Annotated in this window: 56 protein-coding genes and 1 tRNA gene (2 of these 57 running past the window's edge); 15 read left to right on the forward strand and 42 right to left on the reverse strand. The window is 62.4% G+C overall.

Annotated elements, in window-relative coordinates:
- The 22 genes from FNB15_RS20025 to FNB15_RS20130 form a co-directional block, all read right to left on the reverse strand.
- Positions 1-661, reverse strand: the 5' portion of a protein-coding gene (locus FNB15_RS20025; protein ID WP_144258419.1) for an ABC transporter ATP-binding protein. Its footprint begins 83 nt before the window's first position; 661 of the gene's 744 nt are visible here — the first part of the coding sequence; it begins with the start codon at positions 659-661; its stop codon lies beyond the left edge, outside the window.
- Entirely contained in the window at positions 658-1,650 is a 993-nt protein-coding gene (locus tag FNB15_RS20030) for a branched-chain amino acid ABC transporter permease (protein ID WP_144258420.1), read from the reverse strand. Before FNB15_RS20030 ends, FNB15_RS20025 begins: the two co-directional genes overlap by 4 nt.
- On the reverse strand, positions 1,647-2,525 hold the full coding sequence (locus FNB15_RS20035; protein ID WP_144258421.1) for a branched-chain amino acid ABC transporter permease: 879 nt from the start codon (positions 2,523-2,525) through the stop codon (positions 1,647-1,649). Before FNB15_RS20035 ends, FNB15_RS20030 begins: the two co-directional genes overlap by 4 nt.
- A gap of 86 nt (positions 2,526-2,611) precedes the next feature.
- Complete coding sequence (locus FNB15_RS20040; RefSeq protein ID WP_144258422.1) at positions 2,612-3,754, reverse strand: ABC transporter substrate-binding protein; 1,143 nt, start codon at positions 3,752-3,754, stop codon at positions 2,612-2,614.
- Between the two features lie 159 nt (positions 3,755-3,913).
- A complete protein-coding gene (gene ccoS, locus FNB15_RS20045) occupies positions 3,914-4,066 on the reverse strand; it encodes a cbb3-type cytochrome oxidase assembly protein CcoS (protein WP_144258423.1) in 153 nt (50 codons plus the stop codon).
- Positions 4,066-6,261 (reverse strand): heavy metal translocating P-type ATPase, encoded by a 2,196-nt coding sequence (locus FNB15_RS20050; RefSeq protein ID WP_221932691.1) that lies wholly within the window; start codon positions 6,259-6,261, stop codon positions 4,066-4,068. The genes ccoS and FNB15_RS20050 overlap by 1 nt, the downstream gene beginning before the upstream one ends.
- Before the next feature lie 62 nt (positions 6,262-6,323).
- The gene (locus tag FNB15_RS20055) at positions 6,324-7,115 is read right to left on the reverse strand and encodes a DUF2189 domain-containing protein (protein WP_144258425.1); all 792 of its coding nucleotides are present in this window, start codon (positions 7,113-7,115) and stop codon (positions 6,324-6,326) included.
- 13 nt (positions 7,116-7,128) lie between these two features.
- Positions 7,129-7,311, reverse strand: coding sequence for a hypothetical protein (locus FNB15_RS20060; RefSeq protein WP_144258426.1), 183 nt, complete (start codon positions 7,309-7,311; stop codon positions 7,129-7,131).
- A 3-nt stretch (positions 7,312-7,314) separates the two neighbouring features.
- Positions 7,315-8,184: a cytochrome-c oxidase, cbb3-type subunit III gene (gene ccoP, locus FNB15_RS20065; RefSeq protein WP_144258427.1), complete on the reverse strand. Its 870-nt coding sequence runs from the start codon at positions 8,182-8,184 to the stop codon at positions 7,315-7,317.
- Positions 8,175-8,348 carry a cbb3-type cytochrome oxidase subunit 3 gene (locus tag FNB15_RS20070; protein ID WP_144258428.1) on the reverse strand — a complete coding sequence of 58 codons (174 nt, stop codon included), beginning with the start codon at positions 8,346-8,348 and terminating at the stop codon, positions 8,175-8,177. Before FNB15_RS20070 ends, ccoP begins: the two co-directional genes overlap by 10 nt.
- A 4-nt stretch (positions 8,349-8,352) precedes the next feature.
- A complete protein-coding gene (ccoO, locus tag FNB15_RS20075) occupies positions 8,353-9,087 on the reverse strand; it encodes a cytochrome-c oxidase, cbb3-type subunit II (RefSeq protein WP_221932692.1) in 735 nt (244 codons plus the stop codon).
- Between the two features lie 5 nt (positions 9,088-9,092).
- Positions 9,093-10,733: a cytochrome-c oxidase, cbb3-type subunit I gene (ccoN, locus tag FNB15_RS20080; RefSeq protein WP_246068737.1), complete on the reverse strand. Its 1,641-nt coding sequence runs from the start codon at positions 10,731-10,733 to the stop codon at positions 9,093-9,095.
- 190 nt (positions 10,734-10,923) lie between these two features.
- A complete protein-coding gene (locus FNB15_RS20085) occupies positions 10,924-11,622 on the reverse strand; it encodes a glutamine amidotransferase (RefSeq protein WP_144258429.1) in 699 nt (232 codons plus the stop codon).
- Entirely contained in the window at positions 11,619-12,155 is a 537-nt protein-coding gene (locus tag FNB15_RS20090) for a thioredoxin domain-containing protein (protein ID WP_144258430.1), read from the reverse strand. Before FNB15_RS20090 ends, FNB15_RS20085 begins: the two co-directional genes overlap by 4 nt.
- A 78-nt stretch (positions 12,156-12,233) precedes the next feature.
- Positions 12,234-12,779 carry a carboxymuconolactone decarboxylase family protein gene (locus FNB15_RS20095; protein ID WP_144258431.1) on the reverse strand — a complete coding sequence of 182 codons (546 nt, stop codon included), beginning with the start codon at positions 12,777-12,779 and terminating at the stop codon, positions 12,234-12,236.
- Between the two features lie 99 nt (positions 12,780-12,878).
- The gene (locus FNB15_RS20100) at positions 12,879-13,598 is read right to left on the reverse strand and encodes a hypothetical protein (protein ID WP_144258432.1); all 720 of its coding nucleotides are present in this window, start codon (positions 13,596-13,598) and stop codon (positions 12,879-12,881) included.
- A gap of 43 nt (positions 13,599-13,641) precedes the next feature.
- The gene (locus FNB15_RS20105; protein ID WP_144258433.1) at positions 13,642-14,286 is read right to left on the reverse strand and encodes a MarR family winged helix-turn-helix transcriptional regulator; all 645 of its coding nucleotides are present in this window, start codon (positions 14,284-14,286) and stop codon (positions 13,642-13,644) included.
- A 119-nt stretch (positions 14,287-14,405) separates the two neighbouring features.
- Positions 14,406-15,875 carry a catalase gene (locus tag FNB15_RS20110; RefSeq protein ID WP_144258434.1) on the reverse strand — a complete coding sequence of 490 codons (1,470 nt, stop codon included), beginning with the start codon at positions 15,873-15,875 and terminating at the stop codon, positions 14,406-14,408.
- Between the two features lie 115 nt (positions 15,876-15,990).
- Complete coding sequence (locus FNB15_RS20115) at positions 15,991-16,980, reverse strand: alpha/beta fold hydrolase (protein ID WP_425460273.1); 990 nt, start codon at positions 16,978-16,980, stop codon at positions 15,991-15,993.
- A 196-nt stretch (positions 16,981-17,176) separates the two neighbouring features.
- Positions 17,177-18,925, reverse strand: a complete 1,749-nt coding sequence (locus tag FNB15_RS20120; protein WP_144258435.1) for a PAS domain-containing sensor histidine kinase — start codon at positions 18,923-18,925, stop codon at positions 17,177-17,179.
- A gap of 24 nt (positions 18,926-18,949) precedes the next feature.
- Positions 18,950-19,408 carry a response regulator transcription factor gene (locus FNB15_RS20125; protein ID WP_144258436.1) on the reverse strand — a complete coding sequence of 153 codons (459 nt, stop codon included), beginning with the start codon at positions 19,406-19,408 and terminating at the stop codon, positions 18,950-18,952.
- 24 nt (positions 19,409-19,432) lie between these two features.
- The gene (locus FNB15_RS20130) at positions 19,433-20,071 is read right to left on the reverse strand and encodes a response regulator transcription factor (protein ID WP_221932693.1); all 639 of its coding nucleotides are present in this window, start codon (positions 20,069-20,071) and stop codon (positions 19,433-19,435) included.
- A 136-nt stretch (positions 20,072-20,207) separates the two neighbouring features.
- On the opposite strand from FNB15_RS20130, the gene FNB15_RS20135 reads away from it, so the two are divergent.
- Both FNB15_RS20135 and FNB15_RS20140 read left to right on the forward strand, forming a co-directional pair.
- The gene (locus FNB15_RS20135) at positions 20,208-21,308 is read left to right on the forward strand and encodes an LLM class flavin-dependent oxidoreductase (RefSeq protein ID WP_246068738.1); all 1,101 of its coding nucleotides are present in this window, start codon (positions 20,208-20,210) and stop codon (positions 21,306-21,308) included.
- Positions 21,309-21,323: 15 nt separating this feature from the next.
- A complete protein-coding gene (locus FNB15_RS20140; protein ID WP_144258438.1) occupies positions 21,324-21,539 on the forward strand; it encodes a SlyX family protein in 216 nt (71 codons plus the stop codon).
- A 16-nt stretch (positions 21,540-21,555) separates the two neighbouring features.
- Here FNB15_RS20140 and FNB15_RS20145 read toward each other — a convergent pair whose 3' ends face one another.
- From FNB15_RS20145 to FNB15_RS20195, 11 genes are all read right to left on the reverse strand, one after another.
- Positions 21,556-22,377, reverse strand: coding sequence for an HpcH/HpaI aldolase family protein (locus tag FNB15_RS20145; RefSeq protein ID WP_144258439.1), 822 nt, complete (start codon positions 22,375-22,377; stop codon positions 21,556-21,558).
- 3 nt (positions 22,378-22,380) lie between these two features.
- Positions 22,381-23,820, reverse strand: coding sequence for an NAD-dependent succinate-semialdehyde dehydrogenase (locus tag FNB15_RS20150; RefSeq protein ID WP_144258440.1), 1,440 nt, complete (start codon positions 23,818-23,820; stop codon positions 22,381-22,383).
- A gap of 41 nt (positions 23,821-23,861) precedes the next feature.
- A complete protein-coding gene (locus FNB15_RS20155) occupies positions 23,862-24,683 on the reverse strand; it encodes an SDR family NAD(P)-dependent oxidoreductase (protein WP_144258441.1) in 822 nt (273 codons plus the stop codon).
- Entirely contained in the window at positions 24,680-25,687 is a 1,008-nt protein-coding gene (locus FNB15_RS20160) for a Gfo/Idh/MocA family protein (protein WP_185973636.1), read from the reverse strand. The genes FNB15_RS20155 and FNB15_RS20160 overlap by 4 nt, the downstream gene beginning before the upstream one ends.
- Positions 25,674-25,997, reverse strand: a complete 324-nt coding sequence (locus FNB15_RS20165) for a cupin domain-containing protein (protein ID WP_144258443.1) — start codon at positions 25,995-25,997, stop codon at positions 25,674-25,676. The genes FNB15_RS20160 and FNB15_RS20165 overlap by 14 nt, the downstream gene beginning before the upstream one ends.
- Positions 25,994-26,617: an ATP-binding cassette domain-containing protein gene (locus FNB15_RS20170; protein ID WP_144258444.1), complete on the reverse strand. Its 624-nt coding sequence runs from the start codon at positions 26,615-26,617 to the stop codon at positions 25,994-25,996. The genes FNB15_RS20165 and FNB15_RS20170 overlap by 4 nt, the downstream gene beginning before the upstream one ends.
- 3 nt (positions 26,618-26,620) lie before the next feature.
- Entirely contained in the window at positions 26,621-27,316 is a 696-nt protein-coding gene (locus FNB15_RS20175; protein ID WP_185973637.1) for an ABC transporter ATP-binding protein, read from the reverse strand.
- Complete coding sequence (locus FNB15_RS20180) at positions 27,316-28,062, reverse strand: ABC transporter ATP-binding protein (RefSeq protein WP_221932694.1); 747 nt, start codon at positions 28,060-28,062, stop codon at positions 27,316-27,318. Before FNB15_RS20180 ends, FNB15_RS20175 begins: the two co-directional genes overlap by 1 nt.
- On the reverse strand, positions 28,059-29,075 hold the full coding sequence (locus FNB15_RS20185) for a branched-chain amino acid ABC transporter permease (RefSeq protein WP_221932695.1): 1,017 nt from the start codon (positions 29,073-29,075) through the stop codon (positions 28,059-28,061). The genes FNB15_RS20180 and FNB15_RS20185 overlap by 4 nt, the downstream gene beginning before the upstream one ends.
- Positions 29,076-29,078: 3 nt before the next feature.
- A complete protein-coding gene (locus tag FNB15_RS20190; protein WP_144258445.1) occupies positions 29,079-29,999 on the reverse strand; it encodes a branched-chain amino acid ABC transporter permease in 921 nt (306 codons plus the stop codon).
- 70 nt (positions 30,000-30,069) lie between these two features.
- Positions 30,070-31,359, reverse strand: coding sequence for an ABC transporter substrate-binding protein (locus FNB15_RS20195; RefSeq protein ID WP_144258446.1), 1,290 nt, complete (start codon positions 31,357-31,359; stop codon positions 30,070-30,072).
- Between the two features lie 179 nt (positions 31,360-31,538).
- On the opposite strand from FNB15_RS20195, the gene FNB15_RS20200 reads away from it, so the two are divergent.
- On the forward strand, positions 31,539-32,414 hold the full coding sequence (locus tag FNB15_RS20200; protein WP_144258447.1) for a MurR/RpiR family transcriptional regulator: 876 nt from the start codon (positions 31,539-31,541) through the stop codon (positions 32,412-32,414).
- 93 nt (positions 32,415-32,507) lie between these two features.
- Here the strand turns inward: FNB15_RS20200 and FNB15_RS20205 are convergent.
- A tRNA-Arg gene (locus FNB15_RS20205) sits at positions 32,508-32,584 on the reverse strand.
- 258 nt (positions 32,585-32,842) lie between these two features.
- Between FNB15_RS20205 and FNB15_RS20210 the strand changes: the two genes are divergently transcribed.
- Positions 32,843-34,048 carry a hypothetical protein gene (locus FNB15_RS20210; protein ID WP_246068739.1) on the forward strand — a complete coding sequence of 402 codons (1,206 nt, stop codon included), beginning with the start codon at positions 32,843-32,845 and terminating at the stop codon, positions 34,046-34,048.
- Between the two features lie 76 nt (positions 34,049-34,124).
- On the opposite strand, the gene FNB15_RS20215 is transcribed toward FNB15_RS20210, so the two are convergent.
- The 6 genes from FNB15_RS20215 to FNB15_RS20240 all read right to left on the reverse strand — a co-directional run bounded on the left by FNB15_RS20215 (position 34,125) and on the right by FNB15_RS20240 (position 42,494).
- Positions 34,125-35,612: an ABC transporter substrate-binding protein gene (locus tag FNB15_RS20215; RefSeq protein ID WP_144258448.1), complete on the reverse strand. Its 1,488-nt coding sequence runs from the start codon at positions 35,610-35,612 to the stop codon at positions 34,125-34,127.
- Positions 35,613-35,622: 10 nt separating this feature from the next.
- On the reverse strand, positions 35,623-36,651 hold the full coding sequence (locus FNB15_RS20220) for a P1 family peptidase (RefSeq protein ID WP_144258449.1): 1,029 nt from the start codon (positions 36,649-36,651) through the stop codon (positions 35,623-35,625).
- 3 nt (positions 36,652-36,654) lie between these two features.
- Positions 36,655-38,790 carry an NAD(P)-binding protein gene (locus FNB15_RS20225; RefSeq protein WP_144258450.1) on the reverse strand — a complete coding sequence of 712 codons (2,136 nt, stop codon included), beginning with the start codon at positions 38,788-38,790 and terminating at the stop codon, positions 36,655-36,657.
- Between the two features lie 80 nt (positions 38,791-38,870).
- Complete coding sequence (locus FNB15_RS20230; RefSeq protein WP_144258451.1) at positions 38,871-39,359, reverse strand: class I SAM-dependent methyltransferase; 489 nt, start codon at positions 39,357-39,359, stop codon at positions 38,871-38,873.
- Positions 39,359-39,814 carry a cyclic nucleotide-binding domain-containing protein gene (locus FNB15_RS20235; protein ID WP_144258452.1) on the reverse strand — a complete coding sequence of 152 codons (456 nt, stop codon included), beginning with the start codon at positions 39,812-39,814 and terminating at the stop codon, positions 39,359-39,361. Before FNB15_RS20235 ends, FNB15_RS20230 begins: the two co-directional genes overlap by 1 nt.
- Positions 39,815-39,839: 25 nt before the next feature.
- Positions 39,840-42,494 carry an ABC transporter ATP-binding protein gene (locus FNB15_RS20240; protein ID WP_144258453.1) on the reverse strand — a complete coding sequence of 885 codons (2,655 nt, stop codon included), beginning with the start codon at positions 42,492-42,494 and terminating at the stop codon, positions 39,840-39,842.
- Positions 42,495-42,700: 206 nt separating this feature from the next.
- Here FNB15_RS20240 and FNB15_RS20245 point away from each other — a divergent pair, with 206 nt between their 5' ends.
- The 11 genes from FNB15_RS20245 to FNB15_RS20295 are packed head-to-tail and all read left to right on the forward strand — an operon-like array spanning position 42,701 to position 55,384.
- Positions 42,701-43,924, forward strand: coding sequence for a glycosyltransferase family protein (locus FNB15_RS20245; protein WP_144258454.1), 1,224 nt, complete (start codon positions 42,701-42,703; stop codon positions 43,922-43,924).
- 19 nt (positions 43,925-43,943) lie between these two features.
- Positions 43,944-45,194, forward strand: a complete 1,251-nt coding sequence (locus tag FNB15_RS20250) for a glycosyltransferase family 4 protein (RefSeq protein ID WP_144258455.1) — start codon at positions 43,944-43,946, stop codon at positions 45,192-45,194.
- A gap of 13 nt (positions 45,195-45,207) precedes the next feature.
- A complete protein-coding gene (locus FNB15_RS20255; RefSeq protein ID WP_144258456.1) occupies positions 45,208-46,347 on the forward strand; it encodes a glycosyltransferase family 4 protein in 1,140 nt (379 codons plus the stop codon).
- Positions 46,344-46,922 (forward strand): histidine phosphatase family protein, encoded by a 579-nt coding sequence (locus tag FNB15_RS20260; RefSeq protein ID WP_144258457.1) that lies wholly within the window; start codon positions 46,344-46,346, stop codon positions 46,920-46,922. The genes FNB15_RS20255 and FNB15_RS20260 overlap by 4 nt, the downstream gene beginning before the upstream one ends.
- A complete protein-coding gene (locus tag FNB15_RS20265) occupies positions 46,922-48,079 on the forward strand; it encodes a glycosyltransferase family protein (RefSeq protein ID WP_144258458.1) in 1,158 nt (385 codons plus the stop codon). The genes FNB15_RS20260 and FNB15_RS20265 overlap by 1 nt, the downstream gene beginning before the upstream one ends.
- Positions 48,076-48,885 carry a polysaccharide deacetylase family protein gene (locus FNB15_RS20270; protein WP_144258459.1) on the forward strand — a complete coding sequence of 270 codons (810 nt, stop codon included), beginning with the start codon at positions 48,076-48,078 and terminating at the stop codon, positions 48,883-48,885. Before FNB15_RS20265 ends, FNB15_RS20270 begins: the two co-directional genes overlap by 4 nt.
- Entirely contained in the window at positions 48,882-49,373 is a 492-nt protein-coding gene (locus FNB15_RS20275; RefSeq protein WP_144258460.1) for a hypothetical protein, read from the forward strand. Before FNB15_RS20270 ends, FNB15_RS20275 begins: the two co-directional genes overlap by 4 nt.
- The gene (locus FNB15_RS20280) at positions 49,370-51,262 is read left to right on the forward strand and encodes an ABC transporter ATP-binding protein (RefSeq protein ID WP_246068740.1); all 1,893 of its coding nucleotides are present in this window, start codon (positions 49,370-49,372) and stop codon (positions 51,260-51,262) included. Before FNB15_RS20275 ends, FNB15_RS20280 begins: the two co-directional genes overlap by 4 nt.
- Complete coding sequence (locus FNB15_RS20285) at positions 51,259-53,166, forward strand: ABC transporter substrate-binding protein (protein WP_144258461.1); 1,908 nt, start codon at positions 51,259-51,261, stop codon at positions 53,164-53,166. The genes FNB15_RS20280 and FNB15_RS20285 overlap by 4 nt, the downstream gene beginning before the upstream one ends.
- Positions 53,167-53,181: 15 nt before the next feature.
- Entirely contained in the window at positions 53,182-54,207 is a 1,026-nt protein-coding gene (locus FNB15_RS20290) for an ABC transporter permease (RefSeq protein WP_144258462.1), read from the forward strand.
- A 1-nt stretch (position 54,208) separates the two neighbouring features.
- A complete protein-coding gene (locus FNB15_RS20295; protein WP_144258463.1) occupies positions 54,209-55,384 on the forward strand; it encodes an ABC transporter permease in 1,176 nt (391 codons plus the stop codon).
- Positions 55,385-55,707: 323 nt separating this feature from the next.
- On the opposite strand, the gene FNB15_RS20300 is transcribed toward FNB15_RS20295, so the two are convergent.
- A complete protein-coding gene (locus tag FNB15_RS20300) occupies positions 55,708-56,556 on the reverse strand; it encodes a class I SAM-dependent methyltransferase (protein ID WP_144258464.1) in 849 nt (282 codons plus the stop codon).
- Positions 56,556-56,807, reverse strand: the end of a protein-coding gene (locus tag FNB15_RS20305) for an MBL fold metallo-hydrolase (protein ID WP_246068741.1). The gene runs 582 nt beyond the window's last position; the window shows 252 of its 834 coding nt (coding positions 583-834); the start codon falls outside the window, past its right edge; its stop codon occupies positions 56,556-56,558. The genes FNB15_RS20300 and FNB15_RS20305 overlap by 1 nt, the downstream gene beginning before the upstream one ends.

The raw sequence follows: 56,807 nt of genomic DNA on the forward strand, positions 1-56,807 counted from the left end.
CGAGAACCAGAATCCGCGTGCACAGCGACATGACGAATTCCATATTGTGTTCGATCACCACGAAGGTGGCGCGGGTTTCGGCGTTGATCGCCTGCAGCCGTTCTTTCAGGCTCGCCAGCATAGTCAGGTTGACACCGCCGGCCGGCTCGTCCAGCAGCACCAGACGCGGGCCGGCCATGAAGGCCATCGCAGCGTCGAGCAGCTTCTGCTGACCATAGGAAAGCCCGCCGGCTTTTTCCTCGGCGAGATGACCGAGGCGGAAGAAATCAATCATGCGGTTGGCGTCGGTTGTGAGACCCGCATCGCGCGGCCCGAACAGGCGTTTCAGCCGTGAGCCGCGATGCTCCTGCCCAGCCAGAATCAGGTTCTCGCGCACGCTGAGCTGCGGAAAGACCTGCAGCAACTGGAACGTACGGCTGACACCACGGCGATTGAGCTGCGACGGGCGCAGGCCGGTCACCACTTCGCCATCGATGCGGACTTCGCCATCGTCCGGCACCAGCTGGCCAAGAATACAGTTGAACAGGGTTGACTTGCCCGAGCCGTTCGGACCGATGATGCCGAGGATTTCGCCCTCCTGCACGTCGAAGCTGACATCGCGCACGGCCTGCAGGCCGCCGAAGGCGCGAGACAGGTTCTTGACGTCGAGAACGCTGGTCATGGCCGCACCTTGCCGGTCTGCGGCAGCAGCAGGGCCTTAAGCCGCAGCACCAATGCCACGACACCGCCCGGGCAGAAGGCCATCAGCACCATGACCAGGAAGGCATAGATCAGCAGGTACCAGGTTTCGGTGAAACGCAGCCATTCTGGCAGCAGCACGGCGATGGCCGCGCCCACGAACGGCCCGAGGAAAGACCCGGCGCCGCCGACGACAACCATCAGCAGGTAGAGGAAGGACTGGCTAAGCGCGAACGGGCTCGGATCGATGAACTCGACCAGCGGCGCATAGAGCGCGCCGGCAAAGCCGCCATAGGCCGAGCCGATCGCGAACGTGAGCAGCTTGTAGAGCCGCACGTCGATACCGAGGCTTTCGGCACGCACCGGGTTTTCCCGCAGTGCCGTGAAGGCGCGGCCCCAGGGCGAGCGCAGGATCCACCACATGCAGAAGGTCAGGATCGCCGTCACCGCCAGCACGAACCAGTAGAACGTGAGGAATGGCCGCGTGTTGATGCCGAACACGACGGGGCGTTTGATGCCCGACAGGCCCATCACACCGCCGGTGAGCCACTGTTCATTGCGGAAAACCAGCCAGGCCATCACCGCAAAAGCCAGGGTCACGAACGCGAGGTAATGCTTCTGCACCCGCAGCGCCGGGATGCCGAGCAGAATGCCGACAACGAACGCCAGCAGGCCGGACGCGGCAAAGGCCATACCATACGGAATGCCGGCTTTGGTCAGCAGCGCCGTGGTATAGGCGCCGATACCGAGAAACGCGGCCTGGGCCAGCGTCTCCTGCCCGGAATAGCCGACAATCAGGTTGACACCCATCGCAGCAACCGCGGTCACCAGCCACAGCGTCATGATATAGGCGCCGTAGCGCTTCAACCCCGGATACGGCACGCCGTAGTCGGTCAGGTTGACCGGCACGAAAACCAGCACCAGCCCGAGCAGTACAAGGCCGAGCGACCAACGCAGCGCAGACCAACTCATATCGCGCGCTCCTCGCGCCGGCCGAGCAGGCCCTGCGGCCGGAACAGGATGAACAGCACCAGCAGGATCAGCGGCACCGACTGGCGATAGCCGGTCGAGACATAAGCTGCTGCCAGATTGTCGATCACGCCGACGAGAAGCCCGCCGGCAATGGCGCCGCGCACCTGGTTGAAGCCGCCGACGATGGCGGCGACGAAAGCCGCAAGGCCGAGATGTTCGCCATTGGAGAATTTCGCCAGATAGATCGGCGAGATCAGCAGCGATGCCATGGCGGCCAATGCTGCGTTGATGATGAAGGTGTACATGATCATTCGCTCGACCGGTACACCGAGGATGCGGGCCACGGTCGGGTTCTGCGCGGTCGCCTGCATCTGACGGCCGGTGCGAGTACGCGACAGGAAGAGCTGCAGTGCGGCAATCACGCAGAGCGCGATCAGCAGCACGCCGATCTGCGACAGCGACAGCTGCACGCCCAGCACGCTGACCTGGCGATCCGGGAAGATATACGGGAAAGGTTGTGCCTCCGCGCTGTAGAAATCCTTGGCGCCTTCACGCAGCAGCATGCCCAGCGCGATGGTCGAGATGACCAGCGGCAGCACGCCCTGCTTCAGCATCGGATCGACCACGATCACCTTAAAGACCACGCCGAGCAGCAGGATCGACACCAGGATGGCGACGAGGCAGGACAACCAAAATGGCCAACCAAGCCAGTTCATTGCCACCAGCGCGAAGAAGGCCGGCAGCATGACGAATTCACCCTGAGCGAAATTGATCGTCTGCGATGTTTGCCAGAGCAAAGTGAAACCGATTGCTGCAAGAGCATAGATCGCGCCGGTCGCCAGACCCGCGATCACCAGCTGGAGTATTTCGGCCATTTAGCTGTGGTCCTGAACATGTGCGCGGATGTCCCGCGCGATAAAAGCGCTCCGGCCGGCTTCATGCACGGCCGGAGCGCGGGACTTCAGTTCTTCAGCTTCGGCAGGGTCTGCGTGATCACCTGCTTGCCGTCCTTCACTTCAGCCAGGAAGCTGATGCGGTCGATTTCACCGGTATTGTCCCAACTGGCTTCCATCAGGATGCCGGGCATCTTGTCCGGCGAGATGGTCAGGCCATGCAGGGCGGCGGCAATCGCCTTGGGATCGAGCTTGCCGGCCTTCTCTGCCGCAGCCTTTACCATATAGACCGAAATATAACCCTTCAGGCCGTTATGGTCCGGCTTGTAGTTGAACTTGGCCTGGAATTTCCTGCCGAATTCCTGTACGGCCGGGATCGGGGCATCAACGGTGAGGCCGACATGGCCCTTCACGCCGTTGGCCGCATCGCCCGCAAGATCAATCACCTTCTGGCCCAGTAGCGTAGTCTCACCGATCATCGGCTTGTTGAGACCCTGCTTCTTGGCCTCGCGCAGGAAGCGCGCACTCTCTTCCTCGTTGAGGTAGATGAAGATGGCGTCGGCATTGGCGCTTTTGAGCTTGATCACGTCGGCTGCGAAATCGGCCTGGCCGGCTTCGGTCGAAAGATCCGCCACCACCTTGATGTTGCGGCTGTTCAGTTCCTTGATGATGGCGTCGCGGCCACCCTTGCCGAAATCGTTGTTCACGAAGACCACCGCCACCGACTTGGCCTTTTCGCCGTCGCGGAGATAGTTGGCCAGCTTCGGCATCGAGATATTCTGGCCGAACGAGGTGCGGAAGATGTATTTCGAACCCTGCGCAGTCAGATCGCCGGCCTCGCCGCCCATGATCTGCGGCACTTCGGCATCGGCGGTCAGCTGCATACTGGCCTTGACCGAGCCCGAATAGATCGGGCCAAGGATTGCCACCGGCTTGTCGTCCAGCGCACGCTGGATCGCGGCGCGGGCAACGCCCGGATTGGTCTGCGTGTCGACGGCCGGAATCTCGACCTTCTTGCCCAGGATGCCGCCGGCGGCATTCACTTCGGCAGCGGCAAGCTCGACGCCGTTTTTCCAGTTATTGCCGACCGTGGCGCCACCGCCCGAGAGTTCGATGATCACGGGCAGAAGCACGCTGTTCTGCGCGAAGGCCGGGCTGCCCAGCACCATGGCGGCTGCGGCGGCTGTGACAGCCAGTTTTGAGAATTGCATTGTTTCCTCCGCTGAATTTTCTTGTTCGCCGCGTCACACCTGCTGTTCGCGGCGGCGGAGATTTTGGAGGTGCTGCAATTTAACGTCAATTACCCCGCCGCCGCCTTCTCGCAGTGCGGTTCCCTGTCGCCGATTGTGCAGCGCAGCAACGAGCCCTGGTCAGCTGGCCGGCTTATCTTCTTCATAGAGAATACGCTCGGCCGCGCCATCGAGATCCTGATACTGGCCCGCACGCAGCGACCACAGGAACAGGCCCAGCCCGACAATGCCCAGCACCAGCGACAGCGGCACGAGATAGATGAACTCGTCCATCACTCGGCTCCTTCCGGCAATGCGTTTGGCAAATTGTCCTTCCGCGCAGTGCGGACACCGCGCAGCGGGGTCAGCCGCAGCGCATTGCCTACCACGATCATCGATGACGACGACATCACCAAGGCGGCGATCAGTGGCGTGATGTAACCAGCGATAGCAAACGGCAGCGCGACGGCATTATAGCCAAGCGACAGCACAAAATTCTGCCGGATCAGCTTGCCGGCCTGACGCGCCACATCCATCGCCTGCGGCACGGCGGCAAGGCTGTCGCGCAGGAAGACAAAATCGGCGGCGTTGCGCCCGATATCGGCAGCCGTTGCCGGCGCCATCGAGGCATGTGCCGCTGCCAGCGCCGGCGCATCATTCAGTCCGTCGCCCACCATCAGCACCTTGCGGCCTTCTGCAGCCAGCGCGGCCAGGCGCGCGGCCTTGCCACCCGGCAGCATGGCAGTCTGATAGTCCGCAACACCGACCTGCCGCGCGATGGCCGCCACAGCCTCTGGGCGGTCCCCGGACAGAATTTCGACATGCAGGCCATGCTGCAGCAGTTGCGTCACGACGTGGCGCGCATCGGGGCGCAGCCGGTCGTCGAAGCGGAAAGTGGCCAGCAGTGCGCCATCCTTCACCAGCGCCGTGCCGACGGTTTCGCCCTCGCTGCCCAGAGCCCAGCCGGCGCGACCCAGCCGATAGACGCTGCCAAGCGCTTCGGCCTCAAGGCCAAGGCCGGGATGTTCCTCGATCCGAGCAAACGGCAGTGCGGTGCCGATGGCCGCAGCGGACAGTGCGCGTGACTGCGGATGCCGCGAATGCACCGCCATCGCGGCCGCAATCGCCAGATGCTGCGGATCGATCTCGGCACGGTTGGACAGCATGAGCTGGCCCAACGTCAGCGTGCCGGTCTTGTCGAACACCACCGTGTCGATCTGGGCGAGCCGTTCCAGCGCCGCGCCATCCTTCACCATGATGCCGGCCTCGAAGAGCCGGCGCGCCGCCACCACCTGCACCATCGGCACGGCCAGTGCCAGCGCGCAGGGACAGGTGATGATCAACACGGCGACCGCAATGGTGAGCGCGCGATGCACGTCACCCATCGCCAGCATCCAGCCAACAAAGCTGACGAAAGCGGCAATATGCACGACCGGTGCGTAAAGCTGGGCGGCGCGGTCGGCGATGCGACGATAGCCGGCGCGACCGGATTCGGCGGCCTCCATCAGGCGCAACATTTCGGCCAGGAAAGAACTCTGCACCGTCGCCGTCGCCTGCATGGTCAGCGGAGCAGTCAGATTCAGTGTCCCTGCCTGCAACTCGGTGCCAATGCCGGCGGCCTGTGGCAGGCTTTCGCCATTGACCAGCGCACAGTCGATGTCGGAGACGCCGGAAATCACCCGGCCATCGACCGGCACGCGCTCACCGGCCGCAAGGATGATCTGCATGCCCGGTTGCAATTCGCTGACTGGCAGATAGTCGTGACTGCCATCCGACCGGCGCACCACGGCCCCGCGCGCCGCCATGCGCTGCAGACCCTTCACCGCCTGGCGGGCGCGTTCGCGCATCATATGATCGAGCACACGGCCGATGAGCAGGAAGAACAGCAGCGAGATGGCGGCATCAAAATAGGCGTATTCGCCGTGCGTCACCGTGTCGTACATGCTCATGCCGAAGGCGAGCAGCACGCCGATCGAGATCGGCACGTCCATATTGGTCTGCCCGCGTCGCAGTGCGTGCCAGGCCGAGCGAAAGAACACCTGGCCGGAATAAGCCGCAGCCGGCAGCGACACCAGCGCCGATAGCCAGTGGAACAGGTCGCGAGAGGCCGGATCGGCGCCGGCCCAGATCGACATCGAGAACAGCATCACGTTGCCGGCGGCGAAGCCGGAGATGGCCAACGCGCGCAGCAGCTGGGTCAGCACAGGGTCCTTCTCGTTTTCAACCGGGTCATGCAGATGCGCGGGATAACCGAGACGGTCGAGCGTGGTGAACAGCGGCGGCGGCACGGCTTCCTGCCACTGCACGGTGACGCGCCTGGTAGAAAGATTGACGCGCGCCCGGACGACGCCGGGCAGACCGCCGAGACCCTGTTCGATGGTGCGGATGCAGCCACCGCAATGGATCGTCGGAACGGAGATTTCGGTCTGCTGCAGGCCCTCGCCCACGGAATGGCTTGCCAGCAGGATTTCCTGCTGCGCAGGACCCACCAACCATTCCTGGCCGGCCTCCGGCGACCGGGCGGCCGGCAAGTTCCCGGGCAGACAGCAACTCATGCAGGAGTCCGGATGGCCTTGTAGGCATGCCAGGTGGCATGACCGACCATCGGGAATACGAGCACCAGGCCGAGCGTACCGCTGATCAGGCTGAGCAGAAACAGCGTCAGCACGATGGCGCCCCAGGTCAGCATGACAGCAATGTTATTCCAGACCAGCGCCATGCTGGTGCCCATGGCAGTGAAGGCATCGACATCCTCGTTCAGCAGCATCGGGATCGAAAACACGCTGATGGCAAAAGAGAATGCCGCAAACAACCCGCCGACGGCACCGCCGACCAGCAGCATCGCCCAGCCGAGCGGCGTGGTGAACAGCATGGGGGCGATATGCTCCAGTCCCGGGAACGGCGTCAGGCCGAAGAACAGCGCGTAGACGATCACGGCAGCCCGGTTCCAGAGCAGCATCAGCAGGCAGAGAATGGCGCCGATGAACAGGATCTGTGCGCCCGCCCTGGACTTCACGAACAGGATTTCACCGAACATCACCGGTTCGCCAGCGGTGAGCCGGCGGCTTTTTTCATACAGACCAACGGCCAGAGCCGGACCGAGCACCATGAAGCCCGACAATGCAGGAAACAGGATGTAGTCGAGTTCGAGCCGGAACAGGCCGATGACGATGATCAGCGACGCGATGAAGACACCGACGCCGTAAAACAGGCTGATACCGGGTTTGACCCAGAGGTCGCGCCATCCGGCGCTCAGCCAGGCAAAGGCCGCGCGGGGCGCCAGATTGCGGTTGTAGGTCTTTTCGCGCGGCAGCGGCGGAACAATGGCCGGAATCGTCGTCATGGCAATCTCTCCGTCAGCAGGACGACCGCGCGGCCCGGAAGTTTCCGGTCGCTTCGCCGGATCCCTTCAAATGGGTCACGCAGTCGGGCTGCGATGTGATGGCGACATAGACCAGATGCGCATTGGCCAGCACCAGCAGCAGCACCGCGGCGACGATGCTGGTGTAGATGGCCAGTCTGCTGCGCTTCATGGTCATGTCTCAGCTCTTCTTACGCAGGTCGAGCAGGTACAGCGTCAGGATTTTGCGTTCCAGCGGCGACAGGCGGTTTTCCCAACCCGGCATCTGACCCTGACGGCCGTCGTATATCGTGCTGTAGATCCCCTGCAGATCGCTGCCATAAATCCAGAAAGCATCAGTCAGGTCGGGCGCACCGACATCGCGCTTGCCTTTGGCGTCATCGCCATGGCAGGCGACGCAGTTGGCGTCGAACACGACCTTGCCCTCCTGCAGCGTGGCGGCAGACGCATCTGTCTTCTGTGACAGCGAATGCACATAGGCGGCGACCTTGAGCAGATCAGGACGTTCCAGGACCTTGTCGCGGCCAAAGGCCATCATCTGCGACACGCGGGTATCCGGATGCGTGGCATTGATGCCGACACGGATGGTCTCGGCCAAGGTTTCCGGCTCACCACCCCATAGCCACGGCGCTTTGGCAATCGCCGGGTAGCCCTTGCCGCCCTGGCCCTGCTGGCCATGGCAGACCGCACAGTTGTCGCCGAACAGCGTATGGCCGGTCTGGCGCACGGTGCGCATCAGCACAGTATCGGCCTGAATGGCGGCATAGTCGCCATCGCTGACCTTCTGTGCCCAGCCGGCACGGCCCTGCGCAGCAGCCGCCATGCTTTCGGCCACCGTCGTGCGCTGGTCGATGCCCAGCAGGCCCCGGGTATAGGCGACACCCGTCGGCCAGGCCGGCATCAGAATCCAGTAGCCCAGCGAGAAGAGGAAAGTGACGGCAAGGAAGAACAGCACTGCCTTTGGCACCGGCGCATTCAGCTCTTTGATACCGTTCCACTCATGCCCGGTCGTCATATGGCCGGTGTAGGGATCGCGCTCGCCTACCGACATGGCTTGTCCTCGTCGTGAATGATGTTGCGGGCCGCATCTTCGAAACGCTGTTTGTTGGATGGCCAGTAGGCATAGATCAGCACACCGACCGACAGCGCGATCAGATAGAATAGCCCGAAGGATTTCGCGAAGGCGACGACACTGCCGTGATCGAAGTCGAACATGGCCTTACTCCGTCTTCATCGGCGTCTTGTGCGCCGCGTCGGTCAGGCGGCCGAGAATCTGCAGATAGGCCACCACCGCATCCATCTCGGTCACCGTGCCGGGCACGCCGTCGAAGGCGCGCACATTGGTCGCCTCGCCATAGCGCTCGGATACGCCGGCGGCGGCATCGCTGTCGGGCGAGGCCTGGCCGATTGCATCCTTGGTCGCATTGGCGATCTGCGCGTCGGTATAGGGCACACCGACCTTGCGCATGGCCTTGAGGTGCAGGCCAAGGTCATCGACGCGTAGCGTATCGCGCATCAGCCAGCCGTAGTTCGGCATCTTCGATTCCGCCACCACATCGCGCGGATTGATCAGATGGGCCACATGCCACTGGTCGGAATACTTGCCACCGAGGCGGGCGATATCCGGACCGGTGCGCTTGGATCCCCAGAGCATCGGGTGATCATACTTCGATTCCACCGCGAGCGAATAAGGCCCATAGCGTTCCACTTCGTCACGCAGCGTGCGGATCATCTGTGAATGGCAGGCATAACAGCCTTCGCGGATATAGATGTTGCGTCCGGCCAGTTCCAGAGGCGTGTAGACGCGCATGTCGGGCGCCGCCTCCACCGTCTCGTCGATGGTGAACAGCGGCGCGATCTCAACAAAACCACCGATGCTGGCCATCGCAATGACGGCAAGGGTGAAACCGATGGCGTTACGTTCCAGCTTGTAGTGGAAACCAAAGATCGACATGGCGCTTACTCCCCAGCCGCGGCAGCATCGCCGATCGCAGCCTCGTTGCTGGTCTCGGTATTTGCCGCCATGCGGATGGTCATCCAGATATTGTAGCTGCCGATGATGGCGCCGATCAGGAAGAGCAGACCGCCGACAGCGCGGGCGAAGTAGTAGGGATGCATCGCCACCAGCGAGTCGATGAAGGAATAGGACAGCGTGCCGCTTTCGTTATAGGTGCGCCACATCAGGCCCTGGATCACGCCCGAGTTCCACATCGAGAAGACATAAACCAGGGTACCGGCCATCGCGAGCCAGAAATGCCACTCGATCAGTTTTGCCGAATACATGCGCGGCTGCTTCCACAGCCAGGGCACGACGGCGTAGATCGAGCCAAAGGTGATCAGCGCCACCCAGCCGAGTGCGCCGGCATGCACATGGCCGACAGTCCAGTCGGTGTAATGCGACAGCGAATTCACGGCACGGATCGCCATGAATGAGCCTTCAAAGGTGGACAGGCCGTAGAAGATCGCCGCCATCATCATGAAGCGTAAAGTGGCGTCATCCCGCACCTTGTGCCAGGCGCCGTTCAGCGTTAGCAGCGCGTTGGCGGCAGAGGCCCAACTCGGTACCAGCAGCATCACCGAGAAGGTCATGCCCAGCGTCTGCACCCAGTGCGGCAACGCCGTGTAATGCAGATGATGCGAGCCGGCCCACATATACATGAAGGTGATGCCCCAGAAGCTGATGATCGACAGCCGATACGAGAAGATCGGCCGGCCGGCACGCTTGGGCAGGTAGTAATACATCATGCCAAGGAAGCCCGCGGTGAGGAAGAAAGCGACGGCGTTGTGGCCGTACCACCACTGCGTCATCGCATCCTGCACGCCCGCAAAAGCCGAATAGCTCTTGGCCGAGCCGAACGAGATCGGCATGGCCAGGTTATTGACGATATGCAGGATCGCTACCACCAGGATGAAGGCCATGTAATACCAGTTGGCCACGTATATATGCGGTTCGCGGCGACGCAGCAGTGTACGCAGGTAAATCAGGAAATAGGTGACCCATACGATCACCAACCAGAAATCGGCATACCATTCCGGCTCGGCATATTCTTTCGACTGGGTGATGCCCATGAAGTAGCCCGTCGCGGCAACCAGGCAGAACAGGTTGTAGCCCAGCAGCACGAACCACGGGCTCAGCTGATCAGGCAGGCGCGCGCGAGTTGTACGCTGCAGCACATGGAAGGAGGTGGCGATCAGCGCATTGCCGCCGAAGCCAAAGATCACGCCCGACGTATGCACGGGACGCAGTCGACCGAAGCTGGCCCAGCCGGCATCGAAGGTGAGTTCGGGGTACACCAGCAGCCACGCGACCCAGTCGCCGATGAACATGCCGATGACGGCCCAGATCATCGCCAGCACGATGCCGACCTTGCTCGGATCGTCGTAGTAATGCGCAAGCCTGGCTTCACTCGGCTCCGGCGCGAAGTAGCCGTTCGCCAGCACGAAGATCATCACGACCGAGCAGACGACAACCAGCCAGCCATGCATGCCGATCGGGTCATGTTGCCCGACCGCCGCCATCACAAGGCCAAGGCATCCAAGCGCGATCAGAATGACCAGGCCGAAGAACCGTTCATTCTGAGTGAGCTGCGCAACCATCATTGTCTTCCCACCGAGCAATTTCTTTTAAGCAGACCGTAACGCCAGATCCCGACGCGCGATACTTCAAAAATCGTGAGATGTATCGCCGCAAAGCCCAGTCGTACTTTCGAGTCCATACAGCGGTGCGCAGGCAACATCCTTGATCCAGATCAACACCAGCGATCCGCTCTCCCGGCCCGCGGCAGCGGCATTACACTGCAAGTGCCTGTAACCAATCGGAAATCATGCTGACGGCACCATGGCGCAGTTCGCCACCGAAGCGCGCGGCATCCCGCCGCAGGGCTCGGACATCAATGCTGGCCTCTGCTAACTCCACAGCATGGCCGACCAGCCAACGCTCGAATTCGGAGCCGGTCACGGCTTCGGGGTGAAACTGCAGGGCGAGAACATTGGTGTCGATGGCGAAGGCTTGCTGCGCGACCAGGTTTGTCGATGCCAGATGCGTGGCTCCGCGCGGCAGGTTATAGGTATCGCCATGCCAGTGCAGCACAGGCAGATCCTGCAGATGGCGCAGCGGGCTGTTGCGACCCGCGTCGTTCAGCATAATTGGTGCGAAGCCGATCTCCTTCACATCTGAAGGATAGACTGCAGCACCGGATGCGGCCGCGATCAACTGCGCGCCGAGACAGATTCCCAGCGTCGGTCGCCCCGCCTTCAGGCGTTCGGCAATCAGCCTGATCTCCTGTGTCAGGAAGGGATAAGCCCCGGCCTCGTAAACACCGATCGGCCCGCCCAGCACAACCAGCAGATCCGGCTCGACCGCGGTAAAGGCGGTAAAGTCCGGATCGTCGGCGTTGCGATATTCGACATCATAGCCGGCTGCCGCGATTGGCGCGGCAAAACTGCCCAGATCCTCGAAATGGACGTGCCGAAGCGCGACAGCCTTCATGCGGGCACCGCGCAGAAACCATCAGCGCACCCATCTGCCGGCTCCTGCGGTGCGGTTTCGACCACCGGCACCGGCATCGACAGTGCGCTGGCGATGCGTGCGCCGACGATCATGTCATCTTCCGCACCGAACTTGTGATGCAGCATGCTGCCGTCCCGACCGATGATCACCGCGCTCGGCGTACCCTGGAACTGGAAACGCTCCATCGTCACCGGCAGCAGGCCCTCACCCGGCTGGTCGACACCAACCGGATGCGTAATGCGATATTCATGCAGGAAGGCCTGCAGCGCTACCGGCGTCATGGCGGCATGATGCTCGAACACCGTGTGCAGACCGATCACCTGCAGGTCGGAATTGCGGAACACCTGCTCGATCTTCTGGGCCTGAGGAATAGCGAGCGAGACACAGCCTGGGCACAGCATCTGGAAGCTGTGCAGAAACACCACGCGACCGCGCAAGCTGGCGAGCATGAGCGGGTTGTCGGTGTTGAACCACTGGCTGACGGCCAGTTCTGGAGCAATCCTCTTCAACATGATCCTATCCTCCGGACAGATCGGGACGGGTCCCCAGCCAATAAGACCGGCCCGCCCCGCTGTCGTTCCTGCGCTTTGTTACGCCGCCCGCGACAGCTTCACGCCCGGGAAATCGACCGGCACATCGAAGCCGACGTTGACGTAGTTGGTGAAGAGGTTGAGTGCGATATGCGCCATCACCTCGACAACATCCTGGTCATCCAGGCCGACATTGCGCAAAGCCTGCACATCGACGGCCGAGATTTCCGCCCGACTCTCCACCACCTTCTGCACGAAGGCGAGAATGGCGGCGGTCTTCGGGTCAGCCGACTGCCCCTTCTGCGCCGCCGTCATCTCGGCGGTAGTGGCGCCGGCCTTCTTGCCCAGCATGGTGTGGGCGGCGAGGCAGTAGTTGCAGTTGTTGCGGTCGGCGACCGCGACGGCAATCTGCTCGCCCAGCTTGGCGCCCAGCCGGCCCTGCGACAGGGCGCCAAACGAGCCCCACATGCTGGCCAGCGCGGCCGGCGAATTGGCCGCGACCTTGAACATATTCGGCACCATGCCGAAAGCACCCTTGATCTGCGCCAGGTGTTCGACAGTCGTGCCGGTTGCGGTGTTGGGGTCAACGAGATTAACGTAAGCCATGATCAGTTTTCCTTCTCTGTTTGCTCGGAGGGGGAGAAACGCCGGTCTGTCGATGGCAGTCGGCAGACCGGCAACTTTTACTCAACGCAAGCCGCCAACTTACTTGGCCGGGGCGACCTTTCCGGGAAGACTAAGGTTGCCCGAGGCAACCTTGAACACATTTGACACGCAGAGCAGCGGAGCATGCAGGTTGCCATTGACCTTCAGGCCACTGGTGACGCCGTCATAAGACGCGCCCTTGATGCCACCGAGCAGCTTGAGCGGAATCTCCACGTTGACGACATTGCCCTTGAACCCCGTCGGATATTCCGGGCTGTCGATCAGCAGCGGCACATTCGGCCAGGTCGGTGGCACCTTGGGCGTTGAGCCCTTGGGGATGTCAGTCACTTTCAGACCTGCACCACAGGCCTTGTCCTCGTTCAGCACCACCCAGTGGGGATGCCACTTATGCCGGTTCTTGCCGCCATAGGCTGCATCGTCGAAATCCGGGTGGAAGGTGACGGCTAGCGCCACGATGCCCTGATCCTTCTCGAAGCCGATCTCGGCGCTGTTCAGCGAGGTCGGCCAGACATAGGCATAGACCTCGGAGCCTTCGAACTTGCCGGTGGCCGTCGGCATATCCACGCCGGCCTTGCCGCGCACGCGCGTCGAGAACACCACTGCGTCCTTCCTGGTAACGACCTTCGTTTCGACAATGTCGAACGAGGCCAGCACGGTATCCGATGGCTGGGCGGTAATGGGCTGCGACAAAGCGGCCGTCGCAAGGCAAAGCGAGAGCGTTGCGGCAACAGCAGTGCCGCTCAACCAGGTCCTGGACATGAGAATCTTCCTTCTTGTCTGTACTCGGCTCGGAGGGTCTCGCCTATCCCGTTTGGAGTGACCCCCAGGTGGCAGCCCGGGTGTCGGGATCGGCGATTTCGTGTTCGCGACAGTCGACGCGGAAATCCCGTCGTCGCAATGGCGCATTCACAAAATGGCAGTGATGCGGGCCCTGCTTGCCCGCATGGCGATGTGGTTCGAAATACTTGCAGGTGACGCACATGCGCTGCACCGGCACGGCACCGGCTTCCTGCAGCGTGTTGATCACCCGGACCAGCGACACCAGCAGTTCTTCCTGCTCCGCCGCCGGCAACTCCTCGACTGCGTCACGCGTGGCATTCTCGGCCCTGCCCGCCTGCCGCAACGCCTTGCGACCTTCCACGGTCAGGACCAGCAGGCTCGACCGCCGGTCGACTCCGGCCACCTTCTCGACATAGCCCTTGCGCAACAGCGCAGTGGCGGAGTCGGTCGCGGTGGGCTGGCTGACGCCGAGATGGGCAGCGATCTCGGTGACCCGCAGCCCCCTCATCCGGCCTTCCAACACGTTCAGGATCTGCAACTGCGTGGGCGTAATGCTCATCGCTTGCGCAGTACTCCATTCGTCCGACCGCATAACCGCGGCAACCCGCTTCAGCCCGTCGGTGATGCGGTCGGCAATGGCGTTGGTGTCTGGCAGGTCCTTTGTCATGGGAGAAATAATTATAGGAATCCTATGCATTGTCAATGCCGGATTCACCGGCCCGGCAAAAGTGTGACGGTGCGCAATCATTTGCCCATCCCCCTCCTGCCCGACACCTGCCTGACCGCTTACTCGGCAGCCGCCAGGGCGTCCGCCGCCTGCAGCGCTTTGGCGACGCCGGCGCCATAGGCCGGATCGGCCTTGGTGCAGTTGTTGATATGGCGCTGCTTGATCTCGGGTGCGGCATCGCCCATGGCGCGGGCGGTATTCTCGAACAACACCTGCTGCTGGGCCGGCGTCATCAGGCGGAACAGGTCGCCGGGCTGCGAGTAATAGTCGTCGTCCAAGCGATGGTCCCAGTGCCAGGCATCGCCGCGCAGTGCCAGCGGCTTTTCATTCAGCTCCGGCCTGTCCTGCCATTCCTTGTAGCTGTTCGGCACATAGCCGATCCGGGCGCCGTGGTTGCCATCGGTGCGCATGGCGCCATCGCGATGGTAGCTGTGGAACGGGCATTTCGGTGCGTTGACCGGAATGGTGTTGAAATTGACGCCAAGGCGATAACGCTGGGCATCACCATAGGAGAACAGCCGCGCCTGCAGCATCTTGTCCGGTGAGAAGCCGATGCCGGGCACCACATTGGCCGGGGAAAACCCGGCCTGCTCCACTTCAGCAAAAACATTCTCGGGATTGCGGTTCAATTCCAGCACGCCGACCTCGATCAGCGGGTAGTCCTTGTGCGGCCAGACTTTGGTGAGATCGAAAGGATTGAGCGGATAGGTGACGGCATCCACTTCCGGCATGATCTGCACGTAAAGGGTCCAGCGCGGGAAGTCGCCCTTGTCGATACTGGTCAGCAGATCGCGCTGGTGGCTTTCACGGTCGCCGCCGATCAGGGCTGCAGACTCGGCATCGGTCAGATTCTCGATACCTTGATGGGTCTTGAGCGTGAACTTGACCCAGAATCGCTCGTCCTGGGCATTGATGAAGCTGAAGGTGTGGCTGCCAAAGCCATGCATATGGCGATAGCTCTTCGGGATACCGCGATCGCTCATCACGATGGTGACCTGGTGCAGCGCTTCGGGCAGCAATGTCCAGAAATCCCAGTTGTTGTTGGCGCTGCGCATGCCGGTGCGCGGATCGCGCTTCACGGCATGATTCAGATCGGGGAAACGCAGCGGATCGCGCAGGAAGAAGACCGGCGTGTTGTTGCCAACCAGGTCCCAGTTGCCTTCCTCGGTGTAGAACTTGATGGCAAAGCCGCGAATGTCGCGCTCGGCATCGGCGGCGCCACGCTCGCCGGCCACGGTGGAAAAGCGCACGAAAAGGTCGGTCTGCTTGCCGATCTCTGAGAAAATCTTGGCCTTGGAGTATTGCGTGATGTCTTTCGTGACCGTGAAGCTGCCGTAGGCGCCCGAACCCTTGGCATGCATGCGACGCTCGGGGATCACCTCGCGGTCGAAATGCGCCAGCTTTTCGAGCAACCAGATATCCTGCAGCAGCGCCGGACCGCGCGGCCCCGCCGTCATGATGTTGAAGTTGTCAGTCACCGGCGCGCCATTGGCATGCGTCAGGTTTTTCGGCTTCGCACTGTCGGTCATGATGCAGGTCCTTGCGTGGAGGATGTCGGGATGGCCGCCACTCACCGGGGAGGGGCATGAGTGGCGGCCGGGCCGGTGTGACCTGAGGGGCTTAGGTCACCGGGGGAAGCGAAGCTCAGGCCTTGAAGAAGGCGAGCAAATCTTCGTTGACCAGATCCGCGTTGATGGTCGCGATACCGTGGCCAAGTCCCTTATAAACCTTCAGCGTGCCCTTCTTGAGCAGCTTGATGGAAAGATGGGCCGAGGCACCGATCGGCACGATCTGATCGTCATCGCCATGCATCACCAGCACCGGCACGTCGATCTGCTTCAGGTCTTCGGTAAAGTCGGTTTCCGAGAAGGCCTTGATGCAATCGAGCTGCGCCTTGGTGCCGCCCATCATGCCCTGGCGCCACCAATTCTGGATGATGCCCTGCGACGGCTTGGCGTCCGGGCGGTTGAAACCAAAGAAGGGCCCCGCCGCGACATCCAGGAAGAACTGCGCGCGATTGGCGACATGGGCGGCGCGGAAACCGTCGAACACCTCAAGCGGCAGGCCGCCCGGATTCTTGTCCGACTTCACCATCACGGGTGGCACGGCGCCGATCAGCACCGCCTTGGCCACCCGGCCCTTTTCAGCACGGGCGACATAGCGCGCGACCTCGCCGCCGCCGGTGGAATGGCCGACATGGATGGCGTTCTTCAGGTCCAGCGCCCGCGCCAGTTCGATCACATCGGCGGCGTAGGTGTCCATCTCGTTGCCGGTATAGGTCTGGGTCGAGCGGCCATGGCCACGGCGATCATGTGCGATCACCCGATAACCCTTGGCGTAGAAGAAGAGCATCTGGTTGTCCCAGTCGTCGGCACTGAGCGGCCAGCCATGATGGAAGACAACCGGCTGCGCATCGCGCGAACCCCAATCCTTGTAGAAGATCTTCGTGCCGTCCTTGGTGGTGATCGTGTCCATGATCTGGATATCCTTGGCTGAGGGAGTGAGAGTGACAGGTGCCGACTGGGCAAAGGCGACGGCAGGCAGCGCGGCCATGGCAGCCACGCCCATTCCGCACTTGAGAACGGTGCGGCGCGAGGTGGAGAATGTGTTGTTCATGGTCATCGGGCTGTCCATCGTCTGGTCGCCGTTATCGGCGAAGTTTGTTTCGACATGATGAGACTGCCTGAACCCGGGCAGAGCTGAAATCAGACGAAGGGTGTGCAACCCCATATCTTGGTATGAGTCGGGTAACCGGCTGTCATGAGGCCGGCCGCAAACGAAAACGGCCGGGCTGTGAACCCGGCTATCTCAAATCAGTTGCGTGTATGTCTCAGGCGATCGGCAGTGTGAAGGAAAAGCGTGCGCCCCCGCTGGCGCCAGGCTCAACCCAGATTTCTCCACCATGCCGTTCGATGATCGAGCGGCAGATCGGCAGGCCCATGCCCATGCCGTCCGGCTTGGTCGTGTAGAAGCTGTCGAACAGCTTGCCGCGCTCGTCCTTGGGCACGCCCGGCCCGCTGTCGTCCACCGATATCCGCAGTATCTGGCTGTCGGTTAGCTGGCTCGAAACCCGGATAACCCGGCTTTCGGCGCCGGCATGCGACATGGCCTGAATGGCATTCATGGCCAGATTGACGACCACCTGCTGCAGTTGCGTGCGGTCGCCCGGCACGGTCGGGATATCCTTGTCGAGATCCATGGCGACCGTGACGCCCTGCGCCTGCATCTCGTGGCGCAGGAAGAGAATCGCTTCCTCGATCAGGCTGTTGACCGGCACGGACGATTTCTCCGGCGACTGTCGCGAGGCCATCAGACGGATGCGTGAGATGATCTCCCCGGCCCGCTGCGCATCGGCCGCCATTCGCCTGGTGATCGCGGTGATCTCGGGCATGTCGGGCTCGGGCCGCGACAGCCAGCGCAGACCGGCCGCAGCATTCGCGGAAATGGCAGCCAGCGGCTGGTTGATTTCATGGGCCAGCGATGCCGTCAGCTCCCCCAGCATTGAGATGCGGGCGGCATGGGCGAATTCATTCTGCACCTTCTCGAGCGCCGACTGCGCCTGCACGCGCGCGGTGATGTCAACCATGCTGACCAGAACGAAGCCAGCCTCGCGCATTGTCGGAGCAGCCGCGACGGTGAAAAGGACGTCGATCTTGCGACCATCCAGCGTCCGGTGCCGGGTTTCCGTTTCAAATCGCGGATTACCGGCGTAGCCAGACGCCAGCGACTGCTTGAAACCGTCACAATCATCCTCGATCCAGAAGCGCGTTACCGGACCCAATACCTCTTCGCGGTTTTTGGCACCCATGAAGGCAACGACACTGTCATTCACATCCACGATGATGGTGGCATCCATGGCCTGCCTGACGAAGCCCGGATTCTCCTCCATATACGCGGCCAGGTCAGTGACGCCCTGGCTGATCAATGGCTCGTAAAGTTTTTTCAGGCCCCGGATGTCGAGCTGATAACAGGTGACGCCCATTGAGTTGAACAGGTTGCGGTAGCGTGTCTCGCTCCGTTCCAGATCGGCAAAGGCCTTCTTGCGTTCGCTGATGTCGATGACGCCGATCAGCAGCGTGCCCCTGGTCACCGATTCCGCCGGAAAGCAGGCGGTGAACAGCGCGTCGAAGACTTCACCATTCGACTTTTTCAGGCGAGTTTCGGTTGAGAAATTTGGCTGCTTCGAGATGGCGGCCAACACGCTTTCGGCATAGACGCCGGTGCTTTCCTCGGGCCAGAAGGCATCGAGCGGTAACCGGTTCATCACTTCCCGGTCGCCGTCGGCAAAGAGAGCAAGCGTCTGGTCATTCACATCAATGATGCGACTGGCACGCATCATCTCGCGTACGAAGGCCGGGTTGTCGCGGAAATGCTGCCGGAAGTCCCTGACGCCCTGCTCCTTGAGCTGCCGCAGCATGGCGCCGACCGGCGTGAAATCGATCTCCCAGAACGACGCGGCCATCGCCTGGAACAGGTTGCGGTAACGGTATTCGCTGGCCTTCAGCGCCTCGTCATGCGCGACCGAGTCGGCGGGGACACCGGATCCCACGGCCATATCGGGCTGAATGACGCTGCTCATGCTTCCCCACAGTTTCGGCTGGCGCTAGGCCAACGCCTGTTCGATACAGTTTGCCAGCACATCGGCCTCGAAGGGCTTGCGGAGTACAAACATCGCGCCGCTGGCCAGGGCCTTTTCCTGCAAACCGGATTCCGTCCGTGCAGTGATCATTATAACAGGCAACTCGATGCCGCGTTCAGTCAACTTTCGTCTGAGATCGATACCGCTCATGCCCGGCATCTGGATGTCGGTGACGAGGCAATTGGTGGACTGCAGTTCCGGGGCCGCCAGGAAATCTTCGGCCGAGGCGAAGGCGGTGGTCTGGAATCCCATCGATCGCACGAGGGCGGCAAGAGCATGCCGCAGCGATTCGTCATCGTCGACTACCGAGATATGGGGGATAGCTGTCACGCGGGTACGCCGACCTTCTATGCCGGAGCACGCCCGACACACTGGGAACTGATCGACCCGAATATAGGGATGCCAGCCGAGATCGGCATTCATACTCACGTATAGGGTTACCGGGGATTAATGGGTGGGCTGTTTATGAGCAGACTGGCCCAGCGCTTCGGCCATCCGCACCAGGTCCGCCAGGCTCCTGGCCGCCATTTTCCGCATCACCGAGCCGCGGTGGATCTTGACCGTAATCTCGCTCAGGTTCAGGTCCGCGGCGACCTGCTTGTTCATCTTGCCTGCCGTCACCAGCACCAGAACCTGCTGCTCGCGCGGGGTCAGCGTCTCGTATTTGGCCCGCAAGGCAGCCGCGCCCTGATCGCCCTCGCGGCGGCGGCGGTCCTTTTCGATGGCGGCCGTCACCGCGTCCAGCATGTCCTGGTCGCGGAAGGGTTTGGTCAGGAAGTCGATGGCGCCGGCCTTCATGGCCCGCACCGTCATCGGGATATCGCCATGCCCGGTCATCATGATGGCGGGCATATGGACATTGTGTTCGGCCAGGTTGGTCTGGAAATCCAACCCGCTCATGCCGGGCAGCCGCACATCCAGCAGCAGGCAGCCCGGAACGTCAGGATGCTTATCCGACAGAAACGACTGCACGCTGCCATAGGCACGGGTCTTGAGACCGACGGAGCGCAACAGGCTGTCGATCGCATCGCGCAGCGATGCGTCATCTTCGATGATATGGACAACCGCCGTATCCAGCACCTGCATCCTCCGGTTACCGAAGGCCATATTACTCCGGAATTGTCCTAATTTTGGCATCTATACATTGGTATGATCAATGGGGCTGAACCTGCCCTCGGATGCATAATTTTTGGGCGGCTGCCTACAGCGGTCTTTTTAGGTAATGATAGTTTCAGCATCAGCGGTCTGCCGTGCCCTGTCCGAATCACATCTTTATCAATCCTCGTTGCATATGAGACGCGCATCCATGAAAAAGATCGGCTTTCTCTCCTTTGGGCATTGGTCGGCGTCACCGCAGTCAGAAGCCCGGTCGGCGCAAGACGTTCTTCTGCAATCCATCGATCTGGCGGTTGCCGCTGAAGAGCTTGGCGCCGATGGCGCATATTTCCGTGTCCATCATTTCGCTCGCCAGCTCGCCTCGCCCTTCCCGCTCCTCGCCGCAGTCGGAGCCAGGACAGACCGGATCGAGATCGGCACCGCGGTCATCGACATGCGGTATGAGAATCCCCTCTACATGGTCGAGGATGCCGGCGCCGCCGACCTGATCGCCGGAGGACGTCTGCAGCTCGGTATAAGCCGCGGTTCGCCCGAGCAAGTAATCGATGGCTGGCGCCATTTCGGTTACGCACCGGCCGAAGGCGAGAGCGATGCCGATATGGGACGCCGGCATGGCGAGGTTTTTTTATCGCTGCTGACGGGCAAGGGCTTTGCCCGACCCAACCCGAACCCCATGTTCACCAACCCGCCCGGACTGCTGCGCCTTGAACCTCATTCGGAAGGGCTGCGCGATCGCATCTGGTGGGGCTCCGCCTCTGACGCCACCGCCGTTTGGGCGGCGCAGCAGGGCATGAACCTGCAGAGTTCGACCCTGAAAGCTGACGAAACCGGTGAGCCTTTCCACATCCAGCAGGCCAGACAGATCCGCCGCTATCGCGAAGCCTGGACGGCGGCGGGACACAAGCGTACGCCACGCGTGTCGGTTTCGCGCTCCATCTTTGCGCTGGTCAATGATCGCGATCGCGCCTATTTCGGCCGCGACACCAGCGGCGACCAGGTTGGCGTCATTGACAATATGCGGGCTATATTTGGTCGCTCCTACGCTGCCGAGCCGGAACGGCTGATCGAGGCACTCAAGGGCGACGAAGCGATCGCCGAGGCCGATACGCTGTTGCTGACCGTGCCCAATCAGCTGGGTGTTGCCTATAACGCCCATGTCATTGAGACCATTCTCACCCAGATTGCGCCAGCCCTCGGCTGGCGTTGACGTCAAAGGAGCACCATGGCTGACGATACTGTCTCGACGCGCATCACCGCACTCGAAGAGCGCATCGCATACCAGGATGAGACAATCGAGGCTCTCAATCAGACCATTACGAAACAGTGGGCGCAGATAGATAAGCTGACACGACTGGCCGAAACACTGACCGACCGATTGCGCGACATCGAGGCAAAGGCGGCCCAGGGTCCTGCGGCCGAACGCCCGCCGCATTACTGATCAGACGCGGAAATGCCTATCGCGCTGGCAGCAGCCTGGGGTTCACCTTTAACTCGGGGAGGCATGCCTCACCGCAGGCAGAGCGAAACGCTGTAACCGCCTGTCGTGCGCCCGCCTCCAGGAATCTTGCGTCGGAACCGACCGTCATCAGGGAAAAGCCATACTCTGCCATGCGCGCGGCATAGGATGCCGTGCCGCAGTGGATTCCGCACGGTATCCCCGCCTGTCGGCTCCGTTGCAGGATATCTTTCAGCAGCGCCAGCATTTCCGGTTCTTCGCGATCGAAGCCCGGCGCATATCCATAGGCCAGAGACAGGTCTGCCGGGCCGATATAGAGGCTGCCGATCCCCTCGGTCGCCAGAATGGCGTCGAGATTCTCAACAGCATCACGCGTCTCGATCATCGCGAAGGGGACAATCTCCGCATTCGCCTTGTCGAAATAAGTCTCACCGCAGGCAAGTCGAGCGCGGATCGGACCAAAGCTGCGCGTCCCTTGCGGTGGATAAAGACACGCGGCGACAAGTCGCCTGGCATCCTCAGCGGTATTGATCATGGGTGCGATGATCCCCAGCGCGCCAGCATCAAGCGCGCGCATGATGGCGGCCTCATCCAGCCAGGGAACCCGAACGATCGGCGCAGCACCGGCCTTTTCGATGATCGGAAACAACGACAGCAGATCGGCATAGTCGGCCGTGCCATGCTGCAGGTCGATGGTGATACTGTCCCAGCTGGCCCGCGCGAGCGCTTCCGCCGCCAGTGGCGACGGCAAAGCCACCCAGCCGTTCAGAACCTTTCCGCCGATGCCCCAGATTTTCCGGATCGGATTCCTGAAGGCCATGCTTTACGCCCAGGTCATGTTGGTCAGCTTGATGTTCTGATAGTCCTGAATGGCCTGTCGCCCGCCCTCGCGTCCCATGCCGGAATGATCCACGCCGCCGAACGGCGTCTCGGCATGCGCGATCAGGAAGGAATTGATGCCGACCATCCCGGCACGCAGGCCGGCAGAGAGCTTCTCCGCCTTGGCCGCACTGCCGGTAAAGGCGTAAGCCGCCAGACCGTAAGGCGTACTGTTGGCGCGAGCGATAGCATCGTCGAGTGTCCTGAAGGTCGTCACCGGCGCCACGGGGCCGAAAGGCTCTTCGATCATGATGCGGGCGTCGTCCGGCACATTCGACAGCACCGTCGGCTCGAGGAAAAAGCCCTTGTTCCGGTCTTCCGGGCGGCCACCGCCCGTCTCGATCCGCGCACCACGCTGCACCGCATCCGCAATCAGGCCCTCGACCTTGTTGCGCCCCGACGCGAGCGTCAGCGGTCCCATCGTGGTGTCCGGATCGCGGCTGTCGCCGAGTTTCAGCGCCCTGGCCTCTGCAACCATCTTCTCGAGGAATTTCCCGACCACACTTTCCTCGACGTAGAAGCGGTTCGGCGCGATGCAGACCTGGCCGGCATTGCGGAACTTGAAAGTCGCGCATTGCACGGCTGCGGCTTCCACATCGGAGTCGGCACACACCACCACCGGTGAATGGCCGCCCAGCTCCATCGAGCAGCGCTTCACTGTTTCGGCAGCCTGGGCCAGCAGCATCTTGCCGACCGGCGTCGATCCGGTCAGGGAGATTTTCCTGACTTCTTCCGCCCGCATCAGATGCGGCACAATATCATTGGCGCGGCCGGTCAGCACCTGCAGCACGCCGGCGGGAACACCGGCGGAGACGCAGGCTTCCGCGATCAGCGTCGTCGTCAGCGGCACCTGTTCAGACGGCCTGACGATGACCGGGCAGCCCGCCGCCAGCGCCGGCGCAATTTTGCGCGCCGGCAAGTTGACCGGGAAATTCCAGGCCGAGAAGGCCGCGACGATCCCGACGGGTTCCGGCGTCACGATCAGGCGTCCGCCCTGGCGCGAGCGAATCGTTTCGCCGAACAGGCGCTCGGCCTCGCCGGCAAACCAGTCGAACTGTTCGATGGCAGCATTGACCTCGCCCTCGGATTGCGAAATCGGACGCCCGATCTCAGCCGACAGCGCACGCGCAATGGCGGAGCGACGCGCCTCCATCTCGCGGGCGATGCGGCGCAGGATTTTGCCGCGCTCCCAGCCATGCACCGCAGACCAGGCTGGCAAAGCCGCGCGCGCATATTCCAACGCCTCCTCGACTTCGGCCGCACCGCAGGCAGGCTGCAGCCACAGCACTTCCTCGGTGCAAGGATCGATCACCGGCAGTGATTCCTGCTGGGTCTTTTTACGGAATGCGCCACCAATCAGCGCGTAGGGCTGGTCCACAGACATGCTTGTGTCCTCTTTGAGTCTGACGAGATGCGGTGCTTCGGTTACTGCGACGCCGTCACGCCGCCATCGATGTAGACGACTTGTCCGGTCATGTAGCTTCCGGCCGCCGAGGCAAAGGTGATGATCTGTCCGACGACTTCGACGGGCTCGCCAATCCGTCCGAGCGGATTGCGCTCAAGGATGAAGTTCCTGAAGGCCGGCTTTTCGAGATGCGGCCGGATGCGGTCTGACTGGATGAAGGTTGGCGCGACGCCATTCACGGTGATGTTATGCGGCGCAAGCTCCATGGCATGCTGCTTGACCAGCATGACCAAGGCGCCCTTGGTCGCGCAATAGGCCGAATAGCCGCGTCCACGCAGCGCGAGCTGCGAGCGCACCGACAGAAGATGGATGTGGCGCCCACCCTGACCGCGTTCGATCTGGTCACGCGCCACAGCCTGCCCCAGGAACATGGCCGAGCGCAGGTTGGTGGCATAGACCTCGTCGAAAGTGTCCGGCGTGACATCAAGAATGGTCTGCTCGCGCTGGATACCGACGCAATTGACCAGAATATCAATGCCGCCCATGCGCTTCGCAGCGTCCGCCGTGGCAGTGAAAATCGATTGCTCCTTCCGGGCATCGAGCACCAGGCCGAATGCCCGGCCGCCGGTAGATGTGATGCGCTGTGCCAGGGCTTCTGCCTTGCCCAGACTGGGCCCGGCGATACAGACCTCAGCCCCCAGCCTGGCCATGCCAATCGCAATCGCCTCTCCGATGGCACCATAGCCACCGGGAATGAAGGCGCGCCGACCATGGATATTGAACAGATTGTCAATCAGGCCCAGATCGATAGCCGGGGTGAGGGTCTCGGACTGAATGTTCATGGATTCATCTCCACCCCGGCAGCCCGGTAAACACTTTCCATCAACTCCAGCGTCTCCAGATTATCGAGCCGGTCGGTTTCAAATGGAGCATCGTGATTGAGGCCGGTCATGAAGGCGCGGATGACGGTGTCGAAACATTCCTGATAGCGCCCCAGCAGATCGACCTCCTCGACCGTCTCGTCTTCCCGGCCGACAAGATAAATACGGTTCAGCTCCATCACGATGGTGCCGAGTGTTCCGATCACTTCGAGGCGGTCACCATGCAGTTGCGGATAGCCCGGCGCACATAGGCTGCCGTCCGCTGTCGCGATCAGGCCGTCCTCGCCTTCCATCAGGATGGCCGCAGTGTCCTCCCCCGGCAGCCCCTCGGCCAGACGGCCCAGCCGTGCCGCGACCACGCGCAGCGGCCCCACCAGGCAGCGCAGCACGTCCAGATGATGGATCATGGTCTCGAAGACGAGATTGCGGTTGAACCACTTCAGATATGGCTGCCGCTCTATCAGGAAGGGCACAGTGCCCTCGCGCTCACAAAGACCCGAGCCACGGCAGGAAATCGCCGCATGGCGAATGCGGCCGATGCGACCCTCATCCACCCAGCGGCGGACTGTCATGTAATGCGGCCGGAAGCGATAATTCTCATGCACCATGAAGCGGACGCGGTCGCCGACGTCTGCAATCAGTGCCTTGGCCTCCGCGACTGTCGCACACATGGGCTTCTGGACCATGATATGAACGCCGGCATTGGCCGCGAGGCGTGCCATCGGCGCATGTGCATTCACCGATGCCGCAATATCCACGACATCGAAACCGCCCTGCGCGAACATGTCGATGGCATTGCCATAGACGCGTGCCACATCGAACTCTTTGGCCCTGGCTTCAGCCCTGGAGCGATCGGTGTCGCAGACCGCGACCACCTCGGCGCCGGCGGCCTGCCAGGCGCGCAGATGATAAAGGCTGATCAGACCACAGCCGATGAGCGCGACACGAAGCTTACGCTCTGCCATGTCGGCCCCCAAATTTTCCATATCCGTAATACCAGACGCTGCCGGCATCCTTGCTGGTGCGCAGCGTGTGCCGGACGCCAGCCGGAATGCTTACCAACGCACCAGGCATACAGAGCCTGCGCTCACCTGCCACTTCGATCTCGACCTGGCCTTCCGCGACCACGACGAATTCATCTATGTCATGAATGAAATCGGCCCAAACCTGGCCCGGTGGATCACGATAGGTATCAAAGCTGAAACCCGGAAAGTCGGCCTGCACAGTCGCCGGTACAACTGGAACGTCATAGGCATTGAGACGGAACGCACTCATGCCGCACGATCCGTCAGCAGGCCGCCCAGATAAGCCCGCGCCGGCTCGAAAGCCATCAGAGCATCAAAATCCGGAATGGGCGTCACAGCTCCCTTCTGGACGAAAATGAACTGTTCGCAGATCTCCTGCAAAATTTCGAGATGGAATCTCTCGTTCGGATGAACACAGAGAAACACCAGCCGGCCTTCTGAACGCAGGCGACGGAAAAAGTCGAGCATGAAGCCGATATAGCCATCCTGCGTGTTGAACTGCGGTTCGTCGAACAGATGCACCATCGGGTAGTCCGAGCCGGCCGGTTCCAGCAGGGCATTCGGTGTCCAGGACCGGAAATGCCGCACCTGGTAGGACTGGTGGTAATGAATCGCCAGCCTGTCGCGCTGGTCTGTGCGAACGCGATGTATATTGCGACCCATTACGCGCACTTCCCCCGAGGTGGGAGCATTCGAGCCGGTCACCAGTTCAAACAAAGTAGTCTTGCCCGACCCATTCGGCCCCATCATCCCGACCACCGATGGCTTCTCAATGGCGAGGTTGGCGGTCAGGCGGAAAGTCGGCGTGCGGTCGAACCGGCTTTTGCAGTAAATCTTTTCAAGGGATTGCACTTCCAGCATCGCCGTCATGGTTCACACTCCGATCAGGCGGCGGCGCAGCACCGGGTTGTCCAGCAGCTCCTGTGCGCGACCTTCGTATTCGATCCGGCCGCGATCCATCACATAGGTACGGTCCGAGACTTCCAGCGCGGCCAGCGCATTCTGTTCGACCACCAGCACCGAGATGCCTTCGCTCTTCAGGCGTTTGATGGTGCGCATCACGCCCTGCACGATGTTGGGGGCCAGCCCCTGACTGGGCTCGTCGAACAGCACCAGGCCAGGCGAAGCCAACAAGGCGCGGGAAATCGCCACCATCTGCATCTCGCCGCCCGACATGTTTTCGCATTCCCGGCGCATCAGATGTTCCAGCGCCGAAAAAATCCCGAACATCTCGTCCTGGCACCAGGACCGGAACCGCGTCTTGCGCGTGCCGAGCCGCAGGTTGCGCGCACCGGTCAGGGTCGGGAAAACACGACGGTCATCCGGCACCCAGGAAATCCCGAGTCGCGAAATGCGATGCGTCGGCATGCCTGTGATGTCGTGATTGTCGAAACTGATCTGACCTCGGCGCGGCGGCGACAGGCCAAGGATCGAGCGGATCGTCGTGGTCTTGCCCGCACCGTTCGGGCCCAGCAGCGCCACCACTTCGCCCGGACCGACCTCGAGCGACACGCCAAACAAGGCCTGGGTTTCGCCATAGAAGGTTTCAATTCCCGACAGATGCAGCATCAGGCGACCTCCCCCAGCGCTGACCGGGCGACCCATTTGTTGGCCTTGAGTGCAGCCGGCGTGCCTTCAGCGATCACCTGCCCCCAATGGATGACCGAGATGCGGTCCGCCAGTTCAAACAGGAATCTCATATCGTGCTCGATCAAACAGATGGTGTAGCGCTTGCGGAGCTGCTGGATCAGCTGCGCCAGATTCTGCGTGGCCTTGGCGCCCAGGCCGGCGGTCGGTTCATCCAGGAACAGGATGCGCGGCTCAGCGGCCAGCGCCACGGCAATCTCCAGCGCGCGGCGGTCCCCATAGCTCAGCTCTTTCGCCTTTTCCCAGGCACGGCCTGCCAATCCAACCTGCTCCAGAACCGCCAGGGCAGCCTTGATCAGCCCGGTGTCGCCAAAGGTCGTGCGGAACGGGCTGCTGCCAACGGCGCGGAAACCTGGCAGCGCCAACATCACATTCTCGATGACCACTGCATCGTCGAACAGGTTCATCAGCTGAAACGAGCGCGATACGCCCTTGCGGGCAATGATATGCGGCTTCAGCCCGGTGATGTCCTGGCCATCGAACAGGATGCGGCCGGCATCCGGCGCGTGATGTCCGGTCAGCACATGGAAACAAGTGGTCTTGCCTGCGCCGTTCGGCCCCATGATGCCGTGCACGGTGCCGGCCTCGATCGAGAGCGAGATGTTTTCCAGCACCACGCGGGCACCGAACCGCTTCTGGATATTCTGCGCCTGGAAGAGAACCATCATGCTTTCTCCGGCTTGGCGGCGGGCACCGGTGTCGGACCGCGCTGAACGGCGGTGTGAATCAGCCCGGCCAGGCCTTCCGGTCGCACCATCACCATGATGACGAAGATCAGGCCGTACCAGAGCAGCCAGGCTTCTGTCAGGCCGCCCAGCACGTCGCGCGCAATGAAATACAGTACGACACCCAGCACTGGCCCCCAGAAGCTGACAAGACCGCCACCCACCAGCACCATCATCACGATGATGCCGGACTGGTGCAGGCTCATGACATCCGGATAGGCACTCTGCTGAGCCATGGCGAAAAGCCCCCCGGCCAATCCGGCTACCGCTGCTGAAATCGTGAAGGCCAGCCACTTCCAGCGCCAGACATCATAGCCAACGAAACGCGCCCGGGTTTCATTCTGCCGGATCGCCTGCAGGATGCGGCCCATCGGTGCATTCACGATGCGCCACATGAGAATCACCGCCACCACGGTGATCGCAGCAACGAACCAGTAGAAGGCCGCATTGTCGTTCAGGTCGACGCGCCACGGGCCGATCACCAGATCCGGGCGCGGGATATTCAGCAAGCCGTCTTCACCGCCGGTCAGCCAGTGCAGCTTCATCGCCGTGAACCAGAAGACCTGGCCGAATCCGATGGTGAGCAGCGCGTAGTAGATGCCGCGGCGGTGCGACAGGAAGGCGCCGACAATCGCCCCCGCCAGGGTCGCGGCCAGGATCGCGGCCAGCAACCCGCCCCACAGGCTGACCGCGACGCTATGCTGGAACAGGCCGAAGCCATAGGCGCCGATGCCGAGATAGGCGCCATGACCGAAGGAATGCAGCCCGGTATAGCCGAACAGCAGGTTGAAGCCCATGGCGAAGAGAATCCAGATGGCAATCTCGACACCGAGATACTGGTAGAGGCCGACATGCCCCAGCCAGAGCGGCGCGGTCGCCAGGACCGCCACGAACACTCCCATCGACGGGGTGAGAGGCACTCCGCCGCGAGCCGGAATATCGGATAGCGTCATCATCGTTCAGTTCTCCAGCGCACTTCTGCGTCCCAGCAGGCCACGCGCGCGGAAACCGACGATCGCGATCAACAGGATATACATCGACATCAGCGACCAGGCCGGCGCATAGGCGCCGGTGATGCCGGTGGCCAGTCCGACCAGAATGGCGGCTGCCACCGCGCCCCAGAAACTGCCGACGCCGCCGATGACGATGATGAGGAAGGCCGGGATCACGACGTCGATGCCGAGATGCGGACGCAATCCCCAGATCGGCGCCATCACCATGCCGGCCATGCCGGCCAGCGCCGAGCCGAAACCGAAGACGATCAGGCGCAGGCGCGCGAGGTCGTAGCCCAACGCCCGCACCATCTCGCTGTCATGCGCGCCGGCCTTGATGATCGCACCATAGGGCGTGCGTTCGAGAAACAGCCAGACCAGCAGGATCGCCACGATGGCGAAGCCGGCGGCGTAGAACTTGTAGGTCGAGAAGATCAGCCCGCCCATCAGGAAGGCGCCGCTGATCATCTGCGGTACCGGCATGCTCTGCTCGCCTGTGCCCCAGCCGAGCCGGATCACTTCCTCGATCACGAGGGCCGCACCAAACGTCAGCAGCAAACCATAGAGCGGCGCCTTGCCGTAGGTCGGCCGCAGGCAGAGTTCGAGCAGCATGCCGGCAAGTCCGGCCAGCACCGGCCCAAGGGCCAGACCGATGAAATACCGGCTGGCCATCGGCAGCTCCAGCCACCACGTCCCGAATGGTGTGCCGGCAAACCAGCCGGCGCCAATCGTTGAGAGCGCCAGATACGCACCGAGCGTGAAGAGCGAGCCGTGCGCCAGGTTGATCACCTCCATCACGCCGACAATCAGGGTGAAACCCAGGGCGATCAGGGCGAACAGCAGGCCCAACGTAAGGCCGTTGACGAGATGCGGAATAAGACTGGTCATATCTACTAATCAGAGGTTCGACGAGGACGAAAAAGCGCGGGCGGCGTTGCCACCGCCCGCAGTTTCAGGGTTACGCGTCAAACGTTGGCGTGGACTCGTAGGATTCCAGCTTGCAGGCCCCCTTCGCGTCCGAGTCCATCACTTCCTGCGGCGACGAGTTGCCGAGGACCTTGAACATGTCGTCCTTGTCCTTGGTGCCGATATTGGCCGTGCAGAGGTAGATGCTCTGCTGCATCTGGTGTGTGTTGGGATCCATCCAGGCATCGTGATGTTGCATGCGGTCGCGCGCCGATGTCTTGAGGTTTTCCAGCTCCTTGATCACTTTGATATTATTGGTGGAGCCGGCGCGCTCGATGGCGGCGAACAGTTCACGGGTTGCCCAGTAGCCGTTGTAGAACACGTTGCCGGGCACGCGGATAAAGGTATCCGGGAACATCGCCTGATAACGCTTCACGAAATCGGACACGCCCGGCAGATCGAGATTGTAGTACCAGGTGGTGCCGAATACGCCGAACAGGTTGTCGAGCGGCAGGCCATAGACGTCCGGCCAGTCCTGCTGGTTGTTGATCCAGGCCGGCTTGTCGCCCATGCCAAGCTGCGCGATCTGCTGGCGCATGGCCTTCTGATCGTCGCCGCCGATCGCCGCTGCAACCGCGCCCGGCTTGAGTTGCTGGATCTTGAGCAGTTGCGAGGAGAAATCACGCGTGCCCTGCGGCACCAGGATTTCCTCCACCATCTCGCCGCCGAACTGCTTCAGCAGTGCTTTGGTCGCCGCTGCGGTGGAATGCCCCCAGACATAATCATTGGTCAGCAACACCCATTTCTTGCCGAATTTCTCGATGGAGGCCTGCACGGCGGCCTTGGCGAAGTTGCTGCCGTTGGCGTCGAAGACGAACTTGACGCGATGGCAGTTCTGTCCCGCCTCCGAAGGCGCGCTCGAATTGGTGTTCAGATAGATGACGCCGTATTTCTGCGCCACCTGGCTGATCGCGTTGGCAACGCCGGAATGGATCGCGCCGATCAGGAAGCCGCAATTCTCGCGCGTGATCATGCGCTCGGCCACGCGGCTGCCGGTGGCGGGCGTGGTCTCGGTATCGAGATGGAAGGTTTCGATCTTGCGGCCCAGCACGCCGCCTTTGGCGTTTGCTTCGGCGATGGCCATCTGCATGCCGCGGCGATCTTCGGCGCCAGAGTTGGCGTACTGACCGCTGGCATCCGACGTGATGCCGAGCCTGATCGGCTTGGCGGCACCCTGGGCATAAACACGGGTGTGCTTCCACGGTCCCATGAAAGCCAGGCCGCTTGTGGCAGCGGCTGCCGTGGTCAGTAGACGACGACGGCTAATCTTGGACTGAGCCATGCTGTTTCCTCCCTGTTTGGCACTCTTTACGGGCCTGTTCGGCGTTCCGGCGGTGCGCCGAACGTCCTTTCAAGGAGATTGAATATAAATTCAATTTCCGTCAATGAATATTTATTCGATTGAATTGAATATTCTGTTCCGTGATGGAATCAGCTGCTAAAATGCTGTAAAGGCTAGATATGAGTGACACGCCCTCCCAGAAATCTGGCCAGATTTCGACCGAAATCACCCGGCCGCCGGTCGACGCCGAGACCTTTGATGGCCTCCGGCAGCGAATCCGGGACCGCTTTTCGACCCTCAGCCCGCATCTCCAGCGGATCGCGAGGTCCTCGCTGGAGGAACCAAACAGTTTTGCCCTGAACACCACGGCCAAGATTGCCGCCGACCTCGATATCCAGCCGTCCACGCTGATCAGGTTTGCCAAGGAATTCGGCTATTCAGGCTTTTCCGACTTGCAGCGGGTCTTCCGGCAGCGCCTGATCGAAGGCGAACCGACCGTGCGCGAGCGCGTCTATTCGGAAGAAACCGCGCGGCCGGAGCCGCCGAATGTGCGGGAACTGCTCCAGACCTGCGTCGCGGCGCATGTGGCGGCGCTGAACGACCTGGTGAAGACCTGCGATACCGACAGCCTCGCCAGGGCGGTCGAAATGCTGCGCGGTGCGCGGCATGTCTATATCGCCGGTCTGCGCCGCTCCCGCCCGATCGCAGCTTACCTTGCTTATGCCCTGACGCGCTCGGAGCGTGCCAGCAGCCTGCTCGACTTTGCCGGCGGCATGGCCGGCCCGCAGATAGCCACGATCGGTCCGGACGACGTTCTGGTCGCAATCGCCTTCCCGCCGTATTCGCGACCTGTCGTCGATATCGTGCTCGATGCCTATGTCAGCGGCCGCAAGGTGCTGGCCATCACCGATGGCCCGGGCAGCCCGCTGGCCAGCAACTCGCAGCTACAGCTTTACGTCGATGCTGGCGCGGCGTCGGCCTTCCAGCCCATCTCGGGCGCCATCGGTCTGGTGCAGACGGTCATTACGGCGTTGAACTGGAGCAAGGCGGGTTAGGAAAGTCCCAGACAGGGACTGATGCACCGTTTGGTGCGGATGAAATGAAAAGGCCGGCCGCCACTTAAGTGACTGACCGGCCTTTTAAAAGAATGGTGCGCTCGAAGAGATTCGAACTCCTGACCCCCAGATTCGTAGTCTGGTGCTCTATCCAGCTGAGCTACGAGCGCGCACGTCGCGGTACCGCGACGGGGGCGGAACCTACTCAATTCACCGGGACCGCGCAAGGCCCAAGCCCGGAATACTGCCCTGCCGTGCAAGCCTCGGATTCTACAGGCAGATGACGCTTGCGGGCAGGTATGCCGACCCCTAGAATGTCACGGTCTGCAGAAGGTCCGCCACGGCAGTTCCCGTCAGGCTGACTCATGCAGCGGGGGGCCCCTACCAGGCCAGCAGACGTCAGAACAATTAACGCGAGACCGCGCGGCATGGCACATCCAGTTCGTAATCCGGCGTACAAGCGCCGAATTCTGGCTTCGGCGAGCACCCTTACCCTCGCCCTGCTGCTGTCGGGCTGCTCTTACGTCAGCGATGAGCTGTGGCCTTCGCTCACTGCGGCGGACCCGGCAGGCACCCAGCCGATCGCGCGCCAGCAAATCCCGGCCTCGGCTGCGGAAGCCAATCCGAATCCGACGCTCAGCCCCGGCCCGCAAGCCCAGCCGAGCATGGGCAACACTAATTTTGTCGTTCCGGGCGTGACTCAGGCTCCCTCCACCGGCACTTTCGTCGGCCAGAAGGTGCAGCAGATGCGCGGTGAGCTGTCGCAGCTCCAGCAGCAGGTCACCCAGCGTAACCAGCAGCTGCAGGGCGTTCGCACCAGCGCGACGCAGAATTCGCAGCGCTATCACGGCACTGTCGCAGCGGTCTCGACCCGCCTGCAGATGGGCACCACGCCTGGCAATCCGATCCTGGTCAGCCAGTGGACCCAGGCACAGACCGATCTCGACCGCATGGCTGCCGATGTCGGCAACCTGAGCAACCTTGCCAACCAGGTCGCTGCCGATTCCGCGATGTCGACCTATCTGCTGCAGTCGATCAAATCGACCTACAGCCTGCAGGGCGCCATCGACGAAGACCATCGCCAGCTCTCGGTGCTGGAAGACGAAACCTCGAAGACCGTGGTGCTGATCGACCGCCTGCTCGGCGAGCTGAGCACCGATGTCGCGCGCCAGAGCAACTATATCGGTGCCGAGCGCGCCAATCTGACCACGCTGTCGGCTGCCATCAAGCAGGGTGAACTGCTCGGTCCGGGCCTCGGCAACCGTGCCAACTTCTACGCCGGTTCGCAGCAGTTTGCCGCCGCCGACGCTGCCACGGCGCCCTTTACCGCCGGTGGCCGCACGCCGCTGGTGGTGATCCGCTTCGACCGCGCTGACGTGCCCTATCAGCAGGCGCTGTACAACGCTGTTTCGCAGGCGCTGGCCCGCAAGCCGAATGCCGTGTTCGACGTGGTGGCTGTCGCCGCCAGCGGCACGCAGGCGCAGACCGCCAGCAACCAGAACCAGGCCCGCCGCAACGCCGACCGCGTTCTGCGTTCGCTGGCCGATATGGGCCTGCCGGCCAGCCGGGTGAACGTCTCGGCCGGTGGCACAGGCCAGGCCGGCGCCAACGAGGTTCAGGTCTTCGTCCGCTAAGCCGCTCTCTTCGAGCGCAACAAAAAAGCCCGGCTTCTCAGCCGGGCTTTTTCTTTGAGGCTGATGCCTCCTGACACTACTGCCAGGAGACCGCCGTCAGATCGTTGACGAAGATCGGTGCATTCACCCAGAAGCCCGTCAGGCCCGGCTTGTACACGCCCAGACGCGGCAGGTTGTAGAGGTAGACGTTGACCGCATCGTCAGCCAGCAGGCGCTGCAGGTCCTGCAGCGCCTTGGTGCGCTCGGCCTTGTCCAGCGTCGAGTTGATCTTGGCGATCAGGTCTTTGGCCTTCTGGTTGTCATACTGATAGTAGTATTCCGGCTCCGCATACTTCACGAAGTCGTTCGGCTCGACATGACTGATCACCGTCAGGTCGAAATTCTTGTTCTTGAAGGTGCCGTCGAGCCACTGTGCCCATTCGACATTTTCGATCTTGGCATTGATGCCGACCTGACTCAGCATGGCCTGCACCACCTCGCCGATCGGCCGCGCATAGGGCGGCGGCGGCAGACGCAGCGTGACTTCCAGGTTGTTGACGCCAGCTTCCTTCAGCAGTGCCTTCGCCTTGGCCGGGTCATAGGGATACTGCTTGGTGAGATCGACATAAGCCGGATCATGCGGTGGGAAATGGCTGCCGATCCGTTTGCCGTAACCGGCCGCGGCAGCCTCGATCACTGCATCGCGGTCGATCGCCAGGGTCAGTGCCCGACGCACGCGCACGTCGTCAAACGGCTTGCGCTTGTTGTTAATGACCAGCATCGTCTCGCCTTCGGTCGAACCCGCGGTCACCTTGAAACGCTTGTCCTTTTCGAACTCGCGTACGTTCTCGCCGGTGATGCCGATCGGCACAGCATCGATGTCGCCGGCACGCATCGCGGCAACCAAAGCACCCTGATCGCTGATGAAGCGTATCTTCACCGACTTGATCTTCACGGCGCCTGCATTGCGGTAGGTGTCGTTCGCCGTCAGCGTGACCGAATCGCCCTTCACCCAGTTTTCCAGCTTGTAGGGACCGGTGCCAACAGGCTTGGTCGCATTGCTGTCGCTCGATTCCGCCGCCGTGATCACGGCAGTATTCTCGCCGAGATTGAACAGGAAAATCGGATCGGGATTCTTCAGCGCAATCGTCACGGTCTGCGCATCGGGAGTCGCGATCGAAGCGATGTTGGTGAACACCGCCTTGCGCTTGTTGGTGCTCTTCTCGCCGGCATATTTCTCGAACGAGAATTTCACGTCGGCGGAGTCAAAGGCCGTGCCGTCGTTGAACTTGACGCCCGGCTTCAGCTTGAAGGTGAAGCTCTTCATGTCGGGCGAGACGGTCCAGCTGTCGGCCAGGAGCGGCTGCACCTCGCCGTTTTCGGCGATCTTGGTCAGGCCCTCGAAGATATTGTAATGCACCACCTCGCCGATCGCGGCGGCCGGCGCAATGGTGGGATCAAGACCAGGCGGCTCCAGCGTCATCGCCATCACCAGCGAAGTCTTGCCTTGTGCGACGGCCTGGCCGCCGACAAGCGATGCCGCCGTCACACCCAGTGCGGCCGCGAATAGTTTCCAACCCTGCATGAGTCCCTCCTCAGAATTTTCCCGCCGCCGCCAGTACGTCGCGGGCAGATTGCAGTTGCCCCAACGGCTCGGCGGCCCAGACGCCGCGCGCCACCGCACGGGCAACGCAATCGGCGGCTATGCTGCCAACCCTGGCAATCAGCCAGGACCGGTCAGCGGCACCTGGTCCATCCTGCCACGTCGCTGTGGCCAGGGCAAAGAGCGTATCGCCATCAAACGGCGTATGGACCGGCCGCACGGCGCGCGCCAACCCGTCATGCGCCATGGCCAAAACGTGCCGCAAATTCGTTTTGTCGAGCGCGGCATTGGTCGCGATGACGCCGATACAGGTATGACTGCCCTCCGCGGGCCCGGCGATACGGGATTCGGTGGCCAGACCAAGATCGACGCCATCCGTAGCGAATGGCAATCCGCCAAACTCGCCATTCTGCTCAAAGGGCGCGGCCCAGAAACTGCGGTTGCCGGGCGTCAGCACACTGCCGACGGAATTCACTGCCACCATCGCAGCAACCACCAGGCCGTCCTGCTCTACCCAGGATGCGCTGCCCAGCCCGCCCTTGATCAGGCCAGCCATGGCGCCATAGCCAGCCCCGACATTGCCAAGCGGAAAGGCCGCGGCGGCGGCGTTGCAGGCCTGCAGCCCGAGCCGGCGATACGGCGGTTCGGCACCCCAGTTCTTGGCGCCGCCATTGTGCAGATCGAACAGGATGGCGGCCGGCACGATGGGCACAATATGGCCACGCACATCCACGCCGCGTTTGCGTTCGGCCAGCCACTGCATCACGCCGGACGCCGCATCCAGGCCAAAGGCGGAGCCACCCGACAGGCAGATCGCATCCACCGCCTGCGCCGTGGCTTCCGGACGCAGCAGATCGGTTTCACGGGTCCCGGAGCCGCCGCCCCGCACATCGACCGAACAGGCCGCGCGCCGCTCCGGCAGCACGACCGTGACGCCGGAGCGCAGGCCTTGATCGGCGACATGACCGACCAGAAGGCCGGGCACGTCAGTCAGGAGATTGAGCGGCCCGGCTTTTCCCATGGATTACAGATTCTCCGCTTTTGGCCCCTTGTTGAGCGGGTAGCCATAGACCTTGTCGAGCGGCATCGCGGCCGGATCGACTGCATGCACGGCCAGCTTGCCGCCCATGCAGGCGCCCTCGAAGCTGCCGACATTCAGCCCAGTGTAAATCCAGTCGCCAGCGATCACCAGATTGGCGAAACCTGAATCCCAGGCCTTGAGGCGATACTTGGTGCTGCCCGGCGGCGAGGTGACGTAGCGCTCGGTCGGATCGATATTCGGCTTCCAGAACTGCTGGCCCAGCCGCGCGACACCCAGCGTCTTGGCATCGTCATACGGGCATACCAACTGGCCGAAATCGAAACCGATCTGATCGCCTGGCGGGTTGACGGCATTGGTGGTTGATTTCGGCAGCAACGCCCCCATGCAGGCCTGCAGATACTGCTGCGCCTGCGCCTTCACGCGGGCTTTTTCACGCACGGGGTAGTCGTGGTCGCTGAACGGCGGCTGCGCGTCGTATTGCGGCGCCGCGCCCGAGAAATACAGCAGCGACTTCGGCGTGTGGTCGTCTGGCCAGTCCTCCACCGGGATCAGGTCGGTGAAGTCGGCCACGCCGTCGATCGGATTGACGAAGGTGGCGCCGATCAGGCGGTCGTAATTCTTGTACTCGAAGGGCAGGCCCATATCCTTGAGCGTGCGGTTCATCCAGATCTGCAGCGTCTGGGTCTGCACCGTTTTGATCTTGTCGACCATCGGCGGCCAGTTCGGATTGGCGGCCATCAGTTGCGGCGCCAGGATCGGCAATGCGCCGATGGAAATGGCGCAGATCACAGTATCCGCCTCGCGGCCGACCTTGAGGCGCTTCTCGGCCACCGGCTTCCACGGCGTCCAGTAGCTTTCGATATCCACCTTGGCGGCCTTCATCGCCTCGCCTTGGACCAGCTGATCGTAGAGCGGGCGATCCGGCCAGACCGGCAGCGTCTTGCCGCCATAGGCCTTGAGCGGCAGGTCGATCAGCGGTTCGTAACCTGCGGCCGGATCCTTCAGCGTGGCCTGGATGTCGAACACCACTTCATCCACGCCTTTGCCGTCCGGCGTGGCGGTGATCTCGCGTACCTTGTGGAACAGTTCGAATTTCACTCCAAGCCGCTTCAGCACCTGATACAACGGCGCCACCACGGTATCGCCTGTGCCGGCAGCGAAAAGCCAGCCAAACGAGCCGAGATAGGCGAATTCGCGCAAGGTCCAGTGCAGGTAGGCACCCGCCGCCATCGCCGGTGGCCGCGTCGTGTCGCCGTCGGGATACTGGTACGACAGGTTCGGGGTGTTGAGGCTGAGCGGCGACGAGATCATCAGCATCGAGCCGCCATGCCGGGCGAACCAGTCCGAGAAATTCTCGTCGTCGAGAAAATCGAAGCCCTTGTTGAGCACATCGTCGGCCAGGATGCCGCGCAGCATGGTCAGAAAATAGTCGATCGTGATGTAGAGATGGCGCAGCGGATCGTTGTTGACGACCAGGCCCTCTGCCGCCTTCTTGAAGACATCGAGGAACTGCTCGATGCCCTTTTGCAGCGGGCCTGCATCGCCGCGCGTCATCGCCTCCATATGGGCGCTCAAGCCCTTCAGCATGGCGCCGGCGGCCTTCAGCTGGATATTCTCCATCAGCGTCGACCCGGCCGGATGCTGATCGGCGAAATGGTTGAGGAATTTGACGATCGCGGTGATCCAGTGCTGCAACGTCGGCATCGACGTCGGGTCCCACGGCTCCAGCGAGTTGCGCGGCACGTTGATCGGCCAGTTCACCCAGCCATAGTTGCGGAATTCCCAGCACAGGATGCTATCGACCGGATAGAAAGCCTCCTGGAAGGTGGCCAGCGGCTGGCCGGCCGGGCGACCGAGCATGTCGTAGCATTCGGTCATCATCGACAGGGTGTTGTAGTACGAGCCGAGGAAGCCATGAATGCCATGCTCCTCGATGCGCTGCCCGAAATCCGGATTGCGGCCGGTAGCGCATTTGCCGCCCAGCCGCCAGCCGATCGAATAGACGGTGATATCGTACATATCAGCGGCACCGGGCCGCGAGGCGAGATAGAAAGCACTGGTCAGTGCGGCGACGCCGCCGCCCAGAATGGCAATCTTCTTTTTCCTGGTCTCCGACATCGCGCTGCAGTCCCCCTGTATATCGCTGCCCTCATACCGCGGCAGTCATGCGTCTATTGACGCGCACCAGAGGAGTTTGCTCAAGCCTTCAGGTAGATAAAATAGCGCTCCGGGGGTATCGGCACGGGCACCGGCTGCAACATCAGGTCGGGATGGGTCAGCTTCTGGTCGCTGAGCAGTAGCGCGCCTGTCGCCATCAGCGGCGGTAACCAGCCGCTCATCTGCACGACCTGGCGCGCATTGGCCTCCGGATCTCCCAGCCCCACATCGCTATGCACCATGGCGGCGCCGCCCGGATGACGCGCGGCGAATCCCGGCAGGCTGTCGCCGAATTCGCCAAGCATCAGGCGGTCGGCGGGCGGGATCGAAAGCGGATTGGCATTGACCGCGCGATCGAAGGCATAGATGCGCTCCGCGCCCAGCCCGGCACGCAGGTGGTCATAGGTACGGCCATTGCCGAGACCGATCTCCAGCACCGGGCCCTCACGATACTTCACCCAGTCGATGGCCCAGTTCAGCAGTTCGCGCTGCGCGGACAGGCGCGCAATAAAGCTGTCCAGCCGACTCATCAGTTCTTCAGCTTGGCGGAAAGTTCGCGCAGGTCGGCCGTGGTGCGGTCGAGGCGCTGGGCCAGCACGCGCATGATCTCAATGGCGATCTGCGGGAAGTCGGCGATCAGGCGGAAAAACAGATCTTTCTCGATCCGCAGCACCGTGGTTTCCTGCGTCGCCGTCACCGTCGCGGTCCGCGGCACGTCGCAGAGGATGGCGATTTCACCGACGAAATCGTTTTGTCGCAGATGCGCAACTTTCAGCGGCCCTGACGGCGTGTTGACCACCACATCGGCTTCGCCGCCGATGATGACGAAGGCTGCATCGCCCGGATCACCCTGATGAAACAGCACATCGCCCGGCTTGTAGGTGAGCCGCTGGCTGGTGAAGGCCAGCAGCTTCAATTTCGACGGCTCGATCTTGGCGAATAGGGGAATTCGCCGCAGCAACTCGACTTCTTCGATCAGGCTCATGATCCGCTCTCCATCGGCCGCACGATCAGGATGGGGCCAGCATTTTCTTGAAACGATCGCTCCGTTCACATAACTCCGCATAGGGGCCGGTATGAGTCACTCGTCCGTTCTCAACTACCACCACGATATCGAAGCTCTCGCAATCCGAGGCACGCTGTAGTGACCAGATCAGGCCAGCGCCCTTGCGCAATTCGGCAATCGACTTGACCACGGCGGCATGGCTGCGCGGGTCGAGCGCTGCCGTTGCCTCCGACAGCATGATCCAGTCGGGCCGCTTCACCAGCGCGCGTGCAATGGCGAGCTTCTGGCGCTGCGCTGCATTCAGCCGCGCGCCGGCGATGCCGACTTCGAACAGCAGGCCTACCGCGATGATCGGTTCGCGCAGCTTGAGTTGCTCGACCACATCGGCCATGACGCGGCCGATCTTTTCCTGCGCCTGCGCCTGACCATAGGCGACGCGGCCAAACAGGATATTGTCGACGACGCTGGAGGAAATGGTGAACTGCTCCGGATCGAAGAAGGCAATCGCGCCCTTGCGATCTTCAGGCAGGGTATCGGCAAAAATCTTGCGGGCCTTCAGCACGGCATCGCGTTCGGCATCAGTGAAATGCCCCAGGCGATGCCGCGCCAGCACCAGCTTGAAGGGCAGCGACATCAGGCGGACCCGATCCTCCTCGGGCAATTGCTCCAGCGTTTCCGGCTTGGTCCGCGTCAGCAGGTCTTTGTAATCCGGCAGGTCTTCCGAGGAGATGAAGCTGAACTGCTGGAAGAATTCATGCTCGGGCGGCAGGTCCGCGAACAGTTCGACCATCGTGCCGGCGACTTCGTAACCGATCTCCAGGAAGCGGCGGCGCAGGCCAACTTCATCCAGCACGCGCAGCACATGCGGGTCGCGCGCCAGATTGTCTTCCTGATATACGCCATTGCGCGCCGTACCGAACATCAGGTTCTCGGCAACCGTCGCGTTGTTGTTGTAGCGGACCGGATCCCAGCCCTCGACCAGATCGGCCAGGGAGCCGTTGGTCAGCTTCTCGCGGAAAGCCCGACGTGCCGCCAGTACGCGCTCCGCCACATCGGGCTTCAGCTTCGGGTCGACCGTGCCTCGCATGCCGAGCTGATAGACATCCTCGTCGAAACTGGCCGCCTTCAGCGCCGGAATGGTAACCATGATGAGCTCGTCCGGCCCGCTGGCGCCAGCTGCTTCATAGTCAGTCCAGTCGGCATCGGCATCGTAGGGCGAGTTACCCGAGGCATGCGCCTCGAGGATTTCTTTTTCAAACCGCGCCTGCAGCTCATCCTGCCGTTCGCGCGCGATCAGCGGACGATGCCGCAATCCCATGAACAGATTGTCGCCCAGCGAAGTGTTGAAGATGTAGCTGGAGGCGCTGACATAGGCCAGCCGGCGACCGGTGACGGCTTCAGGCAGCTCCATCAGGTTCTTTTCATTGATCGCGATGCGACCGCGCGTGGGGTCTTGCAACCGCGCCAGCAACTGCAGCAGTTCGTCGCGGCCGTTGTCGCCGACGATGGCAACGCGGGCCGGCCACGGCAACGAAAGGTTGAGATTGTCCAGGATCGGCTGCCCCTGGTCGTCATTCATCACCAGGCTGGAAACCGAAATCGGCCCGGCCAGTGAAACGGGCTGCTCCGGCTCAGCCCACTGATCCGCCGGGTCGCGCATCCCCTCCTGTACGAACTGGGTCACCACCTGCTCGTATTTCTGTTTCACGTCCTCGCGCTGCTGGTAATGGTTCAGCAGCTCCTTCCACGGCGACGCCATCTCTTTATGCGCATTCACCGCGGCCACCACGGTACCTACGTCCATCTGGCCGCGGATCGTCAGATAGCCACCGATGGCGTAGAAGAAGAACGGACCAAGCTGCTGAATGAAGTTGTTCAGGAACTTGATCATGAACTTGCGCTGATAGATTTCGACGCGAATCCAGTAGCTGATGCTCAGACGGCCGGTGAATTCGGCCAGCATGCGGTTCGACACGTCATGCGTATGCAGTTCGGTCACACCGCTGATGCTCTCGCCGATGCGATCCGACAGCCGACGCTGGTTCTTGATGCGCTCGCGGCCCAGCGCCCGCACTTTGGCCTGCATTTTCGGCACGAAATAGAACTGGATCGGGTAGAGCGCCACGGCCGCAAAAGCCATCAGCGGATTCTGGAGCAGCAGGAAGCCGAAGATCACCAGCAACATGCCGCCCTGGAAGATCGGCAAGGCAAAGCTTTCACCGATGAAGCCGCCAACCGGCTCGACCTCGGCGATCACCATCGGGATGATTTCGCCCTGGCTGGTCCGTCGGAAGGTGGGCAATGGGAAGCGCAGGATATGCGCATAAAGCTCATAGCGCATTCGGCGCAGCATCCGCTCGCCGGCGACGCCCTGGAAATAGTTGATTGCGTATTTGAAGCCCTGCTGCACCAGCACGAGGAACAGGAACACGCCGCAGAGCCAGAACAGATAGGTGGTTTGGTCCATCGGCCACAAGCCGAGGCCGTAAAGATCGACAGGGAAGGAAACATCCTTGCCCTGGATACCCTCGTTCACGATCGATTTTGGAATGCTGAGGTAGTAATAATACGGCACGAAAGACGCGACCGAGAGCAGGGTGATGATAACCTGCTGCCTCAGGCTGTATTTTATAATGAAGCCGTAGAGAGTCTTTTCCACGCTGCGCCCCTGGTCCCCTGGTTAGACCTTAGCCGAAGGAAATCGGCCAGCCAATCGCCAGCCCGGCCCGACTGTGCCCGGGATCACTATTTAAGTCAGGGGCTTGCCGGAACCAGGGCTTGGCCTGAGCGGGGCCCATATGCCATAGTCCGCCACAGTTTGAGTTCAAGTTTGCCCCGATTGCTCCCGCCAGGGGGGAAGCCAGCATGGTACCGCGTAGCGACGGCACTCGTGTGCTGATCTACAGCCACGACACATTCGGACTCGGCCATCTGCGCCGGTGCCGCACCATCGCGCATGCCCTGGTCGAACGCCATCCCGATATGTCCGTGCTGATCATGTCGGGCTCGCCGATCATCGGCAGCTTTGATTTCCGCAGCCGCGTCGACTTCGTGCGCGTGCCGGGCGTGATCAAACTGCGCGACGGCCAGTACACCTCGCTGAACCTGCCGATGGACATCGAGGAAACCCTGAAGATCAGGGCTGAGATCATCCAGCATACCGCCCGCGTCTTCGACCCCGATATCTTCATCGTGGACAAGGAGCCGCTGGGGCTGCGCGGCGAAGTGCTCCCGACCATGAAGATGCTGAAGGAACGCGGCACCCGTATTGTGCTCGGCCTGCGCGATGTGATGGACGAACCCAGCGCGCTGAAGCCGGAATGGGAACGCAAGAACGTCATGCCGGCGCTGAAGCACCTGTACGACCAGATCTGGGTCTACGGCCTGCCGCAATTCTGTGACCCTCTGGCCGGCATTACCCTGCCCGAGAAAGTCCGCCGCAAGGTGGTCTATACCGGTTATCTGCCGCGCACCTCGGGCGAGGCCCAGCCGGAGCATCAGCTGCCGGAAATCACCCAGCGGCCCTTCTTGCTGGTCACGCCGGGCGGTGGTGGCGATGGCGAAGGTCTGATCGACTGGGTGCTGCGCGCCTACGAGAGCAACGAAATCCTGCCCTATCCGGCGCTGATCGTGCTGGGCCCCTTCATGCAGAAGGAGCGGCGCGGCGAGTTCTTGGCCCGCGTCTCACGCCTGCCGCGCGTGGAAGCCATCACCTTCGATGCGCATATGGAGCATCTGGTGCAGAATGCGGTCGGCGTGCTCGCCATGGGCGGCTACAACACCTTCTGCGAAATCCTGTCGCTCGACAAACGCGCCATCATCGTGCCACGCAAGCGTCCGCGCATGGAGCAATTCATCCGTGCCAGCCGCGCGCAGGAACTCGGCCTGATCCGCATGCTGGAAGATGACGGCCAGTATGATCCCACCGTGATGGCGAATGCCCTGCGCAATCTGCCACGCCAGTCGCTGCCGTCGCAGATCGTCATTCCCGGCCTGCTTGAAGGCCTCGATAACGTCGATCGCCTGGTCCAGCCCTGGCTCCGCCCGCGCGCTGAACGGCCGGGCAATGTGGTGGAATTGCGGGGCTGACCCGCCGCCCCTTCCGCGTATGTCAGAGTCAGCCCAGTCACCCACTCCGTCACCTGTCGCTTTTGTCCTGAAGGGGTATCCGCGGCTGTCGGAAACCTTCATCGCGCAGGAAATCGCCGCACTGGAGGCGCGCGGGCTGGACATCCTGATCGTCTCGCTGCGCCATCCGACCGACCGCAAGCGTCACGCCCTGCACGACCAGATCCGCGCGCGGATTCTGTATCTGCCGGAATACCTGTATCAGGAGCCGCTGCGCGTGCTGCGCGGCTGGTGGTTCGCCCGCCACCTGCCCGGCTATCGCCGCGCACTGCAGGTCTGGTGGCAGGATTTCAAACGCGACCGCAGCAGTAACCGTATCCGCCGCTTCGGCCAGGCCATGGTGCTGGCGGCAGAGTTGCCCGCAGGCTATCGCCACCTGCACGCCCATTTTATTCATACGCCCGGTTCGGTGGCGCGCTATGCCGCACAGATCCTGCAATGCCCGTGGACGGCATCGGCGCATGCACGCGACATCTGGATCACGCCGGACTGGGAAAAGCGCGAGAAACTCGCCGACTGCCAGTGGGTCGTGACCTGCACCGCGCATAACCGCACGCATCTTGCCGCCCTGAGTGATTCCGAGCGGGTATCGCTGGTTTATCACGGCATCGATTTCTCGCGCTTCCCCGAGCCGCCGGTCTGGCGCGCCCGTCGCGATGGCCGCGACGCGCAGGACCCGGTGCGGCTGCTGTCTGTCGGCCGCGCCGTCGACAAGAAGGGCTACGACATCCTGCTGCGGGCGCTGGCGCGTCTGCCGGTCGACCTGCACTGGCATTTCACGCATATCGGCGGCGGGCCACTGCTCGCCAAGCTGAAGGCCCAGGCCGTCAGCCTCGGCATCGCGGATCGCATCTCCTGGCAGGGCTCGGCCACGCAGGAGGCCGTGATCGAGGCTTACCGCACGGCCGATGTGTTTGCTTTGGCCAGCCGCCGCGACCAGGATGGCGACATGGACGGCCTGCCGAATGTACTCATGGAGGCGCAAAGCCAGGCCCTGCCCTGCGTCGCCACCACGATCTCCGCCATTCCCGAACTGATCGTCGATGGCGAAACCGGCCTGCTGGTGCCGAGCGAGGATGTGGGCGAACTGGTCGTGGCGCTCAACCACGTGATCGTCGATCCGGCGCTGCGCGAGCGATTGGGCAAGGCTGCGTCGGCAAGAGTGCGGCAGGCATTCGAAATGACGAGCGGCATCGCGGAACTGGCGCGGCGCTTCGGCCTGGCGGCCTGAACGGAGCGCGGTGATGCGGATTGGCTTCTATGCACCGCTCAAGCCGCCCGATCATCCGGCCCCGTCCGGCGACCGCCGTGTCGCCCGCCTGTTCATGGCCGCCCTGCGCGGCCTCGGCCATGACGTGACGCTGCTGTCCGACCTGCGCAGCTACAACCGCGACGGCGATCCGGCACGCGAGGCTGCCACGGCAGATGCGGCTGCCGCCGAAGTCGAAATGCTGGCCGCCGCGTGGAAAAATGACCCGGTAGAAAAACCCGATCTTCTGTTCACCTATCACGTCTATCACAAGGCCGCTGACTATCTCGGTCCGGCGCTGAAGCAGCGTTTCGCCCTGCCCTACGTGATTGCCGAAGCCTCGGACTCACCACGCCGGTGCGATGGTACATGGGCGACTGGATATGCACAGGCCAAACGCGCGCTGATCGCCGCCGACCGGTTGCTGGCCATCACGCGGCACGACGTTCCGGGATTGGTTGGCTGCGTCGGCGCGGCGCGCGTGCAGTATTTTGCGCCCTTCATCGATCCCGTACCCTTCGCGTCGGCTGCGGCACAGCGAACACAGCACCGCGTCGATCTGGCCGCACGTTTCAGGCTGCCGATGGATCGCCCCTGGCTGCTCGCAGTGGGCATGATGCGCGACGGCGACAAGCTGGCCTCCTTCCGCCGACTGGCCGAAACCCTGCCGCTGCTGCGCGACAACAACTGGCATTGCAGTCTGGTTGGCGACGGCCCGGCGCGCGAAGCAGTGGCAAATGCTTTTGCCGCGTTGGGAGATTGCGTGACGTTGACCGGACAGATGGAGCCGGATCAGCTCGCCGCGCTGTATGCCGCGAGCGACCTCTATGTCTGGCCCGCCGTCAATGAGGCCTATGGCATGGCGTTGCTGGAGGCACAGGCCGCCGGATTGCCGGTGCTGTCGGTTCGCACACGCGGCGTTCCAGATATCGTCGAGCATGGTGTCACCGGCTGGCTGACACCGGATGACACACCCGCTGCCATGGCGAATGCCATCGGGCATTTGCTTGCTGATCAGGATCAAAGACTGCGCATGGCTACCGCAGCGCCATTGCGGGTGCAGAGAGAGCTTTCGATGGATGCCGCGCAAGCGAGGCTGACGACGCTGTTCGCCGAACTGGGGCTGCCGGCATGACCCGCAATCTGGTTCTGCTGCGCCATGGCGCCACCGACTGGAATGCCGCCGGGCGGCTGCAGGGCCGCGCCGACATCACGCTGTCCGACGCCGGCCGTGCCGCATTTGCAGGCTATTCTGTGCCATCCACCTATCTTGCCAGACAGTGGTATGTCAGCCCGCTGCGCCGGGCACAGGAGACCGCCGCGCTGCTGGGCCTGAAGCCCCGGATCGAACCGGCATTGATCGAAATGGATTGGGGGCAATACGAAGGCCGCACATTGCCAGAGCTACGCGACGCCTACGGCAATGCCTTCACGGCCAATGAAGACCGCGGCCTCGACCTGCAGCCGCCCGGTGGTGAAAGCCCGCGTCAGGTGCAGCAGCGGCTGCTGCCCTGGCTGCGCAGCCTGCCGGCGGATGCCGGCGCCGTTGCCCATAAAGGCGTCATTCGCGCCATCCTGGCCCTGGCTTTCGATTGGCCGATGCTGGGCCGTGCGCCGGTCAAGCTCGACTGGCATTGCCTGCAGGAATTTAGCATAACGGAAGACGGTCGCCCCACCCTGGTGGCGGCAAATATTCCGCTGGAGCGATAATGGGCGGCCCGCGCGTCCTGATCTGGGTACAGCATCTGCTTGGCGTCGGCCATCTGCATCGTGCCGCGTCGATCTGCCGTGCGCTGCTGCGCCAGGGCGCCACGCCACTGCTGGTCTCCGGCGGCCTGCCTGACCCGACCCTGCATGGCATCGACGGCATCGGCTTCGTCCAGCTGGCACCTGCGCGTGCGCGCGACGCCACCTTCAAGATCCTGCTCGATATCAATGGCGAGGTAGTGACCGAAGAGTGGAAATCGACCCGCAGCGCCATGCTGCGGGATGTGGTGCGCAACTTCGCCCCCGACATGGTGATCACCGAACTGTTTCCGTTCGGCCGCCGGCAGATGCGGTTCGAGATGATGCCGCTGCTGCAGATGCTGCGCGGCATGCCGAACCGTCCGCTGATCTTCTGCTCGGTGCGCGACATTCTGGTCGATCGCGGCAAGCCGCAGCACGATATCGACTCCATCACCTGGCTGCAGGAATATTTCGATGCGGCGCTGGTACATGGCGACCCCTCGGTAATCGCTTTCGAAAACACCTTCCCGATGGCGGAGAAAATCCGCCATATGCTGATTTATACCGGCTATATCGCCGAGCAACATGTCATCCCCTATACCGAAGCCGGCGTCGACGAAGTGTTGGTCTCTGCCGGCGGTGGCGCCGTAGGCATGAAGCTGTTCCAGGCCGCCATCGACGCCCGACCTATGACGGTGGCGCGCGACGCGACATGGCGCATCCTGGTGAGTCCGCTGGAAAATCCTCACAACATCACCACACTGCGCGAGATGGCGCCGCCGGGTGTGATCATCGAGCCGGTTCGTCCCGATTTTCCCGGTATGCTGCATCATTGCCTGCTGTCGATCAGCAAGGCTGGCTACAACACCATGATGGAGACACTAGGCGGCGGTTCACGCGCGGTCGTGGTACCGTTCGTCGGCGGCAATGAAACCGAACAGGCCTTGCGTGCTGCCCTGCTGTCCAGGCGGGGGCTGATGCACATGCTGCCAGAACCGGACATGACACCGCAGACGCTGGCCGCTGTCGTCGATCACGCACTGGCTTCGCCGAAGCCGGATCCCACTGCCATCCGCCTCGATGGCGCCGAGGAAACCGCGCGCCGCATTAGGGCCGAAATCGAAAAGCACCGCAGATGACGGTGGGTTGGCAGGCGCTGGAGGACGAACTCGACCGCTGGGCGTCCGAAGGACGCACCGCCTGCTTCTGGTGGCGCGATGACGATGCTGTCGCGGCGACACCGGCTCTGGATCGGCTGCTTGGTCTGCACCGATCGAGCGGCGCGCCCTTGGCGCTGGCCATCATCCCGGCGCAGGCCGAGTCCAGCCTGGCCGGGCGGCTCAAATCCGAGCCCGGAATTGCTGCGCTGCAGCATGGATATGCGCACCACAATCATGCCGGCCCACCGGAGAAAAAATCCGAGTTCCCGCACAAACGTTCGCTAAGCGAACGGCTGGCTGACCTGCGCACCGGCCATGATCGCCTTCGCAGCCTGTTTGCCCCGGGGCAGCTGCTGCCGGTCTTCGTCCCGCCCTGGAACCGCATGGCGCCGGATTGCCTGCCGGTCATGCCGGGCCTGGGCTATGCCGCGGTCTCGGCCTTCCAGCCCCGCGTCAGTTACTGGGCAGCCCCGGGCCTTGTGGCACTGAACACCCATATCGACCCGATCGACTGGCACGGCCACGACAATGCGGCAGCCGCCGAACGCAGTCTGGCCGTCAGCTGCGCGCATTTGCGCGCCATGCGCGCAGGCGAACAGCATCTGCAGCCGCTTGGATTGCTGACCCATCATCTTCGGCATGACGAGACGGTCTGGGCCTTTGCCGCCGCGTTTTTATCCCGCACCGCCGCGCATGCCGCAGTGCACTGGCTCGATGTGGGCGCGGCGCTGAAAATCGGTGCGCCCGGCGGTTCTGTGGCCCCCTCTGTCACGCCCGCGTCATGACCCGCCTGTATTACCCCCTCTCCCGGCTGTGGCCGGACTATCTGCGTGCCGGGATCGGGCTCGCCATCTGTCTGGGACTGGTGTTGTTCGTAGCCCCTCAATCTGTCATTTTTGCCCTGCTGGTCGGACTGAGCCTGCTCTTTGCTTGGCTTGGTGCGGTCACGATCTGGCGACAGCAGATCGAGATTGAACTCGACGCGTCCGGCGTCGTCCGGCGGGGATGGGGAAGAATGGTGGCGTTGTCATGGCCGACAGTTAAGGCCGTGACCCTGCGCTACTATTCGACACGTCGCGATCGCAGCGAAGGTTGGCTTCAGCTGGTGATCGAGGCGGAAGGGGGAACTTTGCGGGTCGACAGTAATTTGATTGGTTTTCCGTCCATCGTCGAACGGGCGTTTGCCGCGGCCGAGCAGAACGGCGTCGCCATCAGTGAAGTCTCTCGCCTGAACGCCAGCCGCATACACAGCGTTGAAGGAAACCAGCCGTGAGCGTTTCGGAGCTGAATCGCAACGTGCTCGAGGTCAGGGACCTGCAGGTGCATTTCGACCTGCCGGAGGGCCTGATCCGTGCCGTGAACGGCATCAGCTTCAGCATCCCGCAAGGCGGCACAGTCGCGCTGGTAGGTGAATCCGGCTCGGGCAAGTCGGTGGTCAGTCAGGCGATCATGGGCATACTGCCGCGTCCGGCGCGTATCGCCAGCGGCCAGATACTGTTCCATGATCCGCTGAAGCCCGGCGATGCGATCGATATCGCGACGCTCCCTCGAGGCGGCAGCGCCATGCGACAGCTTCAGGGCGGCCGCATCTCGATCATCTTCCAGGAGCCGATGACGTCGCTTAGCCCGCTGCACACTATCGGCGACCAGATTTCCGAGGCGCTGAAGCTGCATCGCAAGGCCGACGACAACCAGGCCCGCGAACTGACAGCCGAAATGCTGCGACTGGTCGGCTTCCCCGATCCGAAGCGCGCGTTGCGCACCTATGCTTTTGAGCTGTCCGGCGGCCTGCGCCAGCGCGCCATGATCGCCATGGCGCTGGTCTGCCGCCCTGCCCTGCTGATCGCCGACGAGCCGACTACCGCGCTCGATGTCACCATCCAGGCGCAGATCCTGAAGCTGCTGAAAGACCTGCAGTCCGAACTCGGCATGGCGATCCTGATGATCACGCATGATCTGGGCGTCGTGGCCAACATGGCCGACGAGATCGTGGTGATGTATCACGGCCAAGCCATGGAGCGTGGCGGCCTGCACGACATCTTCGGTAACCCGCAGCATCCTTATCTGAAAGCGCTGCTGCATGCCGTGCCGCGCTTCAATATGAAGCCGGGTGAAAGACTGGTGCCGCTGCGCGAGATCAAGGGTGAAGTGGGCAAGCTGCTGCGCAGCAACGCGCCCACTAAAGATCGATCTGGCGAAACACTGCTTGAAGTCGAGCATGTCAGCAAGAGCTTCTCCCTGCGCAAAGGCGGCATGTTCAGCCCGGCCAAAGGGCCCTCATCGGTGATTGCCGTCGACGATGTCAGCTTCACCGTGAAGCGTGGCGAATGCCTGGGGCTGGTCGGCGAGTCCGGCTGCGGCAAGACGACGGCCAGCAAGCTGATCCTGCGCGCCATCACGCCCGATAGCGGCAACATCCGCTTCAAGGGTGCCGACGTTCTGAAGCTGGAAGGTGACGACCTGTTCCGCTATCGCCGGCAGGTGCAGTTCATCTTCCAGGACCCGTTCTCGTCGCTCAATCCGCGCATGACGGTCTTTGATATCCTGTCCGAGCCGCTGGTGATCCATAAGATCGGCGACGCAGACGAACGTTTCGAGCGGGTCAAGGAGTTGATGACGCTGGTCGGACTTGATCCGCGCTTCCTGCGCCGCTACCCGCACTCTTTCTCGGGCGGGCAGCGTCAGCGCATCGGCATCGCCCGCGCACTTGCCCTGCAACCCGAACTGCTGATCTGCGATGAGCCGGTCTCCGCGCTGGATGTCTCGATCCAGGCGCAGATCCTCAATCTGCTGAAGGATCTGAAAGCCGAACTGGGCCTGACTTACATTTTCGTCTCGCACAACCTGGCCGTTGTGGATTATGTGGCCGACCGCATCGCGGTCATGTGCGCCGGCCGCCTGGTCGAACTGGCGCCGCGTGAGCAGCTGTTCAACAACCCGATCCACCCCTACACCAAGGCGCTGCTGTCCGCGGTCCCCAAGCCCGATCCGGACAGTCGCCTCGACCTGCGCCTGCTGATGGAGGACAAGGCCTCCAAACCGGCAGCCTGGCCGCGCCCCTTCACCATTGACGGCACCGCACGACCGCGCATGATCGACCTTGGCCAAGGCCATCTCGTGCGTGCCGATGCCAATGCCGATTTCCGGGACCTCGTCGCATGATGCCCTCGCTTCGCCCTGCCCTCGCGCTTCTTGCCGCGCTCGCCGCCTTCACCGCCATGGATGTGGCGGCGCAGACGCAATTGCCCGACCTGCAGGAAACACCGATGCTGTCGGCCGAAGTGAATGCGGGCAAGCTGCCGCCGGTGGCACAGCGTCTGCCGCAGCCGCCGCTGATCGTCACGCCACGCGAACCGGGCCGACATGGCGGCGATCTGCGCAGCCTGATCAGCCGGGCGCGCGAGACCCGCCTGCTCAACGTGATCGCCTATGCGCGCCTGATCATCTACGACGAGAAATACGAGTTCGTGCCCGACATCCTGGAGAAGTTCGAGGTCGAGGACGACCGGGTCTTCACCTTCCATCTCCGCAAGGGTCATCGCTGGTCCGACGGCGCGCCCTTCACGACTGAAGATTTCCGTTATTACTGGGAAGACGTCGCCAACAATAAAGACCTCAGCCCTGCCGGCCCGACGCAGGACCTTCTGGTCGATGGCGAGAAGCCGAAGGTGGAGATCATCAACGAAACCACCGTCCGCTACAGCTGGTCGAAGCGCAACCCATCCTTCCTGCCGCGCATCGCCGGCACGTCGGCCTTCAATCTCTATCGCCCCGCGCATTACCTGAAGCAGTTCCACGCGCGCTATGCCGACCCGCAGAAGCTGGCCGCTATGGTGACGGCCGAGAAGCGTGCCAACTGGGCCGCGCTGCACGGCCGCGTCGACAACATGGTCGAAGGTGACAATCCTGACTTGCCGCTGCTGGATGCCTGGACGATCACGACCAAGCCGCCAGCCGTGCGTTTCGTCGCCGTACGCAATCCCTACTATCACCGGATCGACAACAACGGCCGCCAGCTGCCGTATCTCGACCGCATCATCTTTACCCAGGCCGATGGCAAGCTGATCCCGGCCAAGGCGGGCGCCGGCGAGGCCGACCTGCAATTCCGCAGCGTGAATTTCAGCAACTTCACCTTCCTGAAGGAAAACGAGAAGCGCGCCGGCTACAAAACGCTGCTGTGGCGCACCGCCAAGGGCTCGCATATCGCGCTCTTCCCCAACCTGAACGCCAATGACCAGGTCTGGCGCAAGCTGATGCGTGATGCGCGCTTCCGGCATGCCCTGTCGCTGGGCATCGACCGCCAGGCGATCAATGAGTCGCTGTTCTTCGGTCTGGCAATTGAATCGAACAACACGGTGATGCCGGACAGCCCGCTGTTCAAACCGGAATACCAGACGACCAATGCGACATTCGATGCCGCCACCGCAAACAGGCTGCTTGACCAGATCGGCCTGACCAAGCGCGATGGCAACGGCGTTCGCCTGCTGCCGGATGGCCGGCCGGCCGAAATCATCGTCGAAACCGCCGGCGAAGACACCGAGCAGACCGACGTGCTGGAACTGATCGGCGAGAACTGGGCCAAGATCGGCATCAAGCTGTTCTCCAAGCCGAGCCAGCGCGACGTGGTGCGCAACCGCATTTTCTCCGGCGAAGCAGTCATGTCGGTGTGGTCCGGACTGGAAAACGGCCTGGTCACCGCCGACATGAAGCCGAACGAACTGGCGCCCACCTCGCAATTCGGCCTGCAATGGCCGAAATGGGGCCAGTGGCACGAGACCGGCCACCAGTCCGGCGAGCCGATCGACATGCCGGTGGTGCAGGAGCTGTTCGACCTCTATCACACCTGGCTCGAAACCGGCGACAAGGCGGAGCGCGCCCGCATCTGGCACCGCATGCTCGGCATCCACGCCGAGCAGACGCTGACCATCGGCATCGTGACCGGCGTGTTCCAGCCGATCGTGGCCAGCAAGAAACTCAACAACATTCCGAAGGAAGGCGTATTCAACTGGGATCCCGGCGCCTTCGTCGGGCTGTATCGCCCGGAAACCTTCTGGTTTGGCCAATAGGCAGAAGCATCTGACATGCTGACGTATCTTGCGCGCCGAACGCTGCTGATGATCCCGACATTGCTGATCATCAGCGTGTTGATCTTCCTGATCATCAAGCTGCCACCTGGCGATTACCTGTCGAACCAGATCGCCGAACTGCGCTCCCAGGGGGAAACCAGCGCCATGGAGCGCGCCGAATTCCTGCGCTCGCAATATGCGCTGGATCGCTCGATCATGGAACAGTACGGCATCTGGATGGGCTTCATTCCCGGCCCGAACGGCTTCTCAGGTATCCTGCAGGGCGACTGGGGCTGGTCGTTCGAATATAACCGCCCGGTCGGCGAACTGATCGGCGACCGCCTGCTGATGACGGCGTTCATCAACTTCTTCACCATCCTGTTCATCTATGCCGTGGCCTTCCCGATCGGCGTCTACTCTGCCACGCGGCAGTATTCCTGGGGTGACTACGGCTTCACGCTGTTTGGCTATATCGGCCTGGCAACGCCGAATTTCCTGCTCGCCCTGGTGATGCTCTACTACGCCAATATCTGGTTCGGCATCAGCATCGGCGGCCTGGTTGATCCCGAACTGATCGACGCGCCCTGGAACTGGGAAAAGATCAAGTCGATGATGGTGCATATGATCGTGCCGGTGGTCGTGATCGGCACCTCGGGCACGGCGGCGATGATCCGCCGGCTGCGCGCCAATCTGCTGGACGAATTGCAGAAGCAGTATGTCACCACGGCGCGCGCCAAGGGCCTGCCGCCGCTGCGCCTGCTGGTGAAATACCCGATCCGCATGGCGCTCAACCCCTTCATCTCGGATCTCGGCAACCTGCTGCCCTCCGTGGTCTCCGGTTCGGTGATCGTGTCGGTGGTGATGAGCCTGCCGACCGCCGGCCCGATGCTGCTGGGCGCGTTGCAATCGCTCGACCAGTATCTTGCCGGCTCGTTCCTGATGTTCCTGGCGCTGCTGACCGTGGTCGGCATGCTGGTCTCCGACATCCTGCTGGCGCTGCTCGATCCGCGCATCCGGCTCACCGGCGGACAGGCCAAGTAGCATGAGTGATACTCCCGTCCCCAAGCCGACCCGCCCGGAACACTGGGTCAATCCCACGCCGTTCGATCCCTATTCGATCGAAAAGATGACCGCCGGCCAGGAGAAGTATTACCGCGCCTCGCAGTGGCAGATGATGTGGTGGAAGTTCAAGCGCCACCGGCTCGGCCTGTGGAGCGGCATCATCCTGCTGCTGATCTATGCCTCCACGCTGTTTTCGGAATTCATCGCGCCCTACAACCTGCAGACCCGTAATCCGCGCGGCATCTATGCGCCGCCGCATGCGATTCACCTGTTCCACGAAGGTGAATTCGTCGGGCCATTCGTCTACGGCATGCGTTTCCGCATGAATACCGAAACGCTGAAGCGTGAATATGCCCCGGACCTGAGCAAGGTGCACAAGCTGCGCTACTTCTGCCAGGGCGACCAGTACGACTATATGGGCCTGGTGACGATGCGCTTTCACCTGGTCTGTCCGGCCGAAGGCGGCGATTTCTATCTGCTCGGCACCGACCGGCTGGGACGCGATATCTTTTCCCGTGTCGTCTACGGTACACGCATCTCGCTGACCGTCGGCCTGTTCGGCATCGCCATCAGCTTCATCATTGGCATCGTGCTGGGCGGCATCTCCGGATACTACGGCGGCTGGATCGACAATGTGATCCAGCGCCTGATCGAACTGATCCGAAGTCTGCCCGAACTGCCGCTCTGGATGGCGCTGTCAGCCGCACTGCCGGTCACCTGGTCGCCGATCCTGGTCTATTTCGGCATCACGATCATTCTCGGCCTGCTCGACTGGCCGGGCCTTGCCCGCGCGGTGCGATCAAAGCTGCTGGCATTGCGCGAAGAGGATTTCGCCACCGCCGCGCAGCTGATGGGCGCTTCGCCCAGCCGCATTATCGGCCGTCACCTGCTGCCAAGCTTCATGAGCCACCTGATCGCCTCGGCCACGCTGTCAATCCCGTCGATGATCCTGGGTGAAACTGCGCTGTCGTTCCTGGGCCTGGGCCTGCGGCCGCCGATCACCTCCTGGGGCGTGCTGCTCAACGAAGCGCAGAACATCAACGTGGTCGCGCTGTATCCCTGGCTGATGGCGCCGGCCATCCCGGTGATCGTGGTGGTGCTGGCCTTCAACTTCTTCGGCGACGGCCTGCGCGACGCGGCCGATCCCTATCGCTGAGCGCCCCGGGCGGACACGGCGCAAGCTGGTTACGGCGCCTTCGAGGCCTGTCCCATCCTATTCGGGGCCAGTTCCGTCCTGTTTGAGCCAGTTCCGTCCTGTTTGAGCCAGTTCCGTCCTGTTCGAGCCAGTTAAAGCCAGTTCTGTCCTGTTGGATCCCGGCTAAAGCCTTGGCGTTGTGTGCCAAGCTGTTGATTTTCTTATCAACGATGTCCAACAGCAGCGTGCGTTGGTCGCACAAGCATATCCGGCACAAGAACATATGTTCTTATAATAGGAATATTAGCATAACTTCGTGAGTTATCAAGGCCAAGGCCGAGCCCCTAAGCCGGCCGGACCAGCCACAGGCTGGCGGGCCAGGCACCGGCGGCCTGTGGCAGGTGACCGACGATGCCGCCCTGTACGGCAGCCGTCAGCCGCGTCCACGCATAATGGCTGGAGAAGACCGGCTGGAAACCGCCGGCGAGGAGGGGCCCGATCGCCTGCTGTTCGTTGTAGCCGCGCCAGGCCCAGTCGGCCGGATAATCGTCGGGCAGGAAGATATCGTGGATATGCACCAGCACGCCCTGCGGCAGCGCCGGCAGCACGCGATTGAACAGCCAGTCGACATCAGTGCCCGGCATCAGGATATGGCTGGAGTCGATGAACAGGATGTCGCCGGGTTCCAGCGCCGCGAAAATCGACGGATCGGCCGTCTGCAGGATCGCATTGTGAAAGCGTACGGCTAAGCCAGTGAGCGCCGCACGCGGCTGTGGATCGATGGCGGTGATCTCGGTGGCCAGCCCGGCGTCCTGCACGGCGCGAGCCAGGAAGCGCGTCGAATGGCCTGAACCGACCTCTACGATGCGCTTCGGCCCGTATCTCCGCACCAGCGTATAGGCCGCCACGGCATCCAGCGTCGGGAACCAGTCCTGATCGAATTGGGGCACCGGAGTCACGCCGCGCTGCCTGGCGATAGCCAGCAGGGCCTCGGCGTAATCTTCTGCACCGCGCAGCAGATCGAGGAAGACCGGCTCGGCAGTGGCAAAACGCTCAGCCAGCGCCGCATAGACCGGCTGCGCTGGCGCCACCCCATCGGCATAGCGATAAGGAATGAAAAAGCCTTGCCGACGCAGGCCGAACAACGTCTGCAGCCCCATGCGGAGCCGGCGCCAGTGTTTTGCGCCAGACATCAGGGCCGCAGCACGAGGCCTTCGCGGGCCACAACGGAGCCCGGACGCGCCTTCTCGACGTCGGCGGCGACCTTGTCCATGAAGGCGTCGTCGTGTTCCGGATCATGGTGGAAGACCACGAAGGTCTTCACGCCGGCCGCATCGCAGAGTTTCGCACCGGCCTGCCAGGTGGAATGGCCCCAGCCTTTACGACAGGCATATTCCTCGTCGGTATACATCGAGTCATAGATCACGATATCCGCGCCCTTGAT

It is taken from the genome of Ferrovibrio terrae (assembly GCF_007197755.1).
Taxonomy (GTDB): domain Bacteria; phylum Pseudomonadota; class Alphaproteobacteria; order Ferrovibrionales; family Ferrovibrionaceae; genus Ferrovibrio; species Ferrovibrio terrae.

Coding starts and splice junctions, on each gene's coding strand:
- FNB15_RS20030 (WP_144258420.1), bottom strand. CDS start 1,650: ATGAGTTGGTCTGCGCTGCGTTGGTCGCTCGGCCTTGTACTGCTCGGG.
- FNB15_RS20035 (WP_144258421.1), bottom strand. CDS start 2,525: ATGGCCGAAATACTCCAGCTGGTGATCGCGGGTCTGGCGACCGGCGCG.
- FNB15_RS20040 (WP_144258422.1), bottom strand. CDS start 3,754: ATGCAATTCTCAAAACTGGCTGTCACAGCCGCCGCAGCCGCCATGGTG.
- ccoS (WP_144258423.1), bottom strand. CDS start 4,066: ATGGACGAGTTCATCTATCTCGTGCCGCTGTCGCTGGTGCTGGGCATT.
- FNB15_RS20055 (WP_144258425.1), bottom strand. CDS start 7,115: ATGACGACGATTCCGGCCATTGTTCCGCCGCTGCCGCGCGAAAAGACC.
- FNB15_RS20060 (WP_144258426.1), bottom strand. CDS start 7,311: ATGACCATGAAGCGCAGCAGACTGGCCATCTACACCAGCATCGTCGCC.
- ccoP (WP_144258427.1), bottom strand. CDS start 8,184: ATGTCGGTAGGCGAGCGCGATCCCTACACCGGCCATATGACGACCGGG.
- FNB15_RS20070 (WP_144258428.1), bottom strand. CDS start 8,348: ATGTTCGACTTCGATCACGGCAGTGTCGTCGCCTTCGCGAAATCCTTC.
- ccoO (WP_221932692.1), bottom strand. CDS start 9,087: ATGTCGATCTTTGGTTTCCACTACAAGCTGGAACGTAACGCCATCGGT.
- ccoN (WP_246068737.1), bottom strand. CDS start 10,733: ATGATGGTTGCGCAGCTCACTCAGAATGAACGGTTCTTCGGCCTGGTC.
- FNB15_RS20085 (WP_144258429.1), bottom strand. CDS start 11,622: ATGAAGGCTGTCGCGCTTCGGCACGTCCATTTCGAGGATCTGGGCAGT.
- FNB15_RS20090 (WP_144258430.1), bottom strand. CDS start 12,155: ATGTTGAAGAGGATTGCTCCAGAACTGGCCGTCAGCCAGTGGTTCAAC.
- FNB15_RS20095 (WP_144258431.1), bottom strand. CDS start 12,779: ATGGCTTACGTTAATCTCGTTGACCCCAACACCGCAACCGGCACGACT.
- FNB15_RS20100 (WP_144258432.1), bottom strand. CDS start 13,598: ATGTCCAGGACCTGGTTGAGCGGCACTGCTGTTGCCGCAACGCTCTCG.
- FNB15_RS20105 (WP_144258433.1), bottom strand. CDS start 14,286: ATGACAAAGGACCTGCCAGACACCAACGCCATTGCCGACCGCATCACC.
- FNB15_RS20110 (WP_144258434.1), bottom strand. CDS start 15,875: ATGACCGACAGTGCGAAGCCGAAAAACCTGACGCATGCCAATGGCGCG.
- FNB15_RS20115 (WP_425460273.1), bottom strand. CDS start 16,980: ATGGACAGCCCGATGACCATGAACAACACATTCTCCACCTCGCGCCGC.
- FNB15_RS20120 (WP_144258435.1), bottom strand. CDS start 18,925: ATGAGCAGCGTCATTCAGCCCGATATGGCCGTGGGATCCGGTGTCCCC.
- FNB15_RS20125 (WP_144258436.1), bottom strand. CDS start 19,408: ATGAATGCCGATCTCGGCTGGCATCCCTATATTCGGGTCGATCAGTTC.
- FNB15_RS20130 (WP_221932693.1), bottom strand. CDS start 20,071: ATGCAGGTGCTGGATACGGCGGTTGTCCATATCATCGAAGATGACGCA.
- FNB15_RS20135 (WP_246068738.1), top strand. CDS start 20,208: ATGATAGTTTCAGCATCAGCGGTCTGCCGTGCCCTGTCCGAATCACAT.
- FNB15_RS20140 (WP_144258438.1), top strand. CDS start 21,324: ATGGCTGACGATACTGTCTCGACGCGCATCACCGCACTCGAAGAGCGC.
- FNB15_RS20145 (WP_144258439.1), bottom strand. CDS start 22,377: ATGGCCTTCAGGAATCCGATCCGGAAAATCTGGGGCATCGGCGGAAAG.
- FNB15_RS20150 (WP_144258440.1), bottom strand. CDS start 23,820: ATGTCTGTGGACCAGCCCTACGCGCTGATTGGTGGCGCATTCCGTAAA.
- FNB15_RS20155 (WP_144258441.1), bottom strand. CDS start 24,683: ATGAACATTCAGTCCGAGACCCTCACCCCGGCTATCGATCTGGGCCTG.
- FNB15_RS20160 (WP_185973636.1), bottom strand. CDS start 25,687: ATGGCAGAGCGTAAGCTTCGTGTCGCGCTCATCGGCTGTGGTCTGATC.
- FNB15_RS20165 (WP_144258443.1), bottom strand. CDS start 25,997: ATGAGTGCGTTCCGTCTCAATGCCTATGACGTTCCAGTTGTACCGGCG.
- FNB15_RS20170 (WP_144258444.1), bottom strand. CDS start 26,617: ATGACGGCGATGCTGGAAGTGCAATCCCTTGAAAAGATTTACTGCAAA.
- FNB15_RS20175 (WP_185973637.1), bottom strand. CDS start 27,316: ATGCTGCATCTGTCGGGAATTGAAACCTTCTATGGCGAAACCCAGGCC.
- FNB15_RS20180 (WP_221932694.1), bottom strand. CDS start 28,062: ATGATGGTTCTCTTCCAGGCGCAGAATATCCAGAAGCGGTTCGGTGCC.
- FNB15_RS20185 (WP_221932695.1), bottom strand. CDS start 29,075: ATGATGACGCTATCCGATATTCCGGCTCGCGGCGGAGTGCCTCTCACC.
- FNB15_RS20190 (WP_144258445.1), bottom strand. CDS start 29,999: ATGACCAGTCTTATTCCGCATCTCGTCAACGGCCTTACGTTGGGCCTG.
- FNB15_RS20195 (WP_144258446.1), bottom strand. CDS start 31,359: ATGGCTCAGTCCAAGATTAGCCGTCGTCGTCTACTGACCACGGCAGCC.
- FNB15_RS20200 (WP_144258447.1), top strand. CDS start 31,539: ATGAGTGACACGCCCTCCCAGAAATCTGGCCAGATTTCGACCGAAATC.
- FNB15_RS20210 (WP_246068739.1), top strand. CDS start 32,843: ATGGCACATCCAGTTCGTAATCCGGCGTACAAGCGCCGAATTCTGGCT.
- FNB15_RS20215 (WP_144258448.1), bottom strand. CDS start 35,612: ATGCAGGGTTGGAAACTATTCGCGGCCGCACTGGGTGTGACGGCGGCA.
- FNB15_RS20220 (WP_144258449.1), bottom strand. CDS start 36,651: ATGGGAAAAGCCGGGCCGCTCAATCTCCTGACTGACGTGCCCGGCCTT.
- FNB15_RS20225 (WP_144258450.1), bottom strand. CDS start 38,790: ATGTCGGAGACCAGGAAAAAGAAGATTGCCATTCTGGGCGGCGGCGTC.
- FNB15_RS20230 (WP_144258451.1), bottom strand. CDS start 39,359: ATGAGTCGGCTGGACAGCTTTATTGCGCGCCTGTCCGCGCAGCGCGAA.
- FNB15_RS20235 (WP_144258452.1), bottom strand. CDS start 39,814: ATGAGCCTGATCGAAGAAGTCGAGTTGCTGCGGCGAATTCCCCTATTC.
- FNB15_RS20245 (WP_144258454.1), top strand. CDS start 42,701: ATGGTACCGCGTAGCGACGGCACTCGTGTGCTGATCTACAGCCACGAC.
- FNB15_RS20250 (WP_144258455.1), top strand. CDS start 43,944: ATGTCAGAGTCAGCCCAGTCACCCACTCCGTCACCTGTCGCTTTTGTC.
- FNB15_RS20255 (WP_144258456.1), top strand. CDS start 45,208: ATGCGGATTGGCTTCTATGCACCGCTCAAGCCGCCCGATCATCCGGCC.
- FNB15_RS20260 (WP_144258457.1), top strand. CDS start 46,344: ATGACCCGCAATCTGGTTCTGCTGCGCCATGGCGCCACCGACTGGAAT.
- FNB15_RS20265 (WP_144258458.1), top strand. CDS start 46,922: ATGGGCGGCCCGCGCGTCCTGATCTGGGTACAGCATCTGCTTGGCGTC.
- FNB15_RS20270 (WP_144258459.1), top strand. CDS start 48,076: ATGACGGTGGGTTGGCAGGCGCTGGAGGACGAACTCGACCGCTGGGCG.
- FNB15_RS20275 (WP_144258460.1), top strand. CDS start 48,882: ATGACCCGCCTGTATTACCCCCTCTCCCGGCTGTGGCCGGACTATCTG.
- FNB15_RS20285 (WP_144258461.1), top strand. CDS start 51,259: ATGATGCCCTCGCTTCGCCCTGCCCTCGCGCTTCTTGCCGCGCTCGCC.
- FNB15_RS20290 (WP_144258462.1), top strand. CDS start 53,182: ATGCTGACGTATCTTGCGCGCCGAACGCTGCTGATGATCCCGACATTG.
- FNB15_RS20295 (WP_144258463.1), top strand. CDS start 54,209: ATGAGTGATACTCCCGTCCCCAAGCCGACCCGCCCGGAACACTGGGTC.
- FNB15_RS20300 (WP_144258464.1), bottom strand. CDS start 56,556: ATGTCTGGCGCAAAACACTGGCGCCGGCTCCGCATGGGGCTGCAGACG.